Source organism: Rhodococcus sp. P4_B6, assembly GCF_056402215.1.
Genome location: NZ_JBFUHV010000041.1, coordinates 1 through 57,671 on the forward strand (window position 1 = coordinate 1; position 57,671 = coordinate 57,671).

A 57,671-nucleotide genomic window follows, 5' to 3' on the forward strand; every position below is an offset into this window, starting at 1 on the left:
CCTCGGATTCACGGTGTGGGACCGGCGCGGAACCTCGGATTCACGGTGTGGGACCGGCGCGGAACACGCGACGGCCTGGTCACAGCCGAGTTGTCGATGGACGTCGTCACGCCCCGGCGGTGGCGGGGCCCGGCGCTGTGGGCGGAGAGCCGGCTCCTCGCGGTCACCGCCGACGGCGGCATCTCCACCGCCCGCGTCCACGATGCGGCCGGGACCCTGATCGCCACCGGCACCCTGTGGGGCAACTTCGTGGACCTGCCGGCGCCGGCGCCGGACGGTGGCGCCCTCCCCGAGTTCCCGGAACCGGGGGTCGCGCCGCTCGACTGGATCGGCGGGCGGGTCGAGGACGCCGGTACGCGGGTGGTGGTGCCGGCGAACCCGCTGATCGCGAACAAGCTCGGGTTCGTCCACGGCGGCGTCCAGGCCTGCGCGACGGACCTCGCCGCGAGCGCGGCCCTGAGCGGGCAGGGCGCGGACATGGACACCGCTTCCGTGCGGATCAACTATTTCCGCCCGGTTCCGCTGGGCTGCGACACGACGTTCACCGCGGACGTGGTGCGGGCGGGCCGCGCGGTGGCGACGACCCGGGTGGCCGGGACGTCGGGCGGGCGGGTCTGCGTCGAGGCGACGGTGACCGGGCGCCGCCGGCTGCCCTGACCGGCGCTCGCGGCGCCCCGGACCGGTCTCCCGGGTAGCCTGGTGCCCTGTGAAGAGACGCCTCGGGGACCGCAGGGTGATCGGCGTCGCAGTACTGGCAGTCGCGCTGGTCGTCGTGGCGCTGCTGGCCCCGCATCCGTCCGTGCTGCAGGTGCGGGAATGGGCGCACTCCGTCGGTCCGGCGTTTCCCCTCGTCTTCTTCGCCGTGCACGCGGTGGTGACGGTGTTCCCGTTCCCCCGCACGGTGTTCACGCTCAGCGCCGGATTGCTGTTCGGCGCGTGGCTGGGCATCGCGATCGCGGTGCTGGCGTCGACGGTGAGCGCCGTGCTCGCCCTCTACCTGGTGCGTGCCGTCGGCCGGGACGTGGTGTGGCAGCGCATCTCCAACCCGACGATCCGGCGGGTGGACGAGCGGATCGCCCGGCGCGGCTGGCTCGCGGTGGGGTCGTTGCGGCTGATCGCGTTCGTCCCGTTCTCCGTGGTGAACTACTGCGCAGGCGTGTCCTCGATCCGGCTGATCCCGTACGTGCTGGCCACGGTGATCGGTGTGCTGCCGGGGACCGTCGGCATCGTCGTGCTCGGCGACGCGCTCACCGGGGAGACGAAGCCGGGACTCCTGGTGCTGTCCGCGGTGTGCATCGCCGTCGGAATCGCCGGGCTGGTGGTGGATTCCCGGCGGCCGCTGGACGGTTCCGGTGACGCGGTGCCGGAACCGGTTGTCGACCGCCCCGCCGAGGATGAGTCAATCCCGCAGTCTTGAACCCGCGAAGTCAAGCTTTGAGTATTGACATCGTGATATCCAGTTTCTAGCCTTGACTCATGTTCGTGTTGACGGTCGACCAGCGCGGCAGCCGCCGCGACATCGACCGTGTCGCCCCACTCCTCTCCGAATTCGCGCACCGCGACCTCGTCCGCCCGTTCCAGCGGACCGCGGGCGACGAGGTCCAGGCCGTCGTCGCGGACCCGGCGACCGTCGTCGACCTCGCCCTCGACCTCGTCGCCCGCGAACACTGGAGCATCGGCATCGGCGCCGGACCCGTCGAGGAACCCCTCCCCAGCGAAACCCGGGCCGGGCGCGGCCCCGCGTTCGAATCCGCGCGGATCGCCGTCGACCGCGCCAAGAGCGCCCCCGGACGGGTGGCCGTCGAGGGTCCGGACCCGGACGGCGCCGCCGACGCGGACACCGCGCTCGCCCTCGTCGCGGTCCTCGTCGCGCGCCGCACCGAGGAGGGCCGCGAGGCCGTCGAGCAGATGCGGCGCGGCTCCACCCAGACCGAGGCGGCCCGCGCGCTGGGCATCAGCAAGCAGGCCGTCTCCCAACGACTCTCCACCGCGGGCTGGCACGTCGAGACCGCGGGGCGACGACTGGCCGAACGACTCCTACGCAAGGCGGACACGTGACGACCCTGGCCCTCATCGCCCTCGGCGTCGCCGCGCTCGCACCCCTGGTGCTCGCGGGGCCCCGCGGCCCCCGCTGGATGTCGCAGTGGGCGGCGCCGATCGTGGTCGTGCTCGCCCTGACCGTCGCGGCGGTCGCCGCATCCGCCACCACACCGGTCACCGGGTTCGCCCTCGCCGCGACCCTCGTCCTGTGCGTCGCGGCCGCGACCACCGGCGGGGCGCCGCTCGTGCTGGCCGCGTTCCGCATCGCGCGCCGCCAGCCCGACGCCGGATCCGACCCGCGACCCGACGCCGGGCCGCTGCGCGGCGGACGGATCATCGGCCTCCTCGAGCGTGCCGCCGTCGCCGTCTCGATCCTCGCGGCCTGGCCGGAGGGCATCGCCGTCGTACTGGCGGTCAAGGGACTGGCCCGCTACCCCGAACTGCGCGAGGCGCACGCCTCGGAACAATTCATCATCGGCACGTTCACCAGCGTGCTCTGGGCGATCGCGGTGTGCGGAACGGGCCGCGCCCTCATCACGTAGCAGCCCGTCCCGGTGACCTCCACCGGTGTGGGACATTCACCCCGGGGGTGCGCGAAACCAGCCCTGGGGGTGATGGGTTCCCGCCTCGGCGCGGACGAGAGTCGTACTCGTCCAATCCGAGGGAGAGAGCATCCTTGCCTACCGATTTCGTGTCCCACGTCCGCGCCCAGGTCGCCGTCTACGGCGACGACCGGTCCTACACCTACCACCGCGAGGTCGGCCGCGAACTCGTCGCCGAGGAAGTGACCTACCGCGAACTGGACCGGGACGCCCGCGCACTCGCGGTGTGGCTGTCGACGCGGCCCGAGGCCGAACACCCGGTGATGCTGCTGTACGTCGACGGAATCGACTTCCTCCGCGCGTTTCTCGGCTGCCTCTACGCCGGGGTGGTCGCCGTACCCGCACCGGTCCCGCACGACGAGCGCAGCATGCAGCGCGTCGCCACGATGTTCGCGGACGCCGACGTGCGCCTCGTGCTCACCACGTCCGCGGTCGCCGAACCGCTCGACAGCTGGATCCGCGAGTCCGGGCTCGCCGCCACGGTTTCCGTCGCCGCCACCGACACCGCCGAACTCGGCGACCCCGACCCCGACCACTGGCGCCTGCCCGGACTCGACGCCGGCACCCTGGCCTTCCTCCAGTACACGTCCGGTTCCACCAGCGAACCGAAGGGCGTGATGGTGACCCACGGAAACCTGCTGCACAACGCGGCCGCCATGACCGAGGCCAACGGCGCCGACGACACGGTGACCGGGGTCGGCTGGCTCCCGCACTTCCACGACATGGGGCTGATCGGCATGCTGCTGCTGCCGCTCTACTTCGGCGGCAACCTCGCGTTCATGTCGCCGATGACCTTCCTCAAACGGCCGGTGCGCTGGTTGCAGCTGATCGACAGCTACCGCGCCGACATGACCCTCGGCCCGAACTTCGCGTACGACCTCGTCGCCCGCCGGATCCCCGACGACCAACTGGCCGGGCTGGACTTGTCCTCGGTGCGGGTGGCGCTGAACGGGGCCGAACCCATCCGGCCCCGCACCCTCGACGCCGTGATCGACCGGCTCGGGCCCGTCGGTTTCCGGGCGGGTGCCTTCCTGACCGCGTACGGCATGGCCGAGGCGACCCTGCTCGCCACCGCCAGCGAGGTCGGCTGCGCCCCAAAGTATCTCGACGTCGACGCCGCCGCACTGGAGCGTCACGAACTGACGCCGAAGGCCGGCGGCGCCCGGCTGGTCGGCAGCGGCAGGCCGTTCGGGTGCGACATCCGCATCGTCGACCCGCACACCGGCCGGGAGCAACCGCGCGGGCGGGTCGGGGAGATCTGGATCTCCGGCGGCAGCGTCGCCGCCGGCTACTGGAGACGGCCGGACGAGACCGCGGAGAAGTTCCGCGCCACTCTCGACGGCGACGGACCGTACCTGCGCACCGGCGACCTCGGGGTGTTCGACGACGGGCACCTCTACGTCACCGGCCGCCTGAAGGACCTGCTGATCGTCAACGGCCGCAACCTGTACCCCCAGGACATCGAGGAGGCCGTGCGGGACCTGCATCCGGCGCTCACCGGTTCCGCCGGGGTGGTGTTCTCGCTCGACACCGGGCAGCACGAGCGGCTGCTGGTGATCCACGAGGTCAGGACCGCGCTGATCGACGACTTGACACTGCCCGCACTCGCCCGCCGGATCAGGCTCGGCGTCGCCCGGACCTTCGACGTCCACGCGCCGAGTGTGGTGCTGGTCGACCGCCGCGGCGTGCACCGCACCACCAGCGGGAAGGTCCAGCGCAGATCGATGCGCGCCTCGTTCCTCCGGTCCCGCGTCGACGCCGTCCTGCACGAGGACATCGACCCGGCGGTGCAGCGCCTCCGGACCACCACCGCCGTGCCCGCCTGACCCCGATCACCGACCAGGAGTACCCGATGCCCGTCCCCGAGCAGATCACCCGCCGCGACCTCGCCCCCGTCATCGACTGGCTCGCCTGCCGGGTCGCCGATCACACCGAACGGCCGGTGCACGACGTCGATCCGCACCTCCCCCTCGCCGAGCTGGGAATCGAATCGGTGTCCGCGGTGAGCCTGTGCGGCGAGATCGAGGACCGGTGGGACCTCGAACTCGATCCGACCGTGGTGTTCGACTACCCGACGATCGCCGAGATGGCCGTCTTCGTCGTCGGCGAAACCGCACTGCGGCACCGGAAGGCCTCATGACCGACGTCGCGATAGTCGGCCTCGACTGCCGCTTCCCGCAGGCCCCCGACCCCGCCGCATTGTGGACGCTGCTGATGGAGGGCAGCGACGGCATCACCGACGTCCCCGCCGGACGCTGGAACGCGGACGTCGTGTTCGACGCCGCCGGTGGTCCCGGCACCGTCAACAACCGCAGCGGCGGATTCCTCGCCGACGCGGACGCCTTCGACCACGACTTCTTCGGCATCGCACCCCGCGAGGCCGCGGCGATGGACCCGCAACAGCGGCTGCTGCTGCAGGCGGCGTGGCGGGCGTTCGAGGACGCCGCACTCGATCCGCGGGCCCAGGCCGGTTCGAACACCGGCGTGTACGTCGGCGTCATGGCCAACGAGTGGAATCTCCAGATGCGCGACCTCCCGCGCATCACTCCGCAGCTCGGCAGCGGCAACGGCTATTTCATGACCGCCAACCGGGTCTCTTACCAGCTGAACCTGCAGGGCCCGAGCATGGCGATCGACACCGCCTGCTCGTCGTCGCTCGTCGCCGTCCACCTGGCCTGCGCGGCGCTGCGGTCCGGGGACTGCGACCAGGCCCTCGCCGGGGGCGTCAACCTGACCCTGACCCCCACGGTGAACGTCTTCTACACGCAGGCCGGGCTGTCCGCGCCGGACGGCAGGTGCAAACCGTTCAGCGGTGCGGCCGACGGAATCGGCCGCGGCGAGGGGGTCGCGGTACTCGTGTTGCGCCGGCTCGCGGACGCGCAGGCGGAGGGCCTGCCGATCTACGCCGTGATCAAGGGCAGCGCCGTCAACAACGACGGCCGCAGCAACGGGATCACCGCCCCCAACCGCTGGGCCCAGCAGCAGGTCGTCGAGAAGGCGTACCGGCGTGCGGGTGTCACGCCCGCACAGGTCGCGTTCGTCGAGGCGCACGGCACCGGGACGGTGCTCGGCGACATGATCGAGATCAAGGCCCTCGGTCACGTCCACGCGGTGCCCCGCCCGCGGCCGTGCGCGATCGGGTCGATCAAGGGCAATCTCGGTCACACCGAGGGCGCGGCCGGGGTGGCCGGACTGATCAAGGCAGCCCTGGCGCTGCACCACCGGGTGGTGCCGCCCAGCCGCGGCGCGGCGGATGTCAACCCGCGGCTCCGGTTGGCGGACAACGGTCTTCAGATCCTGTCGGAGCCGATGCCGCTGCCCGTCGGCGACGTGCACGGCGCCGTGAGCAGTTTCGGGCTCGGCGGCACCAACGCCCACCTGCTGCTCGCCGCGGCGCCCGCCGGCGAGCAGCACGCGGCGAGCACGGGCGGCGGCGTGCTCACCCTGTCGTCGAACGACCGGGACGGCCTCGCCCGCACCGCCGCCGCCCTGGCCGACGATCTGCTCGCCCACCCCCACGCCGAACTGGGCCGGGTGTGCTGGAGCACGAACACGGTCAAGGCATCCGGGCGCCACCGGCTCGCGCTCCCCGCCCACGACCGGGAGGAGGCCGTCGCGGCGCTGCGCGCGGCGGCCGGTGACGAACACCTGCTCGAGTCGCTGTCCGGGACGGCCCGCCCGGTCAGCGTCGGCTGGTTCTTCACCGGGCAGGGCGCGCAGTACCCGGGAATGTCCCGCGCCCTGCACGAGAAGCACGGCGCGTACCGGCGGGCGCTGTCCGACGTGGACGAGCGGATGACCCCGCACCTGGGCCGCTCGGTCCGGGACGTGCTGTTCGGCACCGGCGAAGACATCCACCGCACCGAGTTCGCGCAACCCGCCCTGTTCGCGGTCGAGTACGCGCTGGCCCGGACGCTCGGTGAACTGGGCATCGAACCGGCGTGGCTGATCGGCCACAGCGTCGGCGAATACGCGGCCGCCGCCCACGCAGGCGTGTTCGGCCTGGACGACGCGTGCCGGCTGATCGTCGCGCGGGGACGGCTCATGCAGCAACTACCCGCCGGCGGCACGATGCTGGCGGTGCGGGCCACCCCGGACGACGTCGCCGCCCTGCTCGCCGGCGAACCCGCGGCCGCACTGGCGGCGGTGAACGGGCCGCGGGACGTGGTGCTGTCGGGGGCGGCAGACGCCGTCGACCGGATCGGCGCCGCGCTGACCGCGGCCGGAGTCCCCGTCCGCAGGCTCACCGTCTCGCACGCCTTCCACTCCCCCGCGATGGCACCGATCCGGGACGCGTTCGCCGAGGTCGCCGCCGACTGCACGTACAGGCCGCCCGAGATCCCGATCTTCTCCACCACCCGGGGGCGGCTCCTCGACGTCAACGAACCGATGGACGCGACCTACTGGACCGACCACATCACGGCCACCGTGCGCTTCGCGGACGCCACCGCGGCCGCCCTGACCTGCGATCCCACCCACCTGATCGAGGTGGGCCCCGCACGAATCCTGTTGCCGCTGACCGCCCGCGCCCATCCCGGCTCGCTGGCGCGGCACCTGGCGCCGTGCCCCGGCCCGGCCGCCACCGGCGACGAACTCCCCGCAACCGTCGCCGCCCTGTACCGGGACGGCCACGACCCGGCGTGGGACGCGCTGTACGAGCCGGGCGCCCGGGTCCGCCGGCGACTGCGCGGGTACCCGTTCGCGACCACCGCCCGCTTCTGGACACCCGAGAACGCACCCACCGCGGCGCAACCCGCCGAACCCGCACCACCCACCGTCGCTGCCGAGCCCGAGGACACCACCATGGACCACCTGATCGCTCTGTTCCGGGAGCAGGCCGCCGTGCTCGCCGCCGCCGCCGGTGTCCCCGGGACGGGACTGTCCGTCCCGGGGGCGACACCGGACACCGCGCCCGGTCCAGCGGCGTCGGCCGGCGACACCGCGACCCGGGTGCGCGCGGAAGTCGCACGGGTCAGCGGATTCCCCGCGGCCGCGCTGACCGCGACGCAGACGATCGCCGGCGACCTCGGATTCGACTCGATCATGATCACCGACCTGTTCGGCGGGTTGCGCCGCGCATTCCCCGGTCTCGTCGTCGAACCGGACTGGTTCACACCGGGCCGCACGCTCGGCGAGGTGATCGACCACGTGACGGCGCACCGCGTCCCCGGGTCGCGGCCCGCCGTGACGCCCGTCCCGGACCCGGAACCGGCGGTGGCACCCGAGTTCCGCATCGCCGACTTCCCGGAGGTGCAGGCGCTCGCCGCACGGCTGACCGCCGCCGAGGGGCTCGGCGTCACCAACCCGTACTTCCTCGTCAACGACGGCGTCACCCGGGACACGTCGACGATCGACGGCGCGGAGGTCCTCAACTTCTCCAGCTACAACTACCTCGGCATGTCCGGGCACCCGGCCGTCGTCTCCGCGGTCCAGGACGCCGTCGCCCGCTACGGCAGCTCCTGCTCGGCCAGCCGCGTGCTGTCCGGGGAGAAACCGGTACACCGCGAACTCGAGGCCGCACTGGCCGGGCTGCTCGGAACCGACGACGCCATCGCCCTCGTCAGCGGGCACGCCACCAACGTCACGGTCATCGGCCACCTCCTCGGGGAGGGTGACCTCGTCGTCCACGACAGCCTCGCGCACGACAGCATCCTGCAGGGTTGCGCACTGTCCGGCGCCACCCGGCGCCCGTTCCCGCACAACGACCACGCGGCGCTCGATGCCCTGCTCACCGCGATCCGCTCGCGGTACCGGCGGGTCCTCATTCTCATCGAGGGCGTGTACAGCCAGGACGGCGACATTCCCGACCTGCCCGCGATGATCGCGGTGAAGAAGAAGCACCAGGCGCTGATGATGATCGACGAGGCGCACAGCATCGGGGTGCTCGGCGCCACCGGCGGCGGCATCGGCGAGCACTTCGGCGTCGACCGCGACGACGTGGAATTGTGGTCGGGCACGATGTCGAAGGCGCTGGCCGGGTGCGGCGGCTATGTCGCGGGCAGCGCCGAACTGATCCGGTTCCTGAAGTACACGACGCCCGGCTTCGTCTACAGCGTCGGGATGACGCCGATGAATGCCGCGGCGTCCCTGGCCGCGATCCGGCAGATGCGCGCCGAACCCGAGGCCCTCGGCAGGTTGCGTCGCAACTCCCGGCTGTTCCTGCAACTCGCCGCGGACGCCGGAATCGACACCGGGGACAGCGGGGACACCCCGGTCATCCCCTGCATCGTCGGGGATTCACTACGCACCCTCGCGCTGTCGGGTGCGCTGCTCCGGCGCGGCATCAACGTCAACCCCATCCTCTACCCGGCGGTGCCGGAGAATCTCGCGCGGTTGCGCTTCTTCGTCACCTCCTGCCACACCGAGGACCAGATCCGGTCCACCGTGGCGGCTCTCGCCGAGGAACTCGGCGCGCTCGCCGCGGCCGCGTAGCGCCGTGCCCCTCCGGCTGTTCTGCTTCCCGCACGCCGGCGGCGGGCCCACGACGTACCGCCACTGGCACCGCGCCCTGGGCCCGCACGTGTCGGTGCGGCCCGTGCACCTGCCCCGGTGCGCGGGCGGGGCCGGGTTCACCGACGTCGATTCCCTCGTCGCCGCACTCGACTCCGAACTCGCCGAACAGCTCACGGCGCCGCATGTGTTCTTCGGCCACAGCATGGGTGCGCTGGTGGCGTACCGGCTCGCGTGCCGTCGGCGCGCGAGCGGTCACCCACTCCCGCGGGCGCTGCTGCTGTCCGGGTACGCGGCGCCGCACCTGCCCGCACCGCTACCGCCGGTCGACGGCCTGGACGACGCGGCCCTGATCGCGGTGCTGCGCGCCGCCGGGGGTGTTCCCGCCGGCCTCCCGGACCTGCCGGACTTCCTGGACCGCTACCTTCCCGCGCTGCGCGACGATCTGCGCCTGTGCACCGCCTTCCGCGACCCCGGCGACCCGCCGCTCAGCTGCCCGGCGCACGTGTTCGGCGGGGACGCCGACCCGCTGGTCGGCGAGCGGGAACTGCACGCCTGGGATCGGCACACCACACGGCTGTCCGGGGTGCGCATGCTGGCGGGCGATCACTTCTACCTCGACCACGCACCCGAACAGCTCTTCCGGGTACTCCGGCCGCTGCTGCGCCGCTACGCCGCGGCCGGGTAGGCGGGGGTCAGCCGTGCGGGGGGACGGGCGGCGGCAACTGCCCGGGCGCTCCCCCCGGGTACAGCGGCGCGTGCTCGTCGGCGCCGCCGGGCTTCGTGAGCGGTCCCGGACCGTCGACGGGCTGCCGCGCCTCGACCTCCGCGGCCCGGACGGCTTGCGCGATGGCCGGGTCGGACTTGGTCTCGAACCAGTCGGCGACCTCTTCCGAATCGTCCTCGGGCTTGGGCAGATCCTCGTCCGTGGTGGACGGCTCGTACCGGAACACCCCGTCCTGCCCCTGCGCGCCGAGGGTCTTCGCGAAACCCTTGAGGGCGTCACCGAAGTCGCTGGGCACCAGCCACACCTTGTTCGCGTCGCCCTGCGCCATCTGCGGCAATGTCTGCAGGTACTGGTACGCGAGGAGTTCGGGGGTGGGTTTGCCGGACTTGATTGCGGCGAACACCTTTTCGATCGCCTTCGCCTGACCCTGCGCCTGCAGGTACTTGGCGGCCCGATCGCCCTGCGCTCGCAGGATCCGGGACTGCCGCTCACCCTCCGCGGTGAGGATCGACGCCTGCTTCGCGCCCTCCGCGGCGAGGATGCGGGACTGCTTGTCGCCCTCCGCCGTCTTGATCGCCGACTCCCGGTGCCCCTCGGCGGTGAGGATGGTGGCCCGCTTCTCGCGGTCCGCCTTCATCTGCTTCTCCATCGACTCCTGGATCGACGGCGGCGGATCGATGCTCTTGAGTTCGACCCGGGCGACGCGCAGACCCCAGCGGCCGGTGGCCTCGTCCAGCACCCCGCGCAGCTGCCCGTTGATGGAGTCACGCGAGGTGAGCGTCTCCTCCAGCGTCATGCCGCCGACGACGTTGCGCAGCGTGGTGGTGGTCAACTGCTCGACACCGACGATGTAGTTGCTGATCTCGTACACCGCGGCCTGCGGGTTGGTGACCTGGAAGTACACCACGGTATCGATGTTCAACGTCAGGTTGTCCTGGGTGATCACCGGCTGCGGCGGGAACGACACCACCCGTTCGCGCAGATCCACCTTGGCCCGGATGCGGTCCGCGAACGGGATCAGGAACGTCAGCTGACCCGACACGGTCCGCGAGTACCGGCCGAGTCGCTCGATCACCGCGGCCTCGGCCTGCGGCACCAGCGCCACCGATTTGGCCACCACCAGCGCAACGAACAACACGAGCACGATCAACACGATGAGTGCTGCCATCTACGGTCCCCTCCATACGACGGCGGTCGCGCCGTCAATTTGCATTACCGTCACGGTCGTTCCCGGTGGATACACTTCCGTGCTGTCGAGCGGGCGGGCCGTCCACACGTCCCCGCCGAGTTTGATCTGCCCGGCGTGCTCGGCGACTTCCTCGAGCACCAGGGCCTGCTTGCCGGTGAGCGCCTCGATCCCCGTCGGGGTCGGCGGCGGTGTCTCGAACTTGCGCAACAACACCGGGCGTACCCCGAGGATCAGCGCGAGGGACAGTATTCCGAAGATCACCGCGTCGACCCAGACCGGGAAGTCGGTGATCGCGGTGACCCCGGCCGTGGCCAGCGCACCGCCCGCCAGCATGAGGAGGAAGAAGTCCCCCGTCAACGCTTCGGCGGCGGCGAGCAGCACCCCCGCTACCAGCCAAATCAATGCAGCCACAACACCATCTAACCAGAATCTCCGGAACCGACGGTGACGAAGTCGACCAGCTGTTCGACCGCCCCGATCAGCGGCGCCTCCAGGTCGCGGAACGTGTCGACGGCCGAGTACACCCGGCGCCACCCGTCGCGCGGTGTCCCCCAGCCCAACTCGCGGCACACCCCGGTCTTCCAGTCCTCACCGCGCGGAATCTTCGGCCAGGCCGCGATACCCACCGCCGACGGCCGGACCGCCTCCCACACGTCGATGAACGGGTGCCCGGTGACGAGCACGTTCGGACCGAGCCCCTGCGTGAGCTGGGTTTCCTTGGACCCGGTGACGAGGTGGTCGACGAGCACGCCGACGCGCCGTCCCGGTCCGGGGCGGAACTCCGCGAGCCGCTCCCCGAGGTTGTCGAGGCCCTCCAGGTGCTCGACGACGACCCCCTCGACGCGCAGGTCGTGCCCCCACACCCGTTCCACCAGGGCGGCGTCGTGGACGCCCTCCACCCAGATCCGGCTGGCCAGCGCGGTCCGGGCCCGCAGCCCCTCGACCTTCGTCGACCCCGATGCCGACCGGGTGGCCGGCGGACCGGCGGGCTTGGCCGCGGGGCGCACCAGGGTGACCGGTTTCCCGTCGATCAGGAACGCCGCCTCCCGCATCGCGAACAACCGGGTGCGCCGCGCCCCGTCCTCGAGCCGGACGAAATCGCCGTCGTAGGTGCGTTCGAACCCCACCACCGCCCCGCAGAACCCGGTGCCCGCGTCCTCGACCACGAGGTCCCGTTCGGCCGGGACCGTCGGCGTCACCGGCTTCCTCGCGCGTGGGTGTCCGGAAAAGATGTCGCCGTATCTGTCGCCTCCGCTCACGGGCGCTGACGCTATGCCAGCGGCGCCGTTACACACACGCCGCCACGCCGACATATGCTCGTTTATCGTGACTTCACCCAGCGCCACTCTCACCGTGTGGGCCAGTTCCTGGCTCGCCGGGAACAGTGCACCCGACGACGTCATCGACGCCCTCCACGCGTGGGCGCCGATGCATCTCGCCTGCGCGGAGGATCAGGACACGGCCCGGCGCACCGGACTGCCGTGGCCCGACCCGCAGGACGCCGGGGTGACGGCGTTGCTGCAGACGATGCGCCGTTCCGTGTCGCAACCCGAGACCGAGATCCGGCTGGTCCTGCCCGGGCCGGGGGACGTGCGCGGGTTGCCCGCGGGCACCGAGTTCGCGTCCGCCGCGATCGGCACCGGCGAAGGTGTCCTCGTCGGGCCGCCCGGCCGGTCCGGGACGGGGCTCGTCCCGCACGTCGAGGGTCCCGACGTGCTGCGGTGGACGGTGTCGACGATCGAGCGGCTCCCCCTCGACGCCCACCACACCGGTCTGGGTGAGGCCGAGTTCACGATGCGGGCGGCGGTGCGCGACGCCGCGGCCGCGCTCGAGGCCCTGCACATGCTCGACTCCGGTTTCGGCGCCGATCCGCGCGCCCTGATCGCCGATGCGCTGGCGAAGTCCGCGCTGCACCGGTACCCGACGACGATCGCGCCGCGGGCGCTGCGGATCCTGGACTCGGCCGATCAGGTGGCCGCGATCCTCACCGTCGCCGAGCAGATGGCCCCCGCCCGCACCGTGTCCGCGTCGGGCGCGGCCACCCTCGAGGACCTGCTGCGGCCGCTGCGTTCGGCGGTGCGCTCGGCGCGCACCGCCGCCGTCAATGCGTGTGCGCGGGACGGCCTGACGGCCTGACGACGGCCTTGCAGCAGTCGACCGCGCAGGATTCGCCGTCCAGGGTGGACCCGAGCAGCGGCTCGGATCCGAGCCGCGCGGCGGACGCGCCGGTCAGCTGCTCGGTGACGAGTGCGACCACGAGTTCCGCGAACCGCCGGTCCGTCCCGGGTGTGGCCGCGCGCACGAAGTCGATGCCGAGTTCGGCGGCCTTGTCCCGCGCCTCGGTGTCCAGGTCCCACACCACCTCGAGGTGGTCGGAGACGAATCCGACCGGGCACGCGATCACCGCGCGCACGCCGTCGCCGGCGAGGGTGTCGAGGTGGTCGCAGATGTCCGGTTCGAGCCACGGCACCTGGGGTGGCCCGGACCGGGACTGCCACACCAGATCGAAGTCGTCGAAGCCGGCGGCGCGGGCGGTGAGCCTCGCGGCCTCGGCCACCTGCCGGCTGTAGAGGCGGCCGCCCTCCGCGGGCGGTCCGGCGTTGACGTCCGCGGAGACCGGCACGGAGTGGGCGGTGAACACGAGTCGCGCGTCTGCCCGGTGCTCGGCGGGGAGCTGCGCGGCGGCCGCCCGGACGGCGTCGGCGAACGCCCCGATCAGCAGCGGGTGGTCGTAGTACTGCCGCAGCTTCAGCAGGTGCGGCGCCCCGTCGCCGGCCACGGCCCGCGCCCGGGAGACGTCCTCGTGGTATTGCCGGCACCCCGAGTACCCGCCCCACGCCGACGTCGGGAACACCAGGGCCGAGCGGACACCGTCCGCACCCATCCGGGCGACCGTGTCCTCGACCATCGGATGCCAGTTCCGGTTACCGAAATAGACGGGCAGATCGATTCCGGCGCTTGCCAATTCGGATTCGACGCGGGAGATGATGTCGCGGTTGAGGGCGTTGATCGGCGACACACCCCCGAAATGCAGGTAGTGCTCGGCGACCGCGTCCAGACGTTCGGGCGGCACCCCCCGGCCCCGGGTGACGTTCTCCAGGAACGGGCGCACGTCCTCGGGCTTCTCCGGACCCCCGAACGACAACAGAAGAAGGGCGTCGAACCGGGAACCGGAACCGTCCGTCGAATTCACAGCGATCATGATCCCCATCTTCCGTGCTGCCGTTCGGGGCGCACTCCCCGGGTAGTGCCCTAGCCGGCCATCGCGTGGGCGCCACCGTCGACGTAGATGATCGACGCGGTGGTGCCGGGCAGCCAGTCGGACAGCACGGTGCACACGGTCTTCGCGACCGGCTCCGGGTCGTCGACGTTCCAGCCGATGGGCGCGCGCTCGTCCCACGCCGTGTTCAGCTCGTTCATCTGCTTGGCGTCGTCGGTGGCGGTGCCGGCGATGGCCTTGGCGGCGAGGGTCTTGATCGGGCCCGCCGCGACGAGGTTGGAGCGGATACCGCGTTCGCCGACCTCCTTGGCGACATACCGGTTCACCGACTCGAGGGTGGCCTTGGCGACGCCCATCCAGTTGTAGAACGGCACCGCCCGCGCCGGGTCGAAGTCCATGCCGACGATCGACGCGTTGTCGTTCAGCACCGGCAGCAGCGCCTTCGACAGGGACGCGTACGAGTACGCCGACACCTCGAACGCCACCCCGACGTCGGACCACGGTGCGTCGAAGAACGGGCTGCCCAGGCAGGACCGCGGCGCGAACGCGATGGAGTGCACGACGCCGTCGACACCCTCCGGCGCGATCTCCCGGATCCGGTCGGCGAGGCTCGCGAGGTGCTCGGGGTTCTGCACGTCGAGTTCGAGCGCCGGCGGCACCGGCTGCGGCAGCCGCTGCGCGATGCGGTCGATCAGCCGGAGACGGTCGAATCCGGTGATGATCACCTTGGCGCCCTGTTCCTGGGCGACCTTGGCGACGTGGAACGCGATGGACGCGTCCGTGATGATGCCGGTGACGAGAATGGTCTTACCTTCGAGCAATCCGCCCATGAGGTGTCCTCCTGTGAAGAAAAGTCCGGGAAGTGGTGTGGGAGTTCTAGTGGCCCATGCCGAGGCCGCCGTCGACGGGGATCACCGCGCCGGAGACGTACGCGGAATCGTCGGAGGCCAGGAAGCTCACCACCGCGGCGACCTCCTCGGGCTTGCCCTGCCGCTGCAGCGGGACGGCGCCGGTGATCATGTCCTTGTACTTGTCGTCGAKGACCGCGGTCATGTCGGTGTCGATGAATCCCGGGGCCACCACGTTCGCGGTGATCGACCGGGACCCGAGTTCGCGGGTCAGCGACCGCGCGATGCCGACCACACCGGCCTTCGACGCCGCGTAGTTGACCTGGCCGGGACCGCCGGCGAGCCCGACGACCGACCCGAGGAACACGAACCGGCCGAACCGTGACCGCAGCATCGACCGGGTGGCGCGCTTCGCGACGCGGAACGCGCCGGTCAGGTTGGCGTCGACGACGGAGGTGAACTGTTCCTCGGTCATCCGCATGATCAGCGTGTCGTCGGTGATGCCGGCGTTCGCGACGAGGACCTCGACCGGACCCTGGTGCGCCTCCACTTCCTTGAAGGCACGGTCGATCGACTCGGTGTCCGTGACGTCGCACTGGACGCCGAACAGACCCTCGGGCGCACCCGAACCGCGGTGCGTGACCGCGACCTTGTGCCCGTCCGCCGCGAGGCGCTGCGCGACAGCGAGGCCGATCCCGCGGTTGCCGCCGGTGACGAGCACCGACCGGGGAGTGGACACCGTCCTCACCGACGCGTCAGTAGTTTCTGGGGTAGACATGCGGATAAACCTATCTGTTCAGATGTGCAGGAGTGGAAGCGCGGGGCCGCGGTCAGCAGGGCTCTGATGCCGAGAACGCCGGCGGAACGCAGATCACGGCAGCCGTTGACGCAGGACCAGCGCGAGGATCAGCCCCGCCGTGGCGGAGAGGACACCCAGCACGAGCCACGGGCGGCTGGCGTCGCCGCGGGTGGTCTCGAACCCGATCTGCTCCTCGAGGGTGTCGTAGACGTCGCGCAGTTCCTCCAGGCTCGACGCCGTGAAGAAGCTGCCGCCGGAGAGATTCGCGATCTCCCGCAGCGACGGGTCGTCGACGGGCACCGGGATGCGTTCGTCCTCGATCTCGACCTTGCCGTAGCTGGTGCCGAACGAGATCGTCGAGATGGGAACGTCCTTGTCCTTCGCCTGCCGGGCCGCGGTGAACCCGCCGCGCGGATCGTCCGGATTCTCGGGGACCGTCTGCTTGCCGTCCGAGAGCAGCACGATGCGGGCGGGCGGCGCCTGATCACTGCCGCCGAGCACCGCGGCCAGCGTGTCGATCGACTGCAGCGATGTGAAGATCGCCTCACCGGTGGCGGTCCGCTCGCTCAGCTGCAGATTGTCGATCGCGACCTTGGTGGCCTCCCGGTTGGTGGTCGGCGATACCAGCACCGACGCGGTGCCTGCGAACGCGACGAGACCGAGGTTGATGCCGGGGGTGAGCCCGTCGGCGAACGACTTCGCGGCGTCCTGCGCGGCGGCCAGACGGGTCGGTTCCACGTCGGTCGCCTTCATCGACAACGACACGTCGATGACGAGGATCACGGTGGCCCGGTTCCGCGGAACCCGCTTGTCCTCCGTCGGGCCGGCCAGCGCCACACTGAAGAACACCAGCGCCAGCACCATCAGCAGCGCCGGGATGTGCCGGGCCCGGCCCGGCCGCGACGGCGCGACCTTCTCGAGCAACGCGTAGTTGGTGAACCGCAGGGTGTGCTTCTGCCGCTGCCGCTGTACCCACACGTATCCCGCGACCAACRCCACGACCACCAGGAGGAACAGCAACCACCACGGTGAGGTGAACTGCGAAAGACTCACCGGCGGGACCTCTGGTTCGTCGCGGTCCCGTAACTGTGTTTCCGGGCGGACACGAACCGCACCACGTCCGAGATCCAGTCCCGGTCAGTCCGCAGGCTGAGCAGCGGGGCACCGCACCCCCGCAACGACTGCTCCACCTGCAGGCGGTGCTCGTCCGCGGCGCGCGCGAAGTCGGCGCGCAGTTGCGGTGTGGTCGTGAACTCGCGGGTCCGTCCGGACTCCGGATCGTGCAGCACTACATCCCCCAGGTCGGGTAATTCCAGATCTCGCGGGTCGAGCACCTCGACACCGAGTACGTCGTGGCGCCCTGAGATGGCCCGCAGCGACCGCTCCCAGTCGATCGGTCCCAGGAAGTCACTGATCACGACGGCAAGACCGCGGCGGCGCTGCGGCCGGCGCAGCGACTCCACCGCCCCCTGCAGGTCGCCCCGCACCCCGTCCGGGGCGTGCGGGGTGGTCGCGATCTGACGCAACATCGCCTGCGCGTGGATCCGGCCGCCGCGGGCCGGGATCCGGGTGGTCTGGGCGCCGGTGGAGACGATCGCCCCGATCCGGTTGCCGCCGCCGCTGGTCAGATGCGTGACGGCGGCGGCCGCAGCCACCACCAGATCCCGCTTCTCGCACCCGGCGGTACCGAAGTCCAGGCTCGACGACAAGTCGACGACGAGCCACGTCTCCAACTCCCGGTCCGCGACCGACTGCCGGACGTGCGGGTGCGTCGTCCGGGCGGTCACCGACCAGTCCATCTGACGGACGTCGTCACCCGGCTGGTACTCGCGCGCATCACCCGGCTCCGAGCCCGGACCCGGGATCAGGCCCAGGTGGTCGCCGTGCAGCACACCGTCGAGGCGTCGGCGGACGGTCAGTTCCAGCGTCCGCAGCGCAGCGGACAGTTTGGGATCACGGAGTTCGCCGGAGCGAAACGACGGCGGCGGGCCGGAACTCTGCGCACCGGCGGTACGCGCACTCACCGTGGCTGGCTCATCGCCGTCGGTCCGGGCACCGACGTGGACGGGACAGGCGGTCCGTTGTGACCGGCGGGAGCGGCCGGGACCGTCGTCGGCTGTGCGGCGATCTGCGGCAGACCCACCGTCTGCAGCACACGGGAGATCACGTCGTCCGGGCTCACCTCGTCGGCGAGAGCGTCGTAGGACAGCACGAGACGGTGACGCAGAACGTCCGGGATCACCTCGAGCACGTCCTGCGGCACCACGTAGTCACGCCCGCGCAGCAACGCCAGCGCCCGCGCCGAGGAGATGATGCCCAGCGTCGCACGCGGTGACGCGCCGTACGCGATCCAGCCGTCGACGTCGGGGAGACCGAACTCCGCCGGCGTGCGGGTGGCCGCGATGACCCGGACCACGTAGTCGACGAGCGCATGGTGCACGAACACACCGCTCGCGACCTTCTGCAGGCGGACGAGTTCCTCGGGATCGAGAACCTGGTGCGGTTCCGGCGCATCGACACCCATCCGGTAGACGATCTCGCGCTCCTCCTCCACCGTCGGATAGTCGACGAGGATCTTGAACAGGAAGCGGTCGCGCTGCGCCTCCGGCAGCGGGTACACACCCTCGTTCTCGATCGGGTTCTGCGTCGCCATCACCAGGAACGGGTCGGGCATATGGTACCGCTTGCCGCCGATCGAGACGTGCCGCTCGGCCATCACCTCGAGCAGCGCCGACTGCACCTTCGCCGGTGCGCGGTTGATCTCGTCGGCGAGCACGAAGTTCGCGACGACCGGGCCGAGTTCGGTGTCGAACTCCTCCCGCCCCTGCCGGTAGATGCGCGTACCGATCAGGTCGGTGGGCACCAGGTCCGGGGTGAACTGGACGCGCGAGAACGACCCGCCGACCACCTTCGCGAACGTCTCGACGGCCAGGGTCTTCGCCACACCCGGCACACCCTCGAGCAGTACGTGCCCCTTCGCGAGCAGACCGACCAGGATCCGCTCCACCAGCCGGTCCTGCCCGACGATCACGCGTTTGACCTCGTAGATCGCGCGTTCCAGCGTCTGAACGTCGGCGGCGAGATTGGGCGCGACCGACTTCGTCAGCGCGGCCTGCGTGCCCGCATCCTGTGAGGGTGCCGTCGGCGCGGTGGCGTTCTGGGGACCCGATCCGTTGGACGCACCCCCGTTCTTCACACCTTCGGGAGCGGCCTTCGCGGGCGACTCCTTCCGGGCTGCACCCTCCGATACCGCATCATCACGTGAGGTCACCAAGAATCCACCGCTTTCACCTAGATCGTTCCGCCCGTTCACGTACTTGCTCAACTATTCCAGGTGCAAGCAACCCCCGCCGCAACCAAGCACGATCCGCACCGCGGACTACTTCATCGACATCATGGATCACGACACCATACGGACAGCGTAAGGGGTCATGCCGTCCCATCGCACCGGGGAGATCTTGACGACGTCCCCCGACTCGGGCGCCTCGAGCATCTGGTCGTCCCCGAGATACAGGGCGACGTGCTGGCTGGCGTTCGGGCCCCAGAAGATCATGTCGCCGCGCTGCATCTCCTCCGAGGGAACCTGCTCGCCCGCGGTGTACTGGTACCCGGTGTAGTGCGGCAGGGAGATGCCGATCCCGGCGAACGCGTAGATCATCAGACCGGAGCAGTCGAAACCGACCTTGTTGAAGTCGCCGTAACTGTCGGCGACACCGCCGTCGCGAATACCGAGGGTGGGGCCGTTCTCGTCGCCGCCGCCCCACGCGTACTCCACACCGATCTGGGACAGGCCGCGGTCGATGACGGTTTCGATGGCCTCACTACCCGTCAGGTTCTCACCGCTGGTCGACGGTTTCGACTTGGGGGTGGATTTCGGCGTGGTCGTTCCCCCGCCGGTGGCGGAGTCCTCGTCCTCCGAATCGTCCTCGATCGTGGTGTGCGCCCGCTGCCCCGCGGCGAGTTCCGCCGCGCGCTGACGTGCCGCCTCGTTGGCGGCGACCCGCGCGGCAGCCTGCGTCGCGGCCTCCCGGGCCGCGGCGGCGATGGCAGCCTTCTGCGCGTCCTCGGCGCGCTTCTGCTCCTCCCACGTCGCGTACGCCTCACGCTGCCCCTGCAGCCCCGCGACGTTGCCTCGGGCGGCGTCGAGCTGGGCCTGCGCGGCCGCCCGGTTACTCTCGATCTGCGCCTTCTTGGCCGCCTGGTCCTGCAACGCCGACCGGGCGATCGCGATCGCCTGCTCGGCCAGTGACTTCTTCGACGCGGCCTGGTCGGCGGCCACGTCCGCCTGCTGCTTCGCCTCGCGCGCCGCGGAATCCTTGTTGGCCTGCGCGGTCCGGGCGCGCTGCAGGCCCTCGAGCACCGCGTTCTGGCTGGTGGCGAGGAGTTTCAGAACCTGCGCGCGGTCCAGGACGTCACCGGGCCCCTGGGCGCCCAGGTATGTCGAGATCGCGGAGACGTTGGTGCCCTGCGTGTAGCTCGACCGGGCGTACTTGTCGAAGTCCTTCTGCGCCAGTTCGATCTGTGCGCCGGCGTCGCGCAGCGCCTGCTGGGAGGCGCCGACCACACTGGCGGCCAGATCGGCGGCGCTGCGGGCGTTCTGCAGATCGACCAGCGCCCGGTTCACGTCCTCGCGCTTGATGGCGACCTCGTTGTCGAGCTGGGCGAGTTGCTGATCCGCGGAGGCGACCTGGTTGATCAGTTCGCTGACCTGCCCGAGGCCGGCCGATACCTGGGTCTGGGCCTGCGCGATGTCGGAGTCGGACGGATTCGGCGGCGGGGGCGGCACTGCGGCGGCCAGGCCGGGCGTGCTGCCGACCAGCGCGCCGACGATGCCCAGTCCGATCAGGAGGCGCACGACGCGAGCGCGCCTGCGGGAGAAGCTACGGTGCCCCACTCCAGCTCGTGCTTGTCGCTTCACAACTCTCTCCCTCGGTTCTGCACCGATCGCGCAGGCCGCGCTGTGCTCGTCGTGGGGAGAATTTGCGGCAGTCACACCTTCCGTGTTTCGGCGACACCGACGTACGCCGGAACGCCGTCACTCTGGACGTCAATCACCAGCCTGCGACACTTCTTCCCCAAGAGCGCCAAATGCACCGTACGACACTTCCGGACTCTATGGAAACTTTAGTCACAAATAACACATGAGTAATTTGACCAGCGGAAATGTCGAACTGTGAATCGTCGGCGCCATTTACGCGCATCGACGCAGGCAGCGGCCGCACACGGGCGAATCGTGAAAATGCCGCCGAGTTATCCCGGGAATTCGGAAGGCGTCAGGGCTTCTGTCGCTCGTACGTCGTGCCGGCGCCCGCGGCACCATCACCCTTTTTCGCGGCGTCGCCGTCCTTCGAGCCGGACGCCCGGCGCGACTTCGCGAAGAACGTCGCGGCCGACGCGATGACGACGATCGCCACGATGACGGCGGTGAACAGGGCCCACGGCGGTCCCGGCTCCATCACCTCGTCGACGAAGTGATTCGCGGAGACCACCGCGTCGCCGGTATACGTGCGGTCCTGACCCGACTCGAGCAGCACCCGGCTGATCGAATCGCTGTACGTGCCGACCCAGCTGGGGCTCAGCACCAGAACGGTGCCGCCCTCCTCTGCGCCGACCTCGGTCGCGAGGTCGCGTAGCTGCGAGTCGCGGCCTGGATCCTCGTCCAGCACCACGATGCTCAGCTTGATGCCGTGCTCGGCCGCGCGGTCGACGACGGCGGCGAGCTCACCGGTCTCGTCGGACGGTGCCGACACCCCGTCGTCGGACACGTCCGCGACCACGTCGGAGACGTCGATCTCTTCCGGAAGGTCCGTCGACAACGGGAGGGCCGAATGGACGGGAACCGTGACACGGGCAGGAAGTGCGGTGGCGATAGGGGCAGGCATCTCTCATCCGGGTGTGCTGTAGGAACGTAAGCCTCGCGTGAACACTACGTGAGGAGTCCCCGAAGTTCCGTTCCGTCCGGCCGCATCCCCGCCGCGGTAGTGGAGAATCGCCGGGAGTACGGGCCCGTTTCCGCCCCGAATTCTCACAGGACAAGCGTACTGTTAGACTACCGGAGGTACCGCGGTAGGGGCCGATTCCGTACATCGCTAGCTCGACAGCGCACACGGATCAGCCGTGCCCGCAGTGCCTGCAGCCGTCGACACAGCCCCGTCGGTGGCGACCCTCACATAGACGAGTGGAGCTGACGTGAGCACCAGTATTGATTCATTCGGAGCAAAGGGAACCCTCGAGGTCGGTGAGAACTCCTATGAGATCTTCCGACTCGCGGCCGTCCCCGGCACCGAGAAATTGCCTTACTCCTTGAAGGTTCTCGCCGAGAACCTTCTCCGCACCGAAGACGGAGCCAACATCACCGCGGATCACATCCGCGCAATTGCAGGCTGGGATCCCTCGGCTCAGCCGAGCATCGAAATCCAGTTCACGCCGGCTCGCGTGATCATGCAGGACTTCACCGGCGTTCCTTGCGTCGTCGACCTCGCCACCATGCGTGAGGCTGTCACCACCCTCGGCGGCGACCCCAACAAGGTCAACCCGCTCTCCCCCGCCGACATGGTCATCGACCACTCGGTCATTCTCGACATCTTCGGCCAGGCCGATGCACTCGAGCGCAACGTCGACCTCGAATACGAGCGCAACGGCGAGCGTTACCAGTTCCTCCGCTGGGGCCAAGGCGCATTCGACGACTTCAAGGTCGTCCCCCCGGGAATGGGCATCGTTCACCAGGTCAACATCGAATACCTGGCACCGACCGTCATGGCCCGTAACGGCCAGGCATACCCCGACACCTGTGTCGGCACCGACTCGCACACCACCATGGTCAACGGCCTGGGCGTGCTGGGCTGGGGCGTCGGCGGCATCGAGGCCGAGGCAGCCATGCTCGGCCAGCCGGTCTCCATGCTCATCCCCCGCGTTGTCGGCTTCAAGCTCTCCGGTGAGATCAAGCCCGGCGTCACCGCGACCGACGTCGTGCTCACCGCCACCGAGATGCTCCGCAAGCACGGCGTGGTCGGTAAGTTCGTCGAGTTCTACGGCAAGGGTGTTGCCGAGGTTCCGCTCGCGAACCGCGCAACCCTGGGCAACATGAGCCCCGAATTCGGTTCCACCGCAGCGATCTTCCCGATCGACAGCGAGACGATCGACTACCTGCGCCTCACCGGCCGCAGCGACGAGCAGCTCGCCCTCGTCGAGGCCTACGCCAAGGAACAGGGCCTGTGGCACGATCCCGACAAGGAGCCCGTCTTCTCCGAGTACATCGAGCTCGATCTGGGAACCGTTGTTCCCTCGATCGCCGGCCCGAAGCGCCCTCAGGACCGAATCCTGTTGTCGGAGTCGAAGACCGCGTTCCGCAAGGACATCCACAACTACGTGGAAGAGAACTATCCGACCGAGCACACTCAGCTCGACGAGGCCGTCGAGGAATCCTTCCCGGCGTCCGATCCCGCAGTTCTGTCGTTTGCCGATGACGGAGCAGTCGACGTTCACTCCGCCGCCAACGGCGCAGAAGGCCGCCCGAGCAAGCCGGTTGTCGTCAAGTCCGACGCAGGCGAGTTCGTTCTCGATCACGGCGCCGTCGTCGTTGCCGGCATCACGTCCTGCACCAACACGTCCAACCCGTCGGTCATGCTCGGCGCTGCGCTGCTTGCGCGTAATGCCGTCGAGAAGGGCCTCGCCACCAAGCCGTGGGTCAAGACCAACATGGCACCCGGTTCACAGGTTGTCACCGACTACTACGAGAAGGCCGGCCTCTGGCCGTACCTCGAGAAGCTCGGCTACTACCTCGGCGGCTACGGATGCACCACGTGCATCGGCAACACCGGCCCGCTGCCCGAGGCAGTCTCCAAGGCCATCAACGACAACGACCTGTCGGTGACCGCGGTGCTCTCGGGCAACCGCAACTTCGAGGGACGCATCTCCCCCGACGTCAAGATGAACTACCTGGCCTCCCCGCCGCTCGTCATCGCCTACGGCCTTGCGGGAACCATGGACTTCGACTTCGAAACCGACTCGCTCGGCGACGACAGCGATGGCAACCCCGTGTTCCTGAAGGACATCTGGCCGTCCACACAGGAGATCGAAGAGACCATCAAGACGGCGATCAGCCAGGACATGTTCCGCAAGTCCTACGCAACGATCTTCGCGGGCGACAGCCGCTGGCAGAACCTCTCGACCCCTGAGGGTGACACCTTCGAGTGGGACGAGAACTCGACCTACGTCCGCAAGGCTCCGTACTTCGACGGCATGCCGAAGGATCCGGCTCCGGTCAAGGACATCAAGGGCGCTCGCGTCCTCGCCCTGCTCGGCGACTCGGTCACCACCGACCACATCAGCCCGGCAGGTCCGATCAAGTCCGGCACCCCCGCCGCGCAGTACCTCGATTCCCATGGCGTCGAGCGCAAGGACTACAACTCGCTCGGCTCGCGTCGCGGCAACCACGAGGTGATGATCCGCGGAACGTTCGCGAACATCCGTCTGCGCAACCAGCTCCTCGACGAGGTCTCCGGTGGCTACACCCGCGACTTCACCCAGGACGGCGGCCCGCAGGCCTTCATCTACGACGCGTCGCAGAACTACCAGGCAGCCGGCAYCCCGCTGGTCGTCCTGGGCGGCAAGGAGTACGGCTCCGGATCGTCGCGTGACTGGGCCGCCAAGGGCACCAGCCTCCTCGGCGTCAAGGCCGTCATCACCGAGTCGTTCGAGCGCATCCACCGCTCCAACCTCATCGGCATGGGCGTCGTTCCGCTGCAGTTCCCGGTCGACGAGTCGGCTGCGTCGCTGAAGCTCGACGGCACCGAGACCTTCGACATCGAAGGCGTCGAGAAGCTCAACGAGGGCGTCACCCCGAAGACCATGAAGGTCACGGCAACGCGCGAGAACGGCGAGAAGGTCGTGTTCGACGCAGTCGTACGCATCGATACCCCCGGTGAAGCGGATTACTACCGCAACGGCGGCATCCTGCAGTACGTGCTCCGCAACATGATCAAGGGCTAGGCGCTCTAGGCGCTCCGCGCCTGTGCGTGTTTCCGGCCTGAACAGGCACTGAGCGCGCACGACCACTTCGAGCGGATCTCACCGTCCCGAATGACTGGTCGTGCGCGCTCAGTGCTTGAGGTCACCTTTTCTCGCGAAGGGCCGACAACATTGCACAGGCCGACGAAGGAGGCACTTTGCCCAAGGTCAGTGAAGACCATCTCGCGGCCCGGCGCAGTCAGATCCTGGACGGCGCCCGCCGATGCTTTGCAGAATACGGTTACGACGGCGCCACCGTCCGCCGGCTCGAGGAAGTGACCGGACTGTCACGCGGGGCGATCTTCCATCACTTCAAGGACAAGGACGGGTTGTTCCTGGCGCTCGCCCACGAGGACGCGACCAGGATGGCCGACGTGGTCGCCCACGAGGGTCTCGTCCAGGTGATGCGGGACATGCTCGCCCAGCCCGACCAGTTCGACTGGCTGGGAACCCGACTCGAAATCGCCCGGCGGCTGCGGAACGATCCCGACTTCCGCAGAAGCTGGTCGCAACGGTCGGCGGAACTGACCGAGGCGACCATGGCACGCCTCGCGCGGCAGAAGTCGGCCGGCCGCCTCCGCGACGACGTGCCGACCGACGTCCTCATCGGCTACCTGGACCTCGTGCTCGACGGCCTCGTCGCGCGCATCGCCTCCGGGCACGCCGGTGAGAACCTGTCGGCCGTGCTCGATCTCGTCGAGGAATCCGTCCGACGCCGCGACTGACACGGCACTCCCTCACCGACGCCGGTCAGGTCCTACGACGGTGAGCTCCGCCTCGTCCGCGGAGCTCCACCTCGGACTCCGCGAGAATGTTGCGGACGAATCCGTACGATCGCCCCATTTCCCGGGCGAGGGAACGAATACTCGCCCCGGCCTGATAGCGCTGTTTCAGCTCCGCCTGCAGATCGGCACGCGACGGTCCCGTGATCCGAGCGCTCTTGGCGAAGACCCCGATGTCAGCCATGAACTCCTCCAGTCGGCGAGCGACGGTGGTTTCCACGGTAGAGCGGAGCGACCGCGATATCTACGCGCCGGCTCAGGCGAGCTGAATCAGTTCCAGGTAGTCCTGCGACCAGTGGTCCTCGGTGCCGTCGGGCAGGAGGATGACCCGCTCCGGGTCGAGCGCCTCGGCGGCACCCGGGTCGTGGGTCACCAGCACGACGGCACCGGTGTAACTGCGGAGCGCGTCGAGCACCTGTTCGCGGGAAACGGGGTCGAGGTTGTTCGTCGGCTCGTCGAGCAGCAGGACGTTCGCCGCCGACGACACGAGCCCCGCGAGCGCGAGGCGGGTCTTCTCTCCGCCGGACAGTGTGCCCGCCGGCTGCTCGAGCTGCGGGCCGGTGAACATGAACGCACCGAGCAGCGAACGCAGCTCCTGCTCCCCCGTGTCCGGCGCCGCGTGGCGAATGTTCTCCCACACCGACGCGTTGTCGTCGAGGGTGTCGTGTTCCTGCGCGAAGTAGCCGATCTTCAGTCCGTGGCCGGGGACGAGTCCACCGGCGTCGGGGGTCTCGACGCCGCCGAGGATGCGCAGCAGCGTCGTCTTACCCGCACCGTTGAGGCCGAGCACGACGACGCGTGACCCACGGTCGATCGCGAGGTCCACTCCGGTGAAGATCTCGAGCGACCCGTAGACCTTGGTCAGGTTCTCCGCCATCAGCGGAGTCTTGCCGCACGCGGCCGGCTCGGGGAACCGGATCCGGGCCACCTTGTCGGACACGCGTTCCGCGTCGAGGTCCGACATCAGCTTGTCGGCGCGCTTCGCCATGTTCTGCGCCGCCACGGCCTTGGTGGCCTTCGCGCCGAGCTTCGCGGCCTGCGCGCGGAGCGCTCCGGCCTTCTTCTCCGCGTTCGCGCGCTCACGCCGGCGACGCTGCTCGTCGGTCGCGCGGGCGTCGAGGTACTTCTTCCAGCTCATGTTGTACACGTCGGCTTCGCCGCGTACGGCGTCGAGGAACCACACCCGGTTCACGACGTCGTTGAGCAGATCGACGTCGTGGCTGATCACGATCAGACCACCCTCGTGGTTCTGCAGGAATCCCCGCAGCCACGTGATCGAGTCGGCGTCGAGGTGGTTAGTGGGCTCGTCGAGCAGCAGGGTCGTGTCCGACCGTCCGCCGCTGCCGTCCGACGCGGCGAACAGGATGCGCGCCAGTTCGACTCGGCGGCGCTGACCACCGGACAGGGTGTGCAGTTGCTGACCGAGGATGCGGTCGGCCAGTCCGAGGCTGTTGCAGATGCGTGCCGCCTCGCTCTCGGCTTCGTACCCGCCGAGGGCGGAGAACCGGTCTTCGAGGTTGCCGTACTTGCGGACCGCCTTGTCGCGTTCGGCGTCGTCCACGACCTCCGACATCAGGATCTGCTGCTTCTCCATGTCCCGCAGCAGCGAGTCGAGACCGCGCGCGGACAACACCCGGTCCTTCGCGAGGACGTCGAGGTCGCCTTCCTTCGGGTCCTGCGGGAGGTACCCGAGGTCGCCGGTGCGTACGACGGCTCCCGCGTACGGCTCCCCCTCCCCCGCGAGGATGCGGAGGGTGGTCGTCTTGCCGGCACCGTTACGGCCGACCAGCCCGATGCGGTCGCCGGGCTGCACCCGCAAAGCCGGCCCGGGAGCAGACAGCAACGTCCGCACTCCAGCTCGAACTTCCAGGTCGGTAGCGGTGATCAACAAGAACTCCTAGGAATATGACACAGGCGCTTAATGAGAGAAACTGCGCAAAGAACACACGAACCAGCAATTTTACCCGACTGCCGCCCACTCGGAACACGCCCGTCAGTGATTCCGCTAACGTTCGCCGCCGTATCCGATCCCCCGGCGACCTCCGCCCCGGCCTTCGCTGCTGGACGGAACGTGAAAAATGCTGTCTGGACCAGTGCACGGTGGTGAGTTCGGTTGGTTCGATGGTGAGCTGCCCAATCTAGAATTCTGGAAACTGCAGCGTTCCGTCACGGTCCGACTATGGAATCGGGTCGCATGGCGGCGGAAAACTCGGCAGCCGTGACAGGCTGGCGGCGTGACAGCCACTTCCCGTCCGCCGATCTGGGACGTCGCGATCGTCGGCCTCGGCCCCGCCGGCCGCGCCCTCGCCCACCGGGCCACCGCCCTCGGTTCGGCAGTCGTATCGGTCGATCCGCTCCCCCGTCGGTCGTGGACCGCGACGTACGCCGCCTGGGAAGACGAACTCCCCGACTGGCTCCCGCGGGATGCCGTCGCGACGAGAACCGACCGCCCGGCAGCGTGGACAATGCGCCGCCACACTATCGATCGCACCTACTGCGTTTTGAATACACCTAGGCTGCAATCAATACTCGGTGACAATTGCCGAACTGTTATCGCAGGTAGAGCGATGGACATCTCCCCCACCTCCGTCCGACTGGACGACGGTTCGACGCTGAACGCTCACGCCGTCGTCGATGCCCGGGGTACGGGCGACAGCCCCGACCTCGCCCAGCAGACGGCGTACGGCGTCGTAGTGGACCCCGGCACGGCCGCGCACGCACTGGGCGGCGAGGCCGCGGTGTTCATGGATTGGCGCCGCGACAACGGCACGTCATCCATGGACGCGCCGTCCTTCCTCTACGGGGTCCCGCTCACCCGGGACCGGTTCCTGCTCGAGGAGACCTGCCTCGTCGGCCGGCCCCCACTCCCGATCTCCGAACTCGCCACCAGACTCCACGACCGGCTCCGGGCGCGCGGCATCACCGTGCCGTCCCATTCGGACGTCGAGCGCGTGAGGTTCGCCGTGGAGCCACCACCCGAGGCCGGTCGTTCCCACAGCTCGGACCAGGTGCGCTTCGGAGCCCGCGCCGGGCTGATGCACCCCGGCACCGGCTACAGCGTCGCCGCGTCACTTCTGTACGCAGATGCCCTGGCCCGGGACCTTCGTGACGGCTCGAACGCGCGACTGTGGCCGTGGAAGGCTCGCGCCGTCGCGTCACTGCGATCGATCGGTTTGCGCGTCCTTTTGGATCTGGGGCCCGAGCACGTCCCCGAATTCTTCGGGCATTTCTTCGATCTGCCGCCGCAACTGCAGGCCGCATATCTGTCCGAACGGTCGAATCCGCGTGGAACACTGTCGGCAATGGGCCGGATGTTTCTCGCATCCTCCGGCGATATCCGCGGTGTGATTCTCCGTTCCACGCTTCGCCGGGAAGTTCGATGAACTGTCGCGCGAACGCGAAAAGGAGACCATCATGGAACGCATGCGGTCGATATGGAAGGGCTCGATAGCGTTCGGACTCGTGAACGTGCCGGTCAAGGTCTATTCGGCAACCGAAGATCACGACATCAGATTTCACCAGGTCCATGCCAAGGACGGCGGCCGGATCAAATACAACCGCGTGTGCTCCGAATGCGGCAACGTCGTCCAATACGCCGATATCGACAAGGCCTACGACTCCGATGACGGCGTCCGAGTGGTGTTGACCGACGACGATTTCGGCAAGTTACCCGCCGCCGAGAAACACGAGATTCCCGTTCTGCAGTTCGTGCCGACCGAACAGATCGACCCCATTCTGTTCGAGAAGAGTTACTTCCTCGAACCGGATTCCAGCTCTCCGAAGGCCTATGTCCTACTCGCCACGGCCCTCGAGAACAGCGACCGCACCGCTCTCGTCCACTTCACGCTCCGCCAGCGCACCCGACTGGCCGCGATGCGCTCGCGAGACGGAGTGCTGGTGATCCAGACTCTGCTGTGGCCGGACGAGGTACGCGCGGCCGAGTTCTCCTCACTCGACGACGTGGACAAGCCGAAGGCGAAGGAACTCGCGATGGCCGAGACCCTCGTCGACAGCATGGCCGACGACTTCGACCCCACCGAATTCACCGACGACTACCAGGTGCAGTTGCGTGAACTGCTCGACGAGATGATCGAGTCGGGCGGCAAGAAGGTCATTCCCGTCGCCGAGGTCGAGAAGAGCGGCGAGGACGCCGAAGTGGTGGATCTCGTCGCCGCACTGCAGCGCAGCGTCGATGCCGCGGGGAAGAAGGCCGCACCCGCCAAGAAGACGCCGGCGAAGAAGGCCCCGGCCAAGACCGCGGCGAAGAAGGCCACAGCGAAGTCGTCCACCTCGGAACGCAAACGCGCCTGAATCGACGACAGGGCGCGGCCGGACGGACCCGGAACTCCTCAGATCCGGCGGATCACCGATACCACCTTGCCCAGGACGACTGCGTCGTCGCCGTCAATCGCGGTGTAGGCCGGATTACGGGGCTCGAGGGAGACATGGCCACCGCCTCCGAAAGGTGCACACCTCGCTCACGGCGGCACCCCGACGTTTCCGCACCGCACCCGCCACCCTCGCCCGCGACTTCGGCGCCGCGCTGCCGCGGGCGCTGCGCGGTCTGATCTCGCGAACACCGTTGCGGGCGCTGACCATGCCCACGCCACGGGTCAACCTGATCATCTCCCACGCCGCCGGCCCTGCTCAGCCGCTCTATACCGCGGGCATCGAGGTGACCGGGAACTTTCCCGTCTCCGCCGTCAGCGACGTGGCCGGCGACATCACCGTCGCCGCCATGTCCTACGGCCGGCACCTCGACGTCGGCATCATCGCCTGCCGAAACCTCGTCCCCGATGTGTGGGACGTGACCGAGCAGCTGCACCAGGCCCTCTCCGAACTGACCGCGTGCACCCGCAACGTCGAAAACCTGCGCCCCGGCCGTCCCCCGGTATCGAGGTAACCGCTCTCGTCATCGGCGCCACCATACCGACCCGAACATGTAGAAAGTCACAGCTCTACCCGGACACGATCTCGCGTGGAGGCCGCCCTGTAGAGCGGATCCTCCACCACGACACGTCACCATATGTGTTACTGGGAACCGTTGCCAGCCGGGGAATCCGGCTGCCCCTCATCAGGTGTCGGCGATGGGCGTGATCACGTACGGCGCGCCGACGCCGACTGCTACCGGTAGCAGTATGAATCGGACGAGGCATCGCCGCCCTGGAGGCGAACCTGGTGCACCCGCAGACCCCGGAAGTCCTCGTCATGAGGGAAGAAGGCCTCGTCGATGGTCATTCCGCCGCGAGGATCGGCGTGCATCTCGGCCATCCAGGCACCAACCCCGTCCGGGTAGAACTGGTCGTCCCAGGCGCCGTAAAGGGAGTTGGTGACGTAGACCCGCCGACCATCACGGCTGATCTCGACCATCTGTGGGCCACCGGACAGCGACCGGTTCGGTGCCGCCGGATGAGTGCTGTGGCCCACGATCCCTCCGAGCCGGACGGACCCGGTCTCTATGGGGCTGGCTGGGTCGTGCACGTCGAACTGTTTGAGTTCCCCGATACCCCAGCACGAGACGTAGAGGAATTTGTCGTCGACCGACAGGTCGATATCGGTCACCAGCGGTGGCACCGCACCGAACGGTTTCAGCGCAGGCGGCAACAGGTCGGGATCGGCCGGCTCGGCCGGGATAGTGATCACCTTGTCCACCGCCCAGCTGTCCCTGTCGCGGTGCCAACGCCACACCGAGGCCGACAGATCCTCGGTCGAGATCACCACGCCGAGGAATCCCCACGTGGCCTCCGGGTCGTGCGACGGGCGCAGCTCGAGCGGCATCTGGTGCTGCGCGCCGAGGTCCACTCGTTGCTGGTGCTTGCCGGTGCCGAGGTCCCAGAAATGGATCGCGTGGCCGTACTTGTTCTCCAGCAACAGCTCCGGTACCAGCCCGTCCTCGATCATCGACGGCGTGCCCCACTCGCTGCTGATCAGTGTGTTCTGGTTGAGGTGCCACCAGGCGTCGTACGCGAGATATTGAGGCCCCCGGTCGGTCTCCCATTGCCGGAGCACACCGAATGTGGAGTGATCGAGCAGTGCGATCCCGCCCGGCCCGTCCGATTCGTCGGCACCGCCGAGGCAGGTCATGAACACGCCGTCCGGCCCGCAGTGCAACGTGTGTGGTCGGGAGTAACCGGCCTTGGCTGCGAGCTCGGCGCTGTCCACGATCTTGGCCAGCGTGGGCTGACGTGGATCGGGCTGAGTATCGAACACATACAGGTTGGACGAGCGCAGACCCGGCACGATCAGGTACCGGCGAGCCAACCCCTCCATGTGGTGACCCTCGTGTTTCAGCGCGCTGCTACAGGCGTTCCAGCCGAAGTGGTGCAACTCGTTGCCCCGATGGGGTACCTCGGTCCAGCCCACCACCCGGCCGTATGTGCCCGAGCCGGGATCCACGTCGATCACGCTCAGCGCATCGGGCTTCTCCGCTGCGCGATCGAACGCGACCACGTAGGCCAGTTGCTCCGGTGCGGCGGCGGCCGCCTCGGCTGCGCTGCGATAGAAGGTCGGGTCCATAGTTGGCTGACTCATCTCAGCCTCCTTCGTATCGATACGACGAGACCCGCTCATACCTCCTGCTACAAGTACCGCAACCCGCGCCCACGGGGTCGCAGCGATGAGAAAGGACGCACGGGCTCTCGGTGTACACCAAACCCGTCTGCGCGCACAAACACCCGCCCGTCTACCGCGTATCGGGACATGGATACCCACTAAGGATAGGAGAAGCGGACGACGGGCGGAACCGGCTCGACCCGGCAACTCCAGCACTTGCGGGAATCCCGCATAGATATGCAGTCATACACGGTCCGGTTCTGAAATCCCAGCATACTGGGATGTGCTCAGCCGGCGCAGTCCAGGTAGATCATCTGCCCACCGGCCGTGCCCGCGAGGCGGCTGCGGTGATGGACGAGAAAACAACTGGTGCAGGTGAATTCGTCTGCCTCCTCGGGAATCTCCCGTACCGGGAATACCTCGCCGAACAAGTCGGCCCCGGGCAGCTCGAAGGACTCCGCGGTGTCCGTCTCCTCGACGTCGACGACGGCCGACTGCGATTCGTTCCTTCTGGCCTCGAGCTGGTCGAGCGAGCGCTCGGATGGCTCGTCGTCGGTGTTGGTAACTCTGGGTGGTCGTAGTCGGTCGGCCGACCCGGGCGTCACACCCGCGAGTGCAGGTCTGCGGCGAGCTGTGTCACGGTCCCCGAGGCGCAGCTGCGGTTGTCGCCGACGCCGCCGGAGGCGCCTCGTTTCGCCCAGCCGACGACATACAGTCCGTCGAGCGGTTCGCCCGTCTCGAGAGAGATCACTCGTCCTCGGCGGTTGGGCACCAGCCCCCGCCCGTCGACGGGGATGCCGTCGATCTGCTTCGTCGTGAATCCGGTCGCGCATATCGCGGAGTCCGCGAGGAAGGTCCGACCGGTCGTCGTGGTGACGGCGACGCCGCCGGCCGCTGTCTTCCCGAGATCGGTCACCTCCTGTCCGAAGGACAACACCACGCGCAGCAGGCCCGCGGCGGTGGCGGTCGGGCCGTCTGCCGCCCAGATATCGGCAGCCGGCAGGGCGGCAAGGTCACGGAGCAACGGGGTGTCCGCAGCGGCGACCGGCCGGCGGCCGGAGCGGTCGATCAGCACCTCGGCATTCTCGAGGTCCAGAAGTTCGTAGAACGCCGACGGCGTGAAGGAGGCGCGATCGGGGGCCGATCGCGACAACACGACCACCTCCGTCACCGCTTCTGCCGCGGCACCTCGGTCGCGTGTCTTGGCCATCCATCGGACGACATCGAAGGCGACGTTTCCCGCCCCGATCACGATGGATCTCGGTCCCAGCGGCCCGCGCGGGCGAAAGCCGGACACCCCACAGTTCTCGGCCACCAGAATGTCGATGGCCTCATAGACACCCTCGCCGCGATCCGCAGTCGTAGGTCCGAGTCTGCGCGGTTGTGAAGCGCCACACGCGAGCACTACGGCGTCGAATCTGGTCCGGAGATCGTCGACCGAGACATCCACACCGACTTCTGTGTTGTGGATGATCGTGACGCGATCGTCGTTGAAGGGCACGTCGAAGAGCCGGATCATGTCGCGAACGCCGATGTGGTCCCGGGAGACACCCCGGCGCAGTAGGCCCCCGATCTCGCCGTGCTGTTCGAAGACGGTGATGCGTACCGAGGTCGATCGCCGGAGGAGTTCGCGAACGGTGTACATCGCCGCCGGCCCGGATCCAACGACGGCGATCCTCAGCCTGTCACTCGGCCTGCCCAGCGGTTGCTCGAAGCGGATCCGTCGCGACAGGGGCCGGGACTCGGGAGCCTGCTCGAAGAACTCTGCGTTGCGGGCCGCGTCGCGTCGTTCGGTGAGGGTCAACGTCCACTCGGGTTTGATGGCAGACGCCGGGCAGGCCTCGACGCAGGCAGTGCAATCGATACACGAGCGCGGGTCGATGAACAACGTCTCGGCCGACTCGAAACCCGCTTCACCCGGGGCGGGATGAATGCAGTTCTGCGGGCACACTCGCACGCACGAGGCATCCTTACAGCAATGCCCCAGGACAACGTGGGTCACAACGACTCCTGCTTGCTCAGAGAAGATTCGATTTTCGGTAGATCCATCGCGCGCCGAAATTCAGCAGCCCTTCTCTGCTCAGGAATTCGATAAACGGTTCTGCGGCCCTGCGGAACATTATCCGGTGGTGTTCGTTTGCGTCGATTTCCGCGCCCACGACCTTCCAATCCAGGCCGAGATCCTCGTACATTCGACGATTGATCAGGCTCTTCGCGATGAGATGCGTTCCCATCGCGATGACCAAGGTGCTGATAAACCGCCGGACGCGCGAAATCGTGATCAACCGAGTCCGGATTTTCTGACGCGCGTACGCCATGTGCCGGGCTTCCTCGATAACATGGATATAGCAAGCCCTGCGGATGGGCGCGGCAACGTCTTCGCTCGCCATCCAGTCGCGTTGCATGACGTCGAAGATCTCTTCTCCGGCCAGCACGATTCCGTACGCCACCTCGTCCCACGCGATGGTCCGAAACAGCCATCCGAAAAAATCCAGTGAGCGGTCGCGCCTATAGAAATGCGATCCGATGCTGTCGATGACGTTGACGAACATCAACGAGTGCAGATTCTCGTCGGCGCATTCATTGAACAGAAACTTGACGTCCGAGCGGGCGGGGTCCGCGCTGTGGCTCGCCCGCAGCAATGCCACCTGCAATCCCACCTCCAGCCAGATTCCGACGCCCAGGAACTGCGCAACCTCGCTTCTGGTGAGGCGGACGCGCTCCGGCTCGGTCATGGAGTCCCACGTAGCGGTGCCGAACAGAGGCGACCACTCAGGTGTCATCCCGTGAAATTCGACGCCACCTGAATCGGGTTCGCAAACTAGGGGGTCCCGCGGATCGAATGAGAGGCGCTTGGCCGATTCCAAGAGAGTCTCGAATATCGCATCGCTTCCGGATGTCGTCATCCTTTCTTTACTCCTATATTCCGTTCCAATCGAATCTCGAATCGATTAGAGCTAATGTGATTATCTCGGGCGCAAAAACTCACCTTGCGCTCTGTCTCAACTGTGTTCCGCCCGGCATTCGAGTCGGTTACAACAGCCATCGCAGCGTACCCCGCCACCGACTCGACGATCAGGTTGMGGCATCCACTGAATTGATCTCGAATGTTTCGGCGTTTTTCATGAGAATTCAAGTAACACGCAGTTGTTCTGGGAAACCATGGCGCTGACGCTCTTGAACGAGTCGACGCCGACCACCGCGCTCGCCGCAATCGCAATCGTGCTCGACTCCCAGATCATGTCATCGGCACATGGAGCCTGCGCCTGGAATTCGGAGCGATCGCCGCCCTCGGTGCAGCACTGGTCCGCAAGAGATCCGCGCTGCTCGCGTTCGCCACCCCAACCGGCCGATACCGACGCATCAGACCCGGAGTCGCCCGTGCTCACCGCCCCGGCGGTGCACCGGGACCGAGGTCGGCACCGGGTCGCACTGGGCATGGACGATCCGCGTCGGCAGCTCGTCCGTGAATCGCGCTCCGGTTAGAGGGTCGACGACGGCGTCGGGGCGCGGGGTTCGGAAGAACACGAACGATTTACCGCCCACCTGGGAGATGGGGTTGCCGCGAGGCCCGTATTCGACCTCGGCGTGAGGCATTCTCAGGGCGAGTTCGTGGACATCTTCGACCCGCGCGTGCCGCGGTTTCGCCGCCATCACAGCAGTGATGGTGTCATGTCCCGCTCCGAGTAGGCCACGGCATCGATCGTCATACCGTTCGGGCACCGAGAAAAGGGGCTCGGCGAGATGGTTCTCGCCGAGCCCCWCCGTCAACGGTGGTGGGTYGTCAGACCGTGAAACCGAGGGCGCGCAACTGCTCGCGGCCGTCCTCGGTGATCTTGTCGGGGCCCCACGGCGGGAGCCACACCCAGTTGATCTTCAATTCGTTGCACAGCCCGCTGCGCACGAGTGCACCGCGAGACTGGTCCTCTATGACGTCGGTCAGCGGGCACGCCGCCGACGTGAGGGTCATGTCGAGGGTCACGACGTCCTCGTCCTCGGTGATCCCGTACACCAGGCCGAGATCGACGACGTTGATGCCGAGTTCGGGATCGACGACGTCACGCATCGCCTCCTCGAGCTCCTCGAGGCGTTTCGGGTCGGTGATCGCACCCGATGCGGCGGGCGCGGATTCGCCGCCCTGGTCCGCCGGCGCCTGCTCCGGTGCGGCTGCGGCGTCCGCCTGCGGCGTCTGCGTCTCGCTCATGATGCCTGTCCTCCGATTCGAGCTGGTTCGCCGTCTGCTGTCGGAACGGCCGAATCCTGTTCGTCCACGACGCGGTCGTCCACTATCTGAACAACCGCGTCCTTGAATGCCATCCATCCCAGCAACGCGCACTTCACGCGGGCCGGGTACTTCGAGACGCCGACGAAGGCGATGCCGTCCCCGAGGACGTCCTCGTCACCCTCGACGGTACCGCGGCTGCTGACCATTTCGTTGAACGCGGCAACGGTCTGCAGCGCCTGCTCGACGGGCATCCCCACCACCTGATCGGTGAGCACCGACGTCGACGCCTGGCTGATGGAGCAGCCCTGGCCGTCGTACGACACATCCACCACCGTGCCGTCGTCGGCGAGTTGCACGCGCAACGTCACCTCGTCGCCGCACGTCGGGTTGACGTGATGGACTTCGGCGCCGAACGGTTCACGAAGGCCGCGGCCGTGGGGATGCTTGTAGTGGTCCAGGATCACTTCCTGGTACATCTGTTCCATTCTCATGCAGGAACCTCCCCGAAGAACTCCTGGGCACGCCGCACCGCCGCCGCAAGAGCGGCGACCTCGTCGACCGTGTTGTACAACGCGAACGACGCCCTCGCCGTGGCCGCGACACCGAAATGCCGGTGCAGGGGCCAGGCACAGTGATGGCCGACGCGGATGGCGACGCCCTCGTCGTCGAGGATCTGGCCGAGATCATGCGCGTGGATCCCGTCGACCACGAACGACACTGCCCCACCACGGTTCTCGGCGGTCGTGGGTCCGATGATGTGCACGCCGTCAATGGCGCCGAGCGCTGCCAGTGCCGCCTCGACCAGGGTGTGCTCGTGCGCGGCGACTGCGTCCATCCCGATCTCGTCGAGATACCGGACCGCGGCGCCGAGACCGACCACCTGCGAAGTCATCGGAACGCCGGCCTCGAACCGCTGCGGCGGCGGCGCGTAGGTGGTGCGTTCCATCGTGACGGTCTCGATCATCGAGCCGCCGGTGATGAACGGCGGCATCGCGTTCAGCAGTTCGCGGCGCCCGTACAGGACACCCACGCCGGACGGGCCGAGCATCTTGTGCCCGGAGAACGCCGCGTAGTCGACTCCGAGCGCGTGGAAGTCCACCGCCATGTGCGGGACGGACTGGCAGGCGTCGAGCACCACCAGTGCGCCGACCGCGCGGGCGCGGCGGACCAGTTCCTCGACCGGTGCCACCGCCCCGGTCACGTTGGACTGGTGGGTGAACGACACGACCTTGACGGCATCGGTCAGCTCGAGCGAGTCGAGATCGATGCGGCCGTCGTCGGTGACGCCGTACCAGCGCAACGTGGCACCGGTGCTGCGCGCAAGCTCCTGCCACGGCACCAGATTGGCGTGATGCTCGAGCTCGGTGATGACGATCTCGTCGCCGGGACCGAGGTGCCGTTCGAAGCGATCGTCGCCGAGGACGTGGGTGACGAGGTTGAGGGACTCCGTCGCGTTCTTGGTGAACACGAGTTCGTCGCTGTCGGCGCCGACGAACTCGGCGATCGCCGCACGCGCGTTCTCGTACGCGTCCGTGGCCTCTTCGGCGAGCTGGTGAGCGCCTCGGTGCACGGCGGCGTTACAGGTGGTGAGAAACTCCCTCTCGGCGTCGAGCACCTGATTCGGGCGCTGCGATGTGGCACCCGAATCGAGGTACACCAGCGGTTTTCCGTCGCGGACCGTACGCGCCAGGATCGGGAAGTCCTCCCGGATCCGGGTGACGTCGAATACGCGCACCGAGGTGGTCATCTGCGTTTATGCTCCTTGCGTTGCTGCAGCCTGGGTGAAGCGCTCGTAGCCGTTCGCCTCGAGCTCGTCGGCCAGTTCCGGCCCGCCCGACTCGACGACGCGACCGCCGACGAACACGTGGACGTACTCCGGCTTGATGTACCGGAGGATGCGCGTGTAGTGCGTGATCAGCAGGATTCCGCCGTGCTCGCGCTCCTTGTAGCGGTTCACACCCTCGGAGACGACGCGCAGGGCGTCGACGTCGAGTCCGGAGTCGGTCTCGTCGAGGATCGCGATCTTCGGCTTCAGCAGGCCGAGCTGCAGGATCTCGTGGCGCTTCTTCTCACCGCCGGAGAAACCTTCGTTGACACTGCGCTCGCCGAACGAGGGGTCGATGTCGAGTTCGGTCAGCGCCTCCTTGACCTCCTTCACCCAGTGGCGGAGCTTCGGGGCCTCGCCACGGACGGCGGTGGCCGCGGTGCGCAGGAAGTTCGACATCGAGACGCCGGGAACCTCGACGGGGTACTGCATCGCGAGGAACAGTCCCGCGCGGGCCCGCTCGTCGACGCTCATCTCGAGGACGTCCTCACCGTTGAGGGTGATGGACCCCGAGGTGATCYGGTACTTGGGGTGACCCGCGATGGCGTACGACAGCGTCGACTTGCCGGAACCGTTGGGCCCCATGATCGCGTGCGTCTCGCCGGACCGAACCGTCAGGTTCACACCCTTGAGGATGTTGATCGGTTCGGCGTTCTCGTCGGTGTTCGCGACGTCGACGTGCAGGTCCTTGATTTCCAGGACCGAGGTTTCGGGGGTGGAAGCGTCAGGGGTAGACATTGTGATCCTTCGAAGAAATGGGAAGTAATGGTCCGGCGGCGCGGCTCAGACGCCGACTGCGGCGAGTTCCGCCTCGACGGCAGCCTCGAGACGCTCGCGGATCTCGGCGACGGCGATCTTGTTGATGATCTCGTGGAAGAACCCGCGCACGACGAGTCGCCGTGCCGCGTCCTCGGGGATTCCGCGGGCGCGCAGGTAGAACAACTGCTCGTCGTCGAATCGACCCGTGGCGCTGGCGTGGCCGGCACCCACGATCTCGCCGGTCTCGATCTCCAGGTTCGGGACCGAGTCAGCGCGGGCACCGTCCGTGAGGACGAGGTTGCGGTTCAGCTCGAACGTGTCGGTGCCTTCGGCCGCCGCACGGATCAGCACGTCGCCGACCCACACGGTGTGGGCGTCGGGCTTCCCCGACTCCGGATCACCCTGCAGGGCGCCCTTGTAGACCACGTTGGACTTGCAGTGCGGCTGCGAGTGATCCACCAGCAGTCGCTGCTCGAAGTGCTGTCCCGCGTCGGCGAAGTACAGACCGAGCAGTTCGGCGTCGCCGCCGGGACCGTCGTATTTGACGGTCGCGGACAGGCGGACGAGGTCGCCGCCGAGGCTCACGGCGTTGTGCCGCAGGACCGCGTCCCGGCCGAGGCGCGCGTGATGCGACGCCACGTGCACGGTGTCGTCCGCCCAGTCCTGGACGGCGACGACGGTGAGGTGGGCGCTGTCGCCGAGCACGAATTCGACATTCTCGGCGAACGTGCCGCTGCCGCGCTGGTCGATGACGACGGTCGCCTTCGCGAACGCGTCGAGCCGGATCTGCAGGTGCCCGAAGGCGACCTTGCCCTCGCCCGGGCCCGTGATCGTGATGTTGATCGTCTCCGCGACCTCGACCTCGCGGCCGACGGTCACGACGGTCGCCGTCTCGAAACCCGAGTACGCCTGTGCGGCAACACGGTCGGCGGGAACGCCGGCCTTGCCCAGCCGGTCGTCGTCGCGGCCGACGGTCTCGACCTTCACGGAGTCCGGGCCTGCGACGTCGACGGTGGCCGTGCCGCTCGCCACGGCCGATCCGTCGTGCAGTCCGCGCAGACGGCGCAGCGGGGTGAACCGCCAGACCTCGTCACGACCACCGGGGATCTCGAACGCGTTGACGTCGAACGACGTGAAGACCTCGCCCTTGTTGGCGATCGGCGAGCCGGTGGACGTCCGCGCTATCCGCGGATTCTCGCCGGCGACGGCTCCCGTGACTCCGAGATTCTGGACACCAGTTTCTGGCGTGGTCACTAACCCACCGCCCCTTCCATCTGCAGTTCGATCAGGCGGTTCAGTTCCAGGGCGTACTCCATCGGGAGTTCCTTGGCGATCGGCTCGACGAAGCCGCGCACGACCGTGGCCATGGCCTCGTCCTCGGTGAGCCCGCGGCTCATCAGGTAGAACAGCTGGTCGTCGCTCACCTTCGACACGGTGGCCTCGTGACCCATGGTCACGTCGTCCTCCCGGATGTCGACGTAGGGGTAGGTGTCCGAGCGGCTGATCTGATCGACCAGCAGGGCGTCACACTTGACCGTCGACTTGGAGCCGTGGGCGCCCTTGTTGACCTGGACGAGTCCGCGGTAGGACGCGCGGCCGCCGCCGCGGGCCACCGACTTGCTGATGATGGTCGACGACGTGTGCGGCGCGAGGTGCAGCATCTTCGCACCGGTGTCCTGGTGCTGGCCCTCACCGGCGAATGCCACGGAGAGAACCTCGCCGCGGGCGTGCTCGCCCATCATCCAGACGGCCGGGTACTTCATGGTGACCTTGGAACCGATGTTGCCGTCGATCCACTCCATGGATCCGCCGGCCTCCACCTTGGTCCGCTTGGTGACCAGGTTGTAGACGTTGTTCGACCAGTTCTGGATGGTCGTGTAGCGGCAGTGGCCGCCCTTCTTCACGATGATCTCGACCACCGCGGAGTGCAGCGAGTCGGACTTGTAGATCGGTGCCGTGCAGCCCTCGACGTAGTGCACCGAGGCGCCCTCGTCGACGATGATCAGGGTCCGCTCGAACTGGCCCATGTTCTCCGTGTTGATGCGGAAGTAGGCCTGCAGCGGGATGTCGACGTGCACGCCCGGCGGGACGTAGATGAACGAGCCACCCGACCACACCGCGGTGTTCAGCGCGGAGAACTTGTTGTCRCCGGCCGGGATGACCGTGCCGAAGTACTCCCGGAACAGTTCGGGATGCTGCTTCAGACCCGTGTCGGTGTCGAGGAAGATGACGCCCTGCGACTCGAGGTCCTCACGGATCGAGTGGTAGACGACCTCCGACTCGTACTGCGCCGCGACACCGGCGACGAGGCGCTGCTTCTCGGCCTCGGGGATGCCCAGCTTGTCGTACGTGTTCTTGATGTCCTCGGGCAGGTCTTCCCAGCTCTCGGCCTGCTTCTCACTCGAGCGCACGAAGTACTTGATGTTGTCGAAGTGGATGCCTTCGAGGTCCGATCCCCAGTTCGGCATCGGCTTCTTGTCGAAGGTCTTCAGCGCACGCAGACGGATGTCGAGCATCCAGTCCGGTTCGCTCTTCTTCGCCGAGATGTCGCGCACGACGTCTTCGGACAGACCGCGCTGCGCACTGGCACCGGCCTCGTCGGAATCGGACCAGCCGTACCCGTAATGCCCGAGTGACGCGATGGTCTCTTCCTGCGTGAGCGGCTCGGCGTTGGCCGACGCAGTGGATGTCACCTGGTCTGATGTGACGGTCATGCGAGCTCCTTCCGGAGTCTTGTTACGAGACCGGCGAGGGCTGGTCGCCGGTGGAAAACAGGTTGCTGACTAGGGGATCTATCGGGATAGCGTTGCTATTTGGGGCCGGACGGTGGGACGAGTGGAACGTGGGTGGTGCAGGCGCAGTCGCCGTTCGCGATGGTCGCGAGCCGCTGGACGTGGGTGCCGAGCAGTTGGGCGAACGCGGCCTGCTCGGCTTCGCACAGTTCCGGGAATTCCTCGGCGACGTGCGAGACCGGGCAGTGGTGCTGGCAGATCTGCACGCCGTTGCCGACCGGGCGGGTCGAGGCCGCGAATCCGGCGGTGGTGAACGCGTCGGCGATGGCGTCGGCGGTGGTTTCGAGGCCTTCGGCGCTCTGATCCGCGGCCGGGGTGACGTCGCCGACGATCGCCTGCACTCGGCGGCGAGCGAATTCGGTGATCGCGGCGTCTCCCCCGACCTCCCGCAGTTGGCGCATGGCCGCGCCCGCGAGGTCGTCGTACGCGTGACCGAGTCTGCCGCGGCCTTTGGCAGTGATCTGGAAGTATTTGGCGGGCCGTCCCCGTCCGCGGTGACGCACGGCGACGGAGGACGCCTCGCGCGCCTCGCCGGATTCGAGGAGTGCGTCGAGATGGCGACGGACGCCTGCGGCGCTCAGGCCCAGGCGGGTTCCGATTTCCGACGCGGTGATGGGTCCCTCCTCGAGGAGGAGCTTCACGACGGCCGCGCGGGTGTGCCCTTCGTGGCCCACGGCGACGGGTGACGCGGTTGCGACAGGCGCCGCCGAAGGAGGCGCGTGAACTGCGCTTTCCTTCGCTGCACGTGGTGTCGTATCCGTTTTCACAACACCAGTGTGACGGAATTCCGATCGCAGGTCTACTAAGGGTGCCCTGCCTTACACCTGTGATTATGTGCCGCCCGGGCGCGGGAATACTGGCCGAACCGGCCGTGTTCGGCGCACCGCTACGCTGCCTGTGTGCCGCAGACCCCCGAGAACCCGGAGCCGACCCGCGCGGAGCCGACCTTGACGGCTCGCGCCGCTCTTCGACATCCGGCCGAGCTCGTCCGGCGGGCGCTGGGCATCGACGGACCCTCCCCCCGCTCGTCGGTGGCGGCCGCGCTGCACGGCGACGAACCGGAGACCGCAGGCCTGAACGGGCAGGAGACCGCGCAGCTCCGCGGCATCCGCCGGTTCGGCGCGACCGGCGCCGTCCTGATGGCCGTCGGCGCACTGGGCGCCGGCGCCCAACCGGTACTGCAGAACCCCGTCCAAGGGCTGCGCATCATCGGACTTCCCGCCCGGATCCCCAGCGTCGCGCTGACCCTCGCCATGACCGGCACGGTGATGATCGTGCTTGCGTGGCTGCTGCTCGGACGGTTCGCGATCGGCAGCCTGCAGTCGGGGGCCGTGCGCCGCCTCAACCGGTCCCAGCTCGACCGCACCCTGTTGCTGTGGATCATCCCGCTGTCCGTCGCGCCGCCGATGTTCAGCAAGGACGTGTACTCGTACCTCGCGCAGAGCGAGATCGCGGCCCGCGGGCTCGACCCCTACGCCATCGGTCCCGCGGGCGCTCTCGGCGTCGATCACGTCCTGACCCGCACCGTGCCGACGATCTGGCGGGACACACCGGCGCCGTACGGCCCACTGTTCCTCTGGATGGGTCGCGGGATCAGCTGGCTGACCGGCGAGAACATCGTCGCGGGAATCTTCCTGCACCGGCTGCTCGCGCTCGCCGGTGTGGCCATGATCGTGTGGGCGCTCCCCCGCCTTGCACGCCGCTGCGGCGTCGCCGAGGTCAGCGCCCTCTGGCTGGGCGCCGCCAACCCCCTGCTGCTGTTCCACCTGGTCGCCGGGATCCACAACGAGGCGCTGATGCTCGGCCTCATGCTGGCCGGGATCGAACTGGCGCTGCGGGCCGTCGAACGGGCGGATCCGATCCGCGGGCAGTCCCTTCTCCTGCTGCTGTCGGGGGCGGCGCTCATCGCCCTGTCGTCGACGATCAAGATCCCCTCCCTGCTCGCGCTGGGATTCGTCGGGATGGCGCTGGCCAGGCGATGGGGCGGAACCCCGAAAGCGGTGCTCACCGCGGCCGCACTGCTCGGCGGGGTGGCCCTGGTGGTCACCCTCGTCATCAGCACGTCCAGCGGGCTCGGCATCGGCTGGGTGCACACGCTCGGCACGGCGAACGCGGTCCGCAGCTGGATGTCGATTCCCACGCTCCTCGGGCTGGGCACCGGACTGGCCGGGGTTCTGCTGGGCCTCGGCGATCACACGACGGCGGTGCTGAGCCTGACCCGGCCGATCGCCGCCGTCGCTGCGGCGTTCATCACACTCCGGATGCTCGTCGCCACCCTCGTCGGCCGCATCCACGCGGTCGGCGCGCTCGGACTGTCCCTCGGCGCGGTCGTCCTGCTGTTCCCCGTGGTGCAGCCCTGGTATCTGCTGTGGGCGGTCCTGCCGCTCGCCGCCTGGGCCACTGCACCCGCGTTCCGGGTCCCCGCGATCGTCTTCTCGTCCATCGTCAGCGTCATCCTGATGCCGAACGGCGGCGAGTACCAGCCCTTCGTCATCGTCCAGGCCGCCATCGCCACCATCTTCACGGCGGGAACGCTGATCGTGATCACCCGCAACCGCCTGCCGTGGCGGGTCGGTCCGGGGCAGCAACAGGCCGTGCCGGAACCGCAGGATCCGCCCCGGGACGACGCCGGCGCGGAAAGCCGGGGCACCGGCCGGGTCACACCCGGCCAGGGCTTACGCTGATTCCCCGTGACCTCGCGAACGCCCGGATCGGCGCAACCTGCTGTACGCCTGGAAGGCGTGGTGAAGACCTTCGACGGTGTGAGGGCCGTCGACGGGCTCGATCTCACCGTCGAACCGGCACAGGTCGTGGCGTTGCTCGGTCCCAACGGCGCGGGTAAGACCACCACCGTCGAAATGTGTGAGGGTTTCGTCCGCCCCGACAGCGGCACCGTGCGCGTCCTCGGACTCGACCCCATCGCCGATGCCGGCGCCGTCCGGGCCCGGATCGGTGTGATGCTGCAGGGCGGCGGCGCGTACCCCGGTTCCCGCGCCGGCGAGATGCTCGACCTGGTCGCCGCCTACTCCGCCGACCCCCTCGACCCCGACTGGTTGCTGCGCAGCCTCGGCCTCGAGGAGGCGCGTCGCACCCCGTACCGCCGGCTGTCCGGCGGGCAGCAGCAACGCCTTTCCCTGGCCTGCGCGCTGGTCGGCCGCCCCGAACTGGTCTTCCTCGACGAACCCACCGCCGGGCTCGACGCCCAGGCCCGCCTGCTGGTGTGGGAACTGATCGACGCGCTGCGCCGCGACGGCGTCAGCGTGCTGCTGACGACGCATCTGATGGACGAGGCCGAGGAACTCGCGGACCGGCTCGTCATCATCGATCACGGGTCGATCGTCGCTGCCGGAACGCCCGCCGAGGTCACCAGCCGCGGCGCCGAAGGCCAGTTGCGGCTCACCGCGCCCGCCGGTCTCGACACCGGACCGCTCGCACGGACCCTCCCCGACGGCTTCCGGGTGGCCGAGTCCGGACCGGGGACCTACCTCGTCGAGGGGCCGATCGACCCGAAGGTGGTGGCCTCCGTCGCGTCGTGGTGCGCCGATCTGGACGCCCTGATCAGCGACATCCGCGTCGACCAGCGCAGCCTCGAGGACGTCTTCCTCGAACTCACCGGCCGGGAACTGAGGGGATGACGATGAGCACCAGTGACCGTCTGACGGAGAATCGTTTCGCCCCCGGCACGTTCACCCCCGATCCCCGCCCGAGCGGCGCGGCGGTCATGCTGCGGGCGCAGACCGCGCTCGAGCTGAAACTGCTCCTGCGTAACGGCGAACAGCTGCTCCTGACGATGTTCATCCCGATCACGCTGCTGATCGGGCTGTGCCTGCTGCCCATCGGCGACCTCGGAACGTCGCGCGTCGACAAGGTGGTGCCCGCCGTGATGATGGTGGCCGTGATGTCCACCGCGTTCACCGGGCAGGCGATCGCGGTCGGGTTCGACCGCCGGTACGGTGCCCTCAAACGGCTCGGCGCGACTCCCCTGCCCAAGTGGGGAATCATCGCCGGGAAGAGCGCCGCGGTGGTCATCGTCGTCGCCCTGCAATCCGTCCTCCTCGGCGTGATCGGGCTGGCTCTCGGCTGGCGTCCGAGTGCGTGGGGACTCGTCCTCGGCGCCGTGATCATCGCGCTGGGCACCGTGACGTTCGCGGCGATGGGCCTGCTGCTCGGCGGCACCCTCCGCGCCGACATCGTCCTCGCCCTCGCCAACATCCTGTGGTTCGTGATGGTCGGTGTCGGCAGTGTGGTGTTCGCCACCGGCGACCTCCCGTGGCTTCTCCACACCGGGGCCCGGCTGATTCCGTCCGGAGCGCTCGCGCACGCGCTGGACGCCGCACTGTCGGGTTCGGTGGACGTGCTCAGCGTCGTGGTCCTCGCCGTCTGGGGCGCGGCCGCGGGGGCCCTGGCCGCAAGGACGTTCCGATTCACGTGATCCGTCGACTCACGGCCCGCCGCGCGGGCACCGTTCTCGCTGTTCTGCTCGCCGTTCTCTGGGGTGGCGCGCTGCCCGCGGGCGCCGCACCGCAGTGGGGTCCGCCTGCGGCGCCGAATCCGTTCCTCGGACCCGCGGGCACGTCCACGATGCACGGCGACGCGGGGTCCACCGACGTGACGCCGCTGCCCGGTCCCGGCACCGGCCCGGTCACGCTGTCCGCGTACCCGCTCGTGTCCGCGTGCCCGACCCTCCTGCAGGGTTCCGACCGGCTCGTCGTCGCCCTGTGCACGTCCGTGGCCGGCCAGGTTCCCACCGTGCACCTGATCGACCCCGCGGCCCCGGCGGCGCCGTTCGGCGGCTCGCTCGCCACGTTCGCGCTGGCGAAGGGCAGCCTGCTCGGTGGCGTGTACGCGTTCCTCGACAACGACAACCGCCTGGTCGTCGTCGACGGCAACCGTCAGCTACTGCGCCTCGGACATTCGAAGGACCCCGCAGGCCAGTGGCGGATCACCGTCGACTCGCACGTCGATCTGTCCGGCAGTGTTCCCCAGGGCGACAACGTGACCGGGCTGACTCCGGACTGGCAGGGCAACGTCTGGTTCGCGACGGGCGGCGGTGTCGTCGGAGCCGTGGATCGCGGCGGTGTCGCGCACACCCTGCCGCTGGCCGCGGGCGAGCAGGTGCAGAACAGCATCTCCACCTCGCCGGCAGGCGCCGCGGTCGCGACCACGCACGCCCTGTACCAGTTCGCGCTCCGCGACGGCGAGGTCCGTCTGGATTGGCGCCGCGAGTACGACCGCGGACCGGACCGTAAGCCGGGGCAGCTGAGCCACGGCACGGGCTCCACCCCCACCTACTTCGGACCGTCCACCGGCAGCGATTTCGTCGCGATCGTCGACAACGCCGACCCGCAGGTGAATCTCCGGGTCTTCCGCGCCGATTCCGGCGACGAGATCTGCACCCTCCCGGTGCTCGGCAACCCGGGCGGCAGCGAGAACTCGCCGATCGGCATCGGCAACTCGGTGTACGTCGCCGGGACGTACGGCTACCCGTATCCCACCGTCCCGGACGGGGCGGGACCGGCCGTTCCGACGAACGCGCCCTTCACCGGCGGCATGACGCGGGTGGACATCGACCCGATCGGCTGCCACCAGGTGTGGAGCAACGACGTCCGCAGCGCCGCGGTCCCGCACCTGTCGACCGGCGACGGCCTGCTGTACACCGTGATCCGCCAGGGGTTCGACGTCACGACACCCCTGGACGGTTTCGCGTTCGCGGTGATCGACCCGTCCGACGGCTCCGTCGAGCACACCAGCCCACTCCCCGGCACCGCCGTCAACGACACCCTGCAGATGTCCGGACTCGTCACCGATACCGGCGACTTCTGGCAGGGCACGGTGACCGGCATCCTGCGCATTCGCGGCGAGTAGCACGAAGTCGGCTGCGCCGCCACCGGCCCAACGACACGCTGTAGTTGACCGCCCTCTACCATCGATGCCGTGCTGTATCGCGGGTTTCTGAGCCTGGTAGACCGTCTCCCCCTTCCGTCGCTGACCGTGCAGCGTGTCATCGCGTTCGCGGTGATCCTCACGCAGGGCGGCATCGCCGTCACCGGGGCCGTCGTCCGGGTGACGGCCTCCGGCCTCGGCTGCCCCACGTGGCCGCAGTGCTTCCCCGGCAGCTTCGTGCCGGTCGGGCACGGCGAGGTCGCCGTCGTCCACCAGGCGGTCGAATTCGGCAACCGGCTGCTGACGTTCGTCGTCGTCGTGGCCGCGGCCCTGATCGTCCTCGCGGTCACCCGCGCGCGCCGCCGCAAAGAGGTCCTCGTCTACGCGTGGATGATGCCTCTCGGCACCGTCGTGCAGGCCGTCATCGGCGGTGTCACGGTGCTCACCGGACTGCTGTGGTGGACGGTCGCGGTGCACCTGCTCGCATCCATGGCGATGGTGTGGCTGGCGACCGTGATGTACGCGAAGATCTGCGAACCGGACGACGCCCCGGCGATCGACGTGATCCCGGCACCGCTGCGCTGGCTCACCGCGCTGTCGGCGGTCGCGCTGGCCGGGGTCCTCGCCGCCGGAACGCTGGTCACGGGTGCGGGACCGCACGCGGGAGACAAGAGTCTCGACCGCGTGGTTCCCCGCCTCGAGGTGGAAATCGTCACGCTCGTGCACCTGCATGCGCAACTGCTCGTGGGTTATCTGGCGTTGCTGGTCGGCCTGTGCTTCGGTCTGTACGCCGTCGGCGCCGGCCGCGCGGTGAAGGTCCGGGTGCAGGTTCTGCTCGCGCTGGTGGTGGCGCAGGCGCTGATCGGGCTGGTCCAGTTCTTCACGGACGTTCCCGCCGCCCTGGTGGCGTTCCACGTCGCGGGGGCCGGGCTGTGCACCGCGGCCACCGCGGCGGTGTGGGCCGCGGGACGCACCCGCGAGTACGTCACGCAGCCCGACACCGCGAGCGTCTAGCGCTCGTTGCGGGCCTTCGGGAACCGGGTCTGCCGCGCGACCCAGCCGGCCATCTTCTGGATGTGACCCTTGCGGGGCGTGACGATGCTGGTGATCGCGCGGTCCCACTCCGAGACGGTGACGGCGTCGAGCGAGGCGACGACGGCGTTCGCGGTGGCGAGATCCTCGACGACCTGGTCACCGAGGATGCCGTCGGCTCCGACGAGGGTGATCCGGACGCCGGCGAGCCCGATGGGCTGGATGACGGCGCTGGCCGAACCGCCGTGCTCGGCGACGAACTTCTTGATCGCGTCGACCGTGTGGGACGGCAGCGAAGGCGCCGGGCTCGAGGGGGCCTGTTCCGCATGGGTGTCGGTACTCATGGTCCGAGAATACTGGGCGGTAGTCGTGCCGTGTCCGCCAGGCTCCGTGCGGCGGGCCGCGCCGTGTAGAACTGAAACCATGCGCGCTATACAGGTTTCCCGTCTCGGTGGTCCCGACGTCCTCGAACTGGTAGAGGTTCCCGAACCCGAGATCGGAGCGACGGATCTGCTCGTTCGTACCGACGCGATCGGCATCAACTTCATCGACACGTACTTCCGGACGGGGCTGTATCCGCGGCCGCTGCCCTACGTTCCCGGCGACGAGGGCTCCGGCGTCGTGGAKGCCGTCGGCGGCGATGTTGCGGATTTCGCGCCCGGCGACCGGGTGGCCTGGTGCGCCGCTCCCGGCAGCTACGCGGAGAAGGTGGCCGTGCCCGCGGCGGCCGCGATCGCCGTCCCCGACTCCGTGCCCGCCCCGCAGGCCGCCTCTGCGCTGCTGCAGGGCATGACCGCCCACTACCTGGCCCACTCCACGTACCCAATCCAGTCCGGCGACACCGTCCTCGTCCACGCCGGGGCGGGCGGAGTCGGTCTGATCCTCACCCAGATGGCGACGACGCTGGGCGCCCGGGTGATCACCACGGTGTCCTCCGACGCGAAGGAGCAGCTGTCCCGTGACGCCGGAGCCCACGAGGTGCTGCGCTACGACGACGACATCGCGGCCCGGGTGCGGGAACTGACCGACGGCGAGGGCGTCGCAGCCGCGTACGACGGTGTCGGCGCGTCCACGTTCGAGGCCAGTCTCGCGTCGGTGCGGATCCGGGGAACGGTCGCGCTGTTCGGTGCGGCGAGCGGGCCGGTGCCGCCGTTCGATCCGCAGCGACTGAACCCGGCAGGTTCGCTGTTCCTCACCCGGCCGACGCTCGCGCACCACGTCCGCAACCGGGAGGAACTGACGTGGCGGGCGGGAGACGTGTTCGCCGCCCTCGCCGACGGTGCACTCACGGTCCGGGTGGGAGCGGAGTACCCGCTCGAGCGGGCGGAGGAGGCGCACCGCGACCTCGAGGCGCGGGCGACGACGGGATCGATCGTGCTGGTGCCCTGAGACGAAGCGGGGTCAGCTCAGCAGGCTGCCGACGGTCTGCAGTCCCAGCACCGAGTCGACGGCGAGCCCGACGAAGACGATGGCCAGGTAGTTGTTGGACTGCAGGAACAGGCGGAGCGGTTTCACGGCCGCTCCGCCGCGGACGCTGCGGTACAGCTGATGGGCCATGAGCAGGAACCAGGCGCCGGCGACGAGGGTCACGGCCGCGTACACGACTCCGGCGGCGGGGACGAGCACCAGCGACGTGATCACCATCGCCCAGCTGTACAGCAGGATCTGCTTGGTGACGTGCTCCTCCGTGGCGATCACCGGCAGCATCGGGACACCGGCCGCCTTGTAGTCCTCCTTGTAGCGCATCGCGAGCGCCCAGGTGTGCGGCGGCGTCCAGAAGAAGATGACCAGGAACAGCACGATGGGCTGCCAGCTCAGCGATCCGGTGACCGCCGACCAGCCGACCATGACGGGCATGCAGCCCGCGGCACCGCCCCAGACGACGTTCTGCCAGGTCCGGCGCTTGAGCACCATCGTGTACACGAGCACGTAGAACGCGATGGTCAGGACGACCAGACACCCGGCGAGCAGGTTCGCCCGCCACCACAACCACAGGAACGACGCGACCCCGAGGGTCATGCCGAACACGAACGCGTGCGACGTCGGAACCGCGTCGCGGGCCAGCGGCCGCCGCGCGGTGCGCTTCATGACCTTGTCGATGTCGGCGTCGACGACGCAGTTGAGGGAGTTTGCGCTCGCCGCACCCATCCATCCGCCGAACAGCGTGCTGAGGATCAGCAGGATGTCGACGTTGCCGCGGTCGGCCAGCAGCATCGCCGGGATGGTCGCGACCAGCAGCAGTTCGATCACCCGCGGCTTGGTCAACGCGATGTAGGCCAAGACCTTGCCCGTGACGCGACCCAGCACCGTGTCGGTGCCGGTCGCGCGGGGGGCGGGGCTGGGGCTGCCGAAGCCGTGTCCGCTCGGCTGATGCCCTGTCCGCACGTTCTCTCCTCGCACCACGCGTAATTCCACATCCGAATGCCGGTGCCTGCTCCCGAAGTCCTTCGCGACGGCCGGCCGTTCTACTACAAACGATGGTAGACCGCCGTAATGCGCGAACCGAATCGACCCGGATACGACCGCGCACTAGGCTGGAGTCGCACAAGAGGCCCACGCATCCTCAGGCTCCACGTTCACCCATGTCAGGAGACTTCTGCCCGTGTCGATCACAGACGACATCCACGTCCTCACGCAACCGGTTCATCCCGCCGACTGGACCGAACTGGACACCAAGGCCGTCGACACCATCCGGGTGCTCGCCGCCGATGCAGTGCAGAAGGTGGGCAACGGCCACCCCGGCACGGCCATGAGCCTGGCCCCCCTCGCCTACACCCTGTTCCAGCGCGTCATGCGTCACGACCCCACCGACGCCGACTGGATCGGCCGCGACCGGTTCGTGCTGTCCTGTGGACACTCCAGCCTCACCCTCTACATTCAGCTGTACCTCGCCGGTTACGGGCTGGAACTCGAAGACCTGGAAGCACTGCGCACCTGGGGCTCGAAGACCCCCGGCCACCCCGAGCACGGCCACACCCGCGGCGTCGAGATCACCACCGGGCCGCTGGGTCAGGGTCTGGCCTCCGCCGTCGGCATGGCCATGGCCGCCCGCCGTGAGCGCGGCCTGTTCGATCCCGAGCCCGCGCTCGGCGACAGCCCGTTCGATCACCACATCTACGTGATCGCCTCCGACGGCGACATCGAGGAAGGCGTCACCTCCGAGGCGTCGTCCATCGCCGGTGTGCAGCAGCTCGGCAACCTGACGCTGATCTACGACGACAACAAGATCTCCATCGAGGACGACACCGCCATCGCGCTGTCCGAGGACACCGCCGCCCGCTACGAGGCGTACGGCTGGCACGTGCAGATCGTCGAGGGTGGCGAGAACGTCGTCGCCATCGAGGAGGCCCTGAACAAGGCCCGCGAGGTCACCGACAAGCCGTCGCTGGTCCTGCTCCGGACGATCATCGGCTACCCGGCACCGAACAAGATGAACACGGGCGCAGCGCACGGCGCCGCCCTGGGCGCCGACGAGGTCGCCGCCGTCAAGAAGGCGCTCGGCTTCGATCCGGACAAGACGTTCGAGGTTGCCGACGAGGTCATCGCGCACACCCGCAAGGTCGTCGAGCGCGGTGCGCAGGCGCACAAGGAATGGCAGGCCCAGTACGACGAGTGGGCGCAGCGCGCCCCGGAGGGCAAGAAACTCCTCGACCGCCTGATCGGACGCGACCTGCCCGCCGGCTGGGCCGACGTGCTGCCGATGTGGGAGCCCGACGCGAAGGGTCTCGCCACCCGGAAGGCGTCCGCCGCCGTCCTGAACGCCGTCGGACCGGTGCTGCCCGAGCTGTGGGGCGGCTCCGCCGACCTCGCGGAGAGCAACAACACCACCATCAAGGGCGCCGACTCGTTCGGTCCCAAGTCCATTTCCACCAGCATGTGGAACGCGGAACCCTACGGTCGCACCCTGCACTTCGGTGTCCGCGAGCACGCCATGGGCTCGATCCTCAACGGCATCGCCCTGCACGGTCCGACCCGCCCCTACGGCGGCACGTTCCTCGTCTTCAGCGACTACATGCGTCCCGCCGTCCGGCTGGCCGCGATCATGAAGACCGCGGTCACCTACGTGTGGACGCACGACTCCATCGGACTCGGCGAGGACGGTCCCACCCACCAGCCGATCGAGCACCTCGCGGCGCTGCGCGCCATCCCCGGCCTGTACGTCGTGCGGCCCGGCGACGCCAACGAGACCGCGCACGCGTGGCGCGCCGTTCTCGAGAAGGGCGCCGAAGAGGCCACCCGCGCTCCCGCCGGTCTCGCCCTGACCCGCCAGGACCTGCCGGTCCTCGAGGGCACCAGCTACGAGGGTGTCTCCCGCGGCGGTTACGTCCTCGCCGACGCGTCCGCCGGGGCACCGGAGGTCGTGCTCATCGGCACCGGCTCCGAGCTGCAGCTGGCCGTCGCCGCCCGCGAGGCGCTCGAGGCCGAGGGCATCCCCACCCGGGTCGTGTCCATGCCCTGCGTCGAGTGGTTCGACGCCCAGGACCAGGCCTACCGCGACGGCGTGCTGCCCCCGACCGTCAAGGCGCGGGTCGCCGTCGAGGCCGGCATCTCGATGCCGTGGTACCGCTTCGTCGGTGACGCAGGCGAAATCATCTCCATCGAGCATTTCGGCGCCTCCGCCGACCACAAGACCCTGTTCCGCGAGTTCGGCTTCACCGCCGAAGCCGTCACCGCCGCCGCACAGCGCTCGCTCGCACGCGTGAAGGGATAGAACGCCATGACTCAGAACCCCAACCTCCAGAAGCTCTCCGAAGCCGGCGTCTCGGTGTGGCTCGACGACCTCTCCCGTGACCGCATCGAGTCCGGCAACCTCGCCGAGCTCATCGCGACCAAGAGCATCGTCGGTGTCACCACCAACCCGTCGATCTTCCAGGCCGCGCTCAGCAAGGGCCACGTCTACGACGCACAGGTCCGCGAACTCGCCGAGCGCGGCGCCGACGTCGAGGCCACCATCCGCACGGTGACCACCGACGACGTCCGCGCCGCCTGCGACGTCCTCGCCCCGCAGTTCGAGGCGAGCCACGGCGTCGACGGCCGGGTGTCCATCGAGGTCGACCCGCGCCTGGCCCACGACGCCGACAAGACCGTCGCGCAGGCCGTCGAACTGTGGAAGATCGTCGACCGCCCGAACCTGTTCATCAAGATCCCGGCCACCGAGGCGGGGATCCCGGCGATCGCCAAGGTGCTCGGTGAGGGCATCAGCGTCAACGTCACGCTGATCTTCTCGGTGGAACGCTACGAACTCGTCATGGGCGCCTACCTGGACGGCCTCGAGGCCGCGAAGGCCGCCGGCCACGACGTCTCCCGCATCCATTCGGTGGCCTCGTTCTTCGTCTCCCGCGTCGACACAGAGATCGACAAGCGGCTCGACAAGATCGGCACCCCCGACGCCCTCGCGCTGCGTGGCAAGGCCGGCGTCGCGAACGCCCGCCTCGCGTACGCCGCGTACCAGCAGGTCTTCGAGGTGCAGCCGCGGTTCCAGGGTCTGCTCGCGGCCGGTGCCCGCCCGCAGCGCGCACTGTGGGCGTCGACGGGAGTCAAGAACCCCGACTACCCGGACACCCTGTACGTCGCCGACCTGGTCGCCCCGAACACCGTGAACACGATGCCGGAGAAGACCCTCGACGCGTTCGCCGACCACGGCGAGGTCGCGGGCGACACCGTCTCCGGCACCGCGGTCGCCTCGCAGGAGATCTTCGACCAGCTCACCGCCGTCGGCATCGACCTGCCCGACGTGTTCAAGGTGCTCGAGGACGAGGGCGTCGACAAGTTCGAGGTGTCCTGGAACGAACTCCTGGAGGCCACCGCGGAGCAGCTGCGCGCAGCAGGGCAGAAGAGCTGATACGTGAGCGAGCCCGCAGCGTCAGACGATTGGGTCAATCCACTTCGCGACAGTAGGGACAAGCGCCTACCACGCATCGCCGGGCCGTGTGCGCTGGTGATCTTCGGTGTCACCGGCGACCTGGCCCGGCGCAAGTTGATGCCCGCCATCTACGATCTGGCCAATCGTGGTCTTCTGCCGCCCGGGTTCGCTCTCGTCGGGTTCGCCCGCAGGGATTGGTCGGACGAGGATTTCGGCAAGATCGTCCACGATGCCGTGCGCGACCATTCCCGGACCCCGTTCCGGGAGGACGTGTGGGAGCGGCTGTCGGAGGGCCTGCGTTTCGTCAAGGGCAGCTTCGACGACCCGGCGTCCTTCCAGGAACTGGCGAGCACCCTCGCCACGCTCGAACGCGAACGCGGGACCGGCGGCAATCACGGGTTCTATCTCGCGATTCCGCCGGACGCGTTCCCGGTGGTCCTCAAGCAGCTGTCCGAGGCCGGCCTCGCCCGGTCGAACGACAGCCAGTGGCGCCGGGTGGTCATCGAGAAGCCGTTCGGTCACGACCTCGCGAGCGCACGTGAGCTCAACGCGGTCGTCAACGAGGTCTTCCCCGAGGACACCGTCTTCCGGATCGACCACTACCTCGGCAAGGAAACCGTTCAGAACATCCTGGCGCTGCGCTTCGCCAACCAGTTGTTCGATCCGATCTGGAACGCCCACTACGTGGATCACGTGCAGATCACCATGGCCGAGGACATCGGTCTCGGTGGCCGGGCCGGGTACTACGACGGCATCGGGGCGGCGCGCGACGTCATCCAGAATCACCTGCTGCAACTCCTCGCGTTCACCGCGATGGAGGAGCCGATCAGCTTCGAACCGTCGGAGTTGCAGGCGGAGAAGATCAAGGTGCTCTCCGCCACCACACTCGCGCAGCCGCTCGACGAGACCACCGCGCGTGGCCAGTACGCGGGCGGCTGGCAGGGCGGCACCCGGGTGGTCGGTCTGCTGGAGGAGGACGGCTTCTCGCAGGACTCCACCACGGAGACGTTCGCCGCCATCACCCTCGAGGTCGACACCCGCCGCTGGGCGGGTGTGCCGTTCTACCTCCGCACCGGGAAGCGGCTCGGCCGCCGGGTCACCGAGATCGCCGTGATCTTCAAGCGCGCGCCGCACCTGCCGTTCGATCGGACGATGACCGAGGAACTCGGGCAGAACGCGCTCGTCATCCGGGTGCAGCCGGACGAGGGTGTGACGATGCGCTTCGGATCCAAGGTCCCGGGATCGAGCATGGAGGTCCGCGACGTCAACATGGACTTCAGCTACGGTCAGGCGTTCACCGAATCGTCCCCCGAGGCGTACGAACGCCTCATCCTCGACATGCTGCTCGGTGAACCTTCCCTGTTCCCCGTCAACGCCGAGGTCGAATTGTCTTGGGAGATCCTCGATCCGGCGCTCGCCGCCTGGGCCGCGGAGGGCAAACCGGAACCGTACGAGGCAGGCACGTGGGGTCCCCCGTCCGCGGACGAAATGATGCACCGCACCGGTCGCGAATGGAGAAGGCCGTAGATGATCATCGACATCCCCTCGACCACCACCGGCCAGGTCAACAAGAAGCTGGTGGAGCTCCGGAAGACCGGCGGGGCGGTGACGCTGGGACGGGTTCTCACCCTGGTGGTGTGCACCCGGGACAGCGAGAACTCCGAGGACATCATCGACGCCGCCAACGAGGCGAGCCGGGAGCATCCCTGCCGTGTCATCGTCGTCGCCCGCGGTTCCCGCGACGCCGAGCCCCGGCTGGACGCCCAGATCAGGGTCGGTGGTGACGCCGGCGCCTCGGAGGTGGTGGTGCTCCGCCTGTTCGGCGAACTCGCCGACCACGAGAGCAGCGTGGTCGTGCCGTTCCTGCTCCCCGACACCCCGGTCGTCGTCTGGTGGCCCGAGACCGCTCCCGCCGTCCCCGCGMAGGATCCGGTCGGGAAGCTCGCGATCCGGCGCATCACCGACGCCACGGACCGTGCGGATCCCGCCGCCGAGATCAAGGGCCGCCTCGCCTCCTACACGTCCGGAGACACGGATCTGGCGTGGAGCCGCATCACGATGTGGAGGGGGCTCATCACCTCGGCCGTCGACCAGCCACCGCACTCGCGCATCGAATCGGCAGTGGTGTCGGGGCTCGTGGACGAGCCCGCCGTCGACATGATCGCCGGATGGCTGGCGGGCCGTCTCGATGCGCCCGTCAGCCGCAGGGTCGGACCGCTGTTCGTGACCCTCGAGTTCGCGGACGGCGGCACGCTGACCATCAGCCGCCCGCAGACCGGCACCACCGCGACGTTGTCGCGGACCGGCAAACCGGATGCGCTGGTGGCGCTGGGCAGGCGGGAGACCCGCGACTGCCTGGCCGAAGAACTCCGCAGACTGGACCCCGACGAGGCCTACGAGGCCGCACTCGCCGGGCTGACGAAGGTGACGTATGAGTGACATCCACGTAGAAGTGCACCCCGACACCGCCACGCTGGTGACGAAGGCCGCGGAGCGGTTCGTAGCCACCGTCGTCGCCGCCCAGAAGGACCGCGGGTCGGCGTCGGTGGTCCTCACCGGCGGCGGCACCGGGATCGGGTTGCTCGAGAGGGTCCGGGAGAACCCGGGCGACATCGACTGGCGCGCGATCGACATCTTCTGGGGTGACGAGCGTTTCCTGCCCGCCGGCGATCCGGAGCGCAACGACGTGCAGGCGCGGGCCGCGCTGCTCGACCACGTCGACGTCGATCCCGACCGCGTGCACACCATGCCCGTCGCGGACGGGATCTACGAGAACGACCCGGAGGCGGCCGCCGTCGCGTACGCACAGGTGCTCGGGGCGCACGCCGACGGCAGGCAGGTCCCGGTCTTCGACGTCCACCTGCTCGGCATGGGCGGTGAGGGACACGTCAATTCGCTGTTCCCCGACACCGACGCGGTCCGCGAGGAGCACCGGTTCGTCGTCGCGGTGACGGACTCCCCCAAGCCGCCGCCGGTGCGGGTCACGCTGACCCTGCCCGCCGTCCGGCACGCCGACGAGGTGTGGCTCGTCGTGTCCGGTGACGCCAAGGCCGAGGCCGTGGCCGCGGCGATCG

The 57,671-nt window shown here is 68.7% G+C and carries 51 protein-coding genes and 3 pseudogenes (1 of these 54 running past the window's edge); 25 read left to right on the forward strand and 29 right to left on the reverse strand.

Translation table 11 applies throughout. The annotated features are described in order from the left end of the window. From AC1DWT_RS20605 to AC1DWT_RS20640, 8 genes are all read left to right on the forward strand, one after another. Positions 1–657 (forward strand): PaaI family thioesterase (locus AC1DWT_RS20605; protein WP_477921966.1); only part of this gene is annotated, 657 nt, incomplete at its 5' end. 49 nt (positions 658–706) lie between these two features. Further along, positions 707–1,417 carry a TVP38/TMEM64 family protein gene (locus tag AC1DWT_RS20610; RefSeq protein WP_244163569.1) on the forward strand — a complete coding sequence of 237 codons (711 nt, stop codon included), beginning with the start codon at positions 707–709 and terminating at the stop codon, positions 1,415–1,417. 59 nt (positions 1,418–1,476) lie between these two features. Beyond that, positions 1,477–2,058: a hypothetical protein gene (locus AC1DWT_RS20615; RefSeq protein ID WP_072942034.1), complete on the forward strand. Its 582-nt coding sequence runs from the start codon at positions 1,477–1,479 to the stop codon at positions 2,056–2,058. Next, the gene (locus AC1DWT_RS20620) at positions 2,055–2,582 is read left to right on the forward strand and encodes a hypothetical protein (RefSeq protein WP_072942036.1); all 528 of its coding nucleotides are present in this window, start codon (positions 2,055–2,057) and stop codon (positions 2,580–2,582) included. The genes AC1DWT_RS20615 and AC1DWT_RS20620 overlap by 4 nt, the downstream gene beginning before the upstream one ends. 134 nt (positions 2,583–2,716) lie before the next feature. After that, positions 2,717–4,468, forward strand: coding sequence for a fatty acyl-AMP ligase (locus AC1DWT_RS20625; RefSeq protein WP_206015441.1), 1,752 nt, complete (start codon positions 2,717–2,719; stop codon positions 4,466–4,468). A gap of 26 nt (positions 4,469–4,494) precedes the next feature. Continuing rightward, complete coding sequence (locus AC1DWT_RS20630; RefSeq protein WP_072942039.1) at positions 4,495–4,782, forward strand: acyl carrier protein; 288 nt, start codon at positions 4,495–4,497, stop codon at positions 4,780–4,782. After that, entirely contained in the window at positions 4,779–9,074 is a 4,296-nt protein-coding gene (locus AC1DWT_RS20635) for a type I polyketide synthase (RefSeq protein ID WP_206015440.1), read from the forward strand. The genes AC1DWT_RS20630 and AC1DWT_RS20635 overlap by 4 nt, the downstream gene beginning before the upstream one ends. A 4-nt stretch (positions 9,075–9,078) precedes the next feature. Continuing rightward, positions 9,079–9,780, forward strand: a complete 702-nt coding sequence (locus AC1DWT_RS20640; RefSeq protein ID WP_206015439.1) for a thioesterase II family protein — start codon at positions 9,079–9,081, stop codon at positions 9,778–9,780. 7 nt (positions 9,781–9,787) lie between these two features. On the opposite strand, the gene AC1DWT_RS20645 is transcribed toward AC1DWT_RS20640, so the two are convergent. The 3 genes from AC1DWT_RS20645 to AC1DWT_RS20655 are packed head-to-tail and all read right to left on the reverse strand — an operon-like array spanning position 9,788 to position 12,267. Beyond that, positions 9,788–10,987: an SPFH domain-containing protein gene (locus AC1DWT_RS20645; RefSeq protein WP_072942045.1), complete on the reverse strand. Its 1,200-nt coding sequence runs from the start codon at positions 10,985–10,987 to the stop codon at positions 9,788–9,790. Beyond that, on the reverse strand, positions 10,988–11,419 hold the full coding sequence (locus tag AC1DWT_RS20650; RefSeq protein WP_072942046.1) for an NfeD family protein: 432 nt from the start codon (positions 11,417–11,419) through the stop codon (positions 10,988–10,990). 8 nt (positions 11,420–11,427) lie between these two features. Further along, positions 11,428–12,267, reverse strand: a complete 840-nt coding sequence (locus AC1DWT_RS20655; RefSeq protein ID WP_072942048.1) for a DUF3097 domain-containing protein — start codon at positions 12,265–12,267, stop codon at positions 11,428–11,430. A 67-nt stretch (positions 12,268–12,334) separates the two neighbouring features. Here AC1DWT_RS20655 and AC1DWT_RS20660 point away from each other — a divergent pair, with 67 nt between their 5' ends. Further along, positions 12,335–13,144, forward strand: a complete 810-nt coding sequence (locus tag AC1DWT_RS20660; protein ID WP_477921971.1) for a hypothetical protein — start codon at positions 12,335–12,337, stop codon at positions 13,142–13,144. On the opposite strand, the gene AC1DWT_RS20665 is transcribed toward AC1DWT_RS20660, so the two are convergent. From AC1DWT_RS20665 to AC1DWT_RS20700, 8 genes are all read right to left on the reverse strand, one after another. After that, on the reverse strand, positions 13,110–14,219 hold the full coding sequence (locus AC1DWT_RS20665) for a ferrochelatase (RefSeq protein ID WP_206015438.1): 1,110 nt from the start codon (positions 14,217–14,219) through the stop codon (positions 13,110–13,112). The two genes, AC1DWT_RS20660 and AC1DWT_RS20665, sit on opposite strands and share 35 nt — an antisense overlap. Positions 14,220–14,260: 41 nt before the next feature. Beyond that, positions 14,261–15,058 (reverse strand): NADH-dependent enoyl-ACP reductase InhA, encoded by a 798-nt coding sequence (gene inhA / locus AC1DWT_RS20670; RefSeq protein WP_005241845.1) that lies wholly within the window; start codon positions 15,056–15,058, stop codon positions 14,261–14,263. Between the two features lie 46 nt (positions 15,059–15,104). Next, positions 15,105–15,854, reverse strand: a complete 750-nt coding sequence (gene fabG1, locus AC1DWT_RS20675; RefSeq protein WP_477921973.1) for a 3-oxoacyl-ACP reductase FabG1 — start codon at positions 15,852–15,854, stop codon at positions 15,105–15,107. A 93-nt stretch (positions 15,855–15,947) separates the two neighbouring features. Further along, on the reverse strand, positions 15,948–16,928 hold the full coding sequence (locus AC1DWT_RS20680; RefSeq protein WP_477921975.1) for a VWA domain-containing protein: 981 nt from the start codon (positions 16,926–16,928) through the stop codon (positions 15,948–15,950). Next, positions 16,925–17,899, reverse strand: coding sequence for a DUF58 domain-containing protein (locus AC1DWT_RS20685; protein WP_095860601.1), 975 nt, complete (start codon positions 17,897–17,899; stop codon positions 16,925–16,927). The genes AC1DWT_RS20680 and AC1DWT_RS20685 overlap by 4 nt, the downstream gene beginning before the upstream one ends. Beyond that, positions 17,896–19,071 (reverse strand): AAA family ATPase, encoded by a 1,176-nt coding sequence (locus tag AC1DWT_RS20690; protein WP_095861037.1) that lies wholly within the window; start codon positions 19,069–19,071, stop codon positions 17,896–17,898. Before AC1DWT_RS20690 ends, AC1DWT_RS20685 begins: the two co-directional genes overlap by 4 nt. A 204-nt stretch (positions 19,072–19,275) precedes the next feature. Beyond that, a complete protein-coding gene (locus AC1DWT_RS20695) occupies positions 19,276–20,769 on the reverse strand; it encodes an NlpC/P60 family protein (protein WP_179377511.1) in 1,494 nt (497 codons plus the stop codon). Between the two features lie 379 nt (positions 20,770–21,148). Further along, positions 21,149–21,757, reverse strand: coding sequence for an Rv1476 family membrane protein (locus AC1DWT_RS20700; protein ID WP_206015437.1), 609 nt, complete (start codon positions 21,755–21,757; stop codon positions 21,149–21,151). A gap of 307 nt (positions 21,758–22,064) precedes the next feature. On the opposite strand from AC1DWT_RS20700, the gene acnA reads away from it, so the two are divergent. Together acnA and AC1DWT_RS20710 are read left to right on the forward strand one after the other, a co-directional pair. Next, a complete protein-coding gene (gene acnA, locus AC1DWT_RS20705; protein WP_477921978.1) occupies positions 22,065–24,866 on the forward strand; it encodes an aconitate hydratase AcnA in 2,802 nt (933 codons plus the stop codon). Between the two features lie 176 nt (positions 24,867–25,042). After that, positions 25,043–25,609 carry a TetR/AcrR family transcriptional regulator gene (locus tag AC1DWT_RS20710; protein WP_206015435.1) on the forward strand — a complete coding sequence of 189 codons (567 nt, stop codon included), beginning with the start codon at positions 25,043–25,045 and terminating at the stop codon, positions 25,607–25,609. A gap of 25 nt (positions 25,610–25,634) precedes the next feature. On the opposite strand, the gene AC1DWT_RS20715 is transcribed toward AC1DWT_RS20710, so the two are convergent. Beyond that, positions 25,635–25,850, reverse strand: a complete 216-nt coding sequence (locus AC1DWT_RS20715) for a helix-turn-helix domain-containing protein (RefSeq protein ID WP_179377512.1) — start codon at positions 25,848–25,850, stop codon at positions 25,635–25,637. A gap of 72 nt (positions 25,851–25,922) precedes the next feature. Beyond that, on the reverse strand, positions 25,923–27,554 hold the full coding sequence (locus AC1DWT_RS20720; RefSeq protein WP_072942064.1) for an ABC-F family ATP-binding cassette domain-containing protein: 1,632 nt from the start codon (positions 27,552–27,554) through the stop codon (positions 25,923–25,925). A gap of 346 nt (positions 27,555–27,900) precedes the next feature. On the opposite strand from AC1DWT_RS20720, the gene AC1DWT_RS20725 reads away from it, so the two are divergent. Both AC1DWT_RS20725 and ku read left to right on the forward strand, forming a co-directional pair. Further along, a complete protein-coding gene (locus tag AC1DWT_RS20725) occupies positions 27,901–29,049 on the forward strand; it encodes a lycopene cyclase family protein (RefSeq protein WP_477921980.1) in 1,149 nt (382 codons plus the stop codon). Between the two features lie 40 nt (positions 29,050–29,089). Continuing rightward, positions 29,090–29,977 carry a non-homologous end joining protein Ku gene (gene ku / locus AC1DWT_RS20730; RefSeq protein WP_452589427.1) on the forward strand — a complete coding sequence of 296 codons (888 nt, stop codon included), beginning with the start codon at positions 29,090–29,092 and terminating at the stop codon, positions 29,975–29,977. A 38-nt stretch (positions 29,978–30,015) separates the two neighbouring features. Here ku and AC1DWT_RS20735 read toward each other — a convergent pair. Then, positions 30,016–30,117, reverse strand: a pseudogene (locus AC1DWT_RS20735) (transcriptional repressor LexA); the annotation flags it as partial. A gap of 14 nt (positions 30,118–30,131) precedes the next feature. Here AC1DWT_RS20735 and AC1DWT_RS20740 point away from each other — a divergent pair. Next, positions 30,132–30,569 (forward strand): WS/DGAT domain-containing protein, encoded by a 438-nt coding sequence (locus AC1DWT_RS20740; protein WP_241031566.1) that lies wholly within the window; start codon positions 30,132–30,134, stop codon positions 30,567–30,569. Between the two features lie 221 nt (positions 30,570–30,790). Here the strand turns inward: AC1DWT_RS20740 and AC1DWT_RS20745 are convergent, their stop codons facing one another. From AC1DWT_RS20745 to AC1DWT_RS20805, 13 genes and pseudogenes are all read right to left on the reverse strand, one after another. Beyond that, entirely contained in the window at positions 30,791–32,197 is a 1,407-nt protein-coding gene (locus AC1DWT_RS20745; RefSeq protein WP_206015432.1) for a selenium-binding protein SBP56-related protein, read from the reverse strand. A gap of 308 nt (positions 32,198–32,505) precedes the next feature. Then, a pseudogene (locus AC1DWT_RS20750) lies at positions 32,506–32,804 on the reverse strand (DUF4193 domain-containing protein); the annotation flags it as partial. A gap of 15 nt (positions 32,805–32,819) precedes the next feature. Continuing rightward, a complete protein-coding gene (locus tag AC1DWT_RS20755) occupies positions 32,820–34,220 on the reverse strand; it encodes an FAD/NAD(P)-binding protein (protein ID WP_206015431.1) in 1,401 nt (466 codons plus the stop codon). 16 nt (positions 34,221–34,236) lie between these two features. Then, entirely contained in the window at positions 34,237–35,124 is an 888-nt protein-coding gene (locus AC1DWT_RS20760; RefSeq protein WP_072942073.1) for an AurF N-oxygenase family protein, read from the reverse strand. Between the two features lie 216 nt (positions 35,125–35,340). Further along, on the reverse strand, positions 35,341–35,607 hold the full coding sequence (locus AC1DWT_RS20765; RefSeq protein WP_167372157.1) for a hypothetical protein: 267 nt from the start codon (positions 35,605–35,607) through the stop codon (positions 35,341–35,343). Positions 35,608–35,680: 73 nt separating this feature from the next. Beyond that, positions 35,681–35,872 (reverse strand): annotated as a pseudogene (locus AC1DWT_RS20770) (hypothetical protein); the annotation flags it as partial. A 130-nt stretch (positions 35,873–36,002) separates the two neighbouring features. Further along, positions 36,003–36,422: a metal-sulfur cluster assembly factor gene (locus AC1DWT_RS20775; RefSeq protein WP_072942075.1), complete on the reverse strand. Its 420-nt coding sequence runs from the start codon at positions 36,420–36,422 to the stop codon at positions 36,003–36,005. Then, entirely contained in the window at positions 36,419–36,934 is a 516-nt protein-coding gene (gene sufU, locus AC1DWT_RS20780) for a Fe-S cluster assembly sulfur transfer protein SufU (protein ID WP_072942076.1), read from the reverse strand. Before sufU ends, AC1DWT_RS20775 begins: the two co-directional genes overlap by 4 nt. Next, positions 36,931–38,190: a cysteine desulfurase gene (locus AC1DWT_RS20785; RefSeq protein WP_206015430.1), complete on the reverse strand. Its 1,260-nt coding sequence runs from the start codon at positions 38,188–38,190 to the stop codon at positions 36,931–36,933. Before AC1DWT_RS20785 ends, sufU begins: the two co-directional genes overlap by 4 nt. 6 nt (positions 38,191–38,196) lie before the next feature. Continuing rightward, positions 38,197–39,006 carry a Fe-S cluster assembly ATPase SufC gene (sufC, locus tag AC1DWT_RS20790; RefSeq protein WP_477921985.1) on the reverse strand — a complete coding sequence of 270 codons (810 nt, stop codon included), beginning with the start codon at positions 39,004–39,006 and terminating at the stop codon, positions 38,197–38,199. A 45-nt stretch (positions 39,007–39,051) separates the two neighbouring features. Continuing rightward, positions 39,052–40,281: a Fe-S cluster assembly protein SufD gene (sufD, locus tag AC1DWT_RS20795; RefSeq protein WP_095860612.1), complete on the reverse strand. Its 1,230-nt coding sequence runs from the start codon at positions 40,279–40,281 to the stop codon at positions 39,052–39,054. Continuing rightward, positions 40,281–41,741, reverse strand: coding sequence for a Fe-S cluster assembly protein SufB (sufB, locus tag AC1DWT_RS20800; protein ID WP_072942082.1), 1,461 nt, complete (start codon positions 41,739–41,741; stop codon positions 40,281–40,283). The genes sufD and sufB overlap by 1 nt, the downstream gene beginning before the upstream one ends. Positions 41,742–41,836: 95 nt before the next feature. Then, on the reverse strand, positions 41,837–42,586 hold the full coding sequence (locus AC1DWT_RS20805) for a helix-turn-helix transcriptional regulator (RefSeq protein WP_275957901.1): 750 nt from the start codon (positions 42,584–42,586) through the stop codon (positions 41,837–41,839). A gap of 132 nt (positions 42,587–42,718) precedes the next feature. Here AC1DWT_RS20805 and mptB point away from each other — a divergent pair, with 132 nt between their 5' ends. The 5 genes from mptB (at position 42,719) to AC1DWT_RS20830 (ending at position 48,716) form a co-directional block, all read left to right on the forward strand. Then, positions 42,719–44,503 carry a polyprenol phosphomannose-dependent alpha 1,6 mannosyltransferase MptB gene (gene mptB, locus AC1DWT_RS20810; protein WP_072942085.1) on the forward strand — a complete coding sequence of 595 codons (1,785 nt, stop codon included), beginning with the start codon at positions 42,719–42,721 and terminating at the stop codon, positions 44,501–44,503. A 6-nt stretch (positions 44,504–44,509) separates the two neighbouring features. Beyond that, positions 44,510–45,454: an ABC transporter ATP-binding protein gene (locus AC1DWT_RS20815; protein WP_072942087.1), complete on the forward strand. Its 945-nt coding sequence runs from the start codon at positions 44,510–44,512 to the stop codon at positions 45,452–45,454. Continuing rightward, the gene (locus AC1DWT_RS20820; protein WP_072942088.1) at positions 45,451–46,251 is read left to right on the forward strand and encodes an ABC transporter permease; all 801 of its coding nucleotides are present in this window, start codon (positions 45,451–45,453) and stop codon (positions 46,249–46,251) included. The genes AC1DWT_RS20815 and AC1DWT_RS20820 overlap by 4 nt, the downstream gene beginning before the upstream one ends. Next, entirely contained in the window at positions 46,248–47,684 is a 1,437-nt protein-coding gene (locus AC1DWT_RS20825) for a hypothetical protein (protein ID WP_206015429.1), read from the forward strand. Before AC1DWT_RS20820 ends, AC1DWT_RS20825 begins: the two co-directional genes overlap by 4 nt. Before the next feature lie 69 nt (positions 47,685–47,753). After that, complete coding sequence (locus AC1DWT_RS20830) at positions 47,754–48,716, forward strand: COX15/CtaA family protein (RefSeq protein ID WP_072942092.1); 963 nt, start codon at positions 47,754–47,756, stop codon at positions 48,714–48,716. Here the strand turns inward: AC1DWT_RS20830 and AC1DWT_RS20835 are convergent. Continuing rightward, entirely contained in the window at positions 48,713–49,078 is a 366-nt protein-coding gene (locus AC1DWT_RS20835; protein WP_072942093.1) for a hypothetical protein, read from the reverse strand. The two genes, AC1DWT_RS20830 and AC1DWT_RS20835, sit on opposite strands and share 4 nt — an antisense overlap. Before the next feature lie 79 nt (positions 49,079–49,157). Between AC1DWT_RS20835 and AC1DWT_RS20840 the strand changes: the two genes are divergently transcribed. Further along, positions 49,158–50,123, forward strand: a complete 966-nt coding sequence (locus AC1DWT_RS20840; RefSeq protein ID WP_477921990.1) for a quinone oxidoreductase family protein — start codon at positions 49,158–49,160, stop codon at positions 50,121–50,123. 12 nt (positions 50,124–50,135) lie between these two features. Here the strand turns inward: AC1DWT_RS20840 and AC1DWT_RS20845 are convergent, their stop codons facing one another. Beyond that, the gene (locus tag AC1DWT_RS20845) at positions 50,136–51,119 is read right to left on the reverse strand and encodes a heme o synthase (protein ID WP_072942445.1); all 984 of its coding nucleotides are present in this window, start codon (positions 51,117–51,119) and stop codon (positions 50,136–50,138) included. Positions 51,120–51,336: 217 nt separating this feature from the next. On the opposite strand from AC1DWT_RS20845, the gene tkt reads away from it, so the two are divergent. The 5 genes in view from tkt to pgl are tightly spaced (at most 6 nt apart) and all read left to right on the forward strand, a layout consistent with a single transcriptional unit that may run on beyond the window. Further along, positions 51,337–53,445, forward strand: a complete 2,109-nt coding sequence (gene tkt / locus AC1DWT_RS20850) for a transketolase (protein WP_206015428.1) — start codon at positions 51,337–51,339, stop codon at positions 53,443–53,445. A 6-nt stretch (positions 53,446–53,451) separates the two neighbouring features. Continuing rightward, the gene (gene tal, locus AC1DWT_RS20855) at positions 53,452–54,576 is read left to right on the forward strand and encodes a transaldolase (protein WP_072942098.1); all 1,125 of its coding nucleotides are present in this window, start codon (positions 53,452–53,454) and stop codon (positions 54,574–54,576) included. A gap of 3 nt (positions 54,577–54,579) precedes the next feature. Further along, entirely contained in the window at positions 54,580–56,124 is a 1,545-nt protein-coding gene (gene zwf / locus AC1DWT_RS20860) for a glucose-6-phosphate dehydrogenase (RefSeq protein ID WP_072942100.1), read from the forward strand. Beyond that, the gene (gene opcA, locus AC1DWT_RS20865; RefSeq protein ID WP_477921994.1) at positions 56,125–57,036 is read left to right on the forward strand and encodes a glucose-6-phosphate dehydrogenase assembly protein OpcA; all 912 of its coding nucleotides are present in this window, start codon (positions 56,125–56,127) and stop codon (positions 57,034–57,036) included. Next, positions 57,029–57,671 carry the 5' portion of a 6-phosphogluconolactonase gene (pgl, locus tag AC1DWT_RS20870; protein ID WP_072942104.1) on the forward strand. The gene runs 101 nt beyond the window's last position, so the window shows 643 of its 744 coding nt (coding positions 1–643); it begins with the start codon at positions 57,029–57,031; its stop codon lies beyond the right edge, outside the window. The genes opcA and pgl overlap by 8 nt, the downstream gene beginning before the upstream one ends.

Coding starts and splice junctions, on each gene's coding strand:
- AC1DWT_RS20615 (WP_072942034.1), top strand. CDS start 1,477: ATGTTCGTGTTGACGGTCGACCAGCGCGGCAGCCGCCGCGACATCGAC.
- AC1DWT_RS20630 (WP_072942039.1), top strand. CDS start 4,495: ATGCCCGTCCCCGAGCAGATCACCCGCCGCGACCTCGCCCCCGTCATC.
- AC1DWT_RS20635 (WP_206015440.1), top strand. CDS start 4,779: ATGACCGACGTCGCGATAGTCGGCCTCGACTGCCGCTTCCCGCAGGCC.
- AC1DWT_RS20645 (WP_072942045.1), bottom strand. CDS start 10,987: ATGGCAGCACTCATCGTGTTGATCGTGCTCGTGTTGTTCGTTGCGCTG.
- AC1DWT_RS20665 (WP_206015438.1), bottom strand. CDS start 14,219: ATGGGGATCATGATCGCTGTGAATTCGACGGACGGTTCCGGTTCCCGG.
- inhA (WP_005241845.1), bottom strand. CDS start 15,058: ATGGGCGGATTGCTCGAAGGTAAGACCATTCTCGTCACCGGCATCATC.
- AC1DWT_RS20700 (WP_206015437.1), bottom strand. CDS start 21,757: ATGCCTGCCCCTATCGCCACCGCACTTCCTGCCCGTGTCACGGTTCCC.
- AC1DWT_RS20715 (WP_179377512.1), bottom strand. CDS start 25,850: ATGGCTGACATCGGGGTCTTCGCCAAGAGCGCTCGGATCACGGGACCG.
- ku (WP_452589427.1), top strand. CDS start 29,090: ATGCGGTCGATATGGAAGGGCTCGATAGCGTTCGGACTCGTGAACGTG.
- AC1DWT_RS20745 (WP_206015432.1), bottom strand. CDS start 32,197: ATGAGTCAGCCAACTATGGACCCGACCTTCTATCGCAGCGCAGCCGAG.
- AC1DWT_RS20760 (WP_072942073.1), bottom strand. CDS start 35,124: ATGACGACATCCGGAAGCGATGCGATATTCGAGACTCTCTTGGAATCG.
- AC1DWT_RS20775 (WP_072942075.1), bottom strand. CDS start 36,422: ATGAGCGAGACGCAGACGCCGCAGGCGGACGCCGCAGCCGCACCGGAG.
- sufU (WP_072942076.1), bottom strand. CDS start 36,934: ATGAGAATGGAACAGATGTACCAGGAAGTGATCCTGGACCACTACAAG.
- AC1DWT_RS20785 (WP_206015430.1), bottom strand. CDS start 38,190: ATGACCACCTCGGTGCGCGTATTCGACGTCACCCGGATCCGGGAGGAC.
- AC1DWT_RS20820 (WP_072942088.1), top strand. CDS start 45,451: ATGACGATGAGCACCAGTGACCGTCTGACGGAGAATCGTTTCGCCCCC.
- AC1DWT_RS20835 (WP_072942093.1), bottom strand. CDS start 49,078: ATGAGTACCGACACCCATGCGGAACAGGCCCCCTCGAGCCCGGCGCCT.
- tal (WP_072942098.1), top strand. CDS start 53,452: ATGACTCAGAACCCCAACCTCCAGAAGCTCTCCGAAGCCGGCGTCTCG.